Source organism: Chitinophaga dinghuensis (genome assembly GCF_003259435.1).
Classification (GTDB): Bacteria; Bacteroidota; Bacteroidia; order Chitinophagales; family Chitinophagaceae; genus Chitinophaga; species Chitinophaga dinghuensis.
In genome coordinates this window covers 115,344-173,014 of the sequence record NZ_QLMA01000008.1, presented here as the reverse complement: position 1 = coordinate 173,014, position 57,671 = coordinate 115,344, and the positions used below count along the sequence as shown (strand labels likewise).

General features: G+C 44.9%; 32 protein-coding genes (2 of these 32 cut by a window edge). 9 read left to right on the top strand and 23 right to left on the bottom strand.

What is annotated here, in order from left to right:
• Window positions 1–15,401, top strand: the 3' portion of a protein-coding gene (locus CLV59_RS22475) for a non-ribosomal peptide synthase/polyketide synthase (protein WP_111594333.1). 3,064 nt of this gene lie to the left of the window's left edge; 15,401 of the gene's 18,465 nt are visible here — the last part of the coding sequence; its start codon lies beyond the left edge, outside the window; it ends in the stop codon at window positions 15,399–15,401.
• 142 nt (window positions 15,402–15,543) lie between these two features.
• Here the strand turns inward: CLV59_RS22475 and CLV59_RS22470 are convergent, their stop codons facing one another.
• From CLV59_RS22470 to CLV59_RS22430, 9 genes are all read right to left on the bottom strand, one after another.
• Window positions 15,544–17,259 carry a biosynthetic peptidoglycan transglycosylase gene (locus CLV59_RS22470; protein ID WP_111594332.1) on the bottom strand — a complete coding sequence of 572 codons (1,716 nt, stop codon included), beginning with the start codon at window positions 17,257–17,259 and terminating at the stop codon, window positions 15,544–15,546.
• Complete coding sequence (locus CLV59_RS22465; RefSeq protein WP_111594331.1) at window positions 17,256–18,503, bottom strand: glycosyltransferase family 25 protein; 1,248 nt, start codon at window positions 18,501–18,503, stop codon at window positions 17,256–17,258. The genes CLV59_RS22470 and CLV59_RS22465 overlap by 4 nt, the downstream gene beginning before the upstream one ends.
• Window positions 18,504–18,521: 18 nt before the next feature.
• Window positions 18,522–19,055, bottom strand: coding sequence for a M15 family metallopeptidase (locus CLV59_RS22460; RefSeq protein ID WP_111594330.1), 534 nt, complete (start codon window positions 19,053–19,055; stop codon window positions 18,522–18,524).
• 17 nt (window positions 19,056–19,072) lie between these two features.
• On the bottom strand, window positions 19,073–19,984 hold the full coding sequence (locus CLV59_RS22455) for an HlyD family efflux transporter periplasmic adaptor subunit (RefSeq protein ID WP_111594329.1): 912 nt from the start codon (window positions 19,982–19,984) through the stop codon (window positions 19,073–19,075).
• 1 nt (window position 19,985) lies between these two features.
• Entirely contained in the window at window positions 19,986–22,190 is a 2,205-nt protein-coding gene (locus CLV59_RS22450; RefSeq protein WP_211324021.1) for a peptidase domain-containing ABC transporter, read from the bottom strand.
• An 8-nt stretch (window positions 22,191–22,198) separates the two neighbouring features.
• Window positions 22,199–25,339, bottom strand: a complete 3,141-nt coding sequence (locus tag CLV59_RS22445) for a lantibiotic dehydratase (RefSeq protein ID WP_111594327.1) — start codon at window positions 25,337–25,339, stop codon at window positions 22,199–22,201.
• A 7-nt stretch (window positions 25,340–25,346) separates the two neighbouring features.
• Window positions 25,347–26,534 carry a lanthionine synthetase LanC family protein gene (locus CLV59_RS22440; RefSeq protein WP_111594326.1) on the bottom strand — a complete coding sequence of 396 codons (1,188 nt, stop codon included), beginning with the start codon at window positions 26,532–26,534 and terminating at the stop codon, window positions 25,347–25,349.
• Window positions 26,535–26,587: 53 nt separating this feature from the next.
• Window positions 26,588–27,751 carry a lanthionine synthetase LanC family protein gene (locus CLV59_RS22435; protein ID WP_111594325.1) on the bottom strand — a complete coding sequence of 388 codons (1,164 nt, stop codon included), beginning with the start codon at window positions 27,749–27,751 and terminating at the stop codon, window positions 26,588–26,590.
• Window positions 27,752–27,823: 72 nt separating this feature from the next.
• Complete coding sequence (locus tag CLV59_RS22430) at window positions 27,824–28,018, bottom strand: class I lanthipeptide (protein WP_111594324.1); 195 nt, start codon at window positions 28,016–28,018, stop codon at window positions 27,824–27,826.
• Window positions 28,019–28,267: 249 nt separating this feature from the next.
• Between CLV59_RS22430 and CLV59_RS22425 the strand changes: the two genes are divergently transcribed.
• The 4 genes from CLV59_RS22425 (at window position 28,268) to CLV59_RS22410 (ending at window position 34,341) form a co-directional block, all read left to right on the top strand.
• Window positions 28,268–30,670, top strand: coding sequence for an outer membrane beta-barrel family protein (locus CLV59_RS22425; RefSeq protein ID WP_111594323.1), 2,403 nt, complete (start codon window positions 28,268–28,270; stop codon window positions 30,668–30,670).
• Window positions 30,671–30,707: 37 nt separating this feature from the next.
• Window positions 30,708–31,259 (top strand): hypothetical protein, encoded by a 552-nt coding sequence (locus tag CLV59_RS22420; RefSeq protein WP_111594322.1) that lies wholly within the window; start codon window positions 30,708–30,710, stop codon window positions 31,257–31,259.
• 124 nt (window positions 31,260–31,383) lie between these two features.
• The gene (locus CLV59_RS22415; protein ID WP_111594321.1) at window positions 31,384–33,261 is read left to right on the top strand and encodes a glycoside hydrolase family 97 protein; all 1,878 of its coding nucleotides are present in this window, start codon (window positions 31,384–31,386) and stop codon (window positions 33,259–33,261) included.
• A 69-nt stretch (window positions 33,262–33,330) separates the two neighbouring features.
• Window positions 33,331–34,341, top strand: a complete 1,011-nt coding sequence (locus CLV59_RS22410; RefSeq protein WP_111594320.1) for an alpha/beta hydrolase family protein — start codon at window positions 33,331–33,333, stop codon at window positions 34,339–34,341.
• Between the two features lie 8 nt (window positions 34,342–34,349).
• On the opposite strand, the gene CLV59_RS22405 is transcribed toward CLV59_RS22410, so the two are convergent.
• From CLV59_RS22405 to CLV59_RS22370, 7 genes are all read right to left on the bottom strand, one after another.
• On the bottom strand, window positions 34,350–35,678 hold the full coding sequence (locus CLV59_RS22405) for a S41 family peptidase (RefSeq protein WP_170137876.1): 1,329 nt from the start codon (window positions 35,676–35,678) through the stop codon (window positions 34,350–34,352).
• Window positions 35,679–35,881: 203 nt separating this feature from the next.
• On the bottom strand, window positions 35,882–36,415 hold the full coding sequence (locus tag CLV59_RS22400) for a carboxymuconolactone decarboxylase family protein (protein WP_111594318.1): 534 nt from the start codon (window positions 36,413–36,415) through the stop codon (window positions 35,882–35,884).
• Window positions 36,416–36,478: 63 nt separating this feature from the next.
• On the bottom strand, window positions 36,479–37,042 hold the full coding sequence (locus CLV59_RS22395; protein ID WP_111594317.1) for a Crp/Fnr family transcriptional regulator: 564 nt from the start codon (window positions 37,040–37,042) through the stop codon (window positions 36,479–36,481).
• Between the two features lie 75 nt (window positions 37,043–37,117).
• The gene (locus CLV59_RS22390; RefSeq protein ID WP_111594316.1) at window positions 37,118–38,602 is read right to left on the bottom strand and encodes an FAD-dependent oxidoreductase; all 1,485 of its coding nucleotides are present in this window, start codon (window positions 38,600–38,602) and stop codon (window positions 37,118–37,120) included.
• Between the two features lie 124 nt (window positions 38,603–38,726).
• Window positions 38,727–40,055, bottom strand: a complete 1,329-nt coding sequence (locus CLV59_RS22385; RefSeq protein ID WP_111594315.1) for a hypothetical protein — start codon at window positions 40,053–40,055, stop codon at window positions 38,727–38,729.
• 727 nt (window positions 40,056–40,782) lie between these two features.
• Window positions 40,783–43,062: a catalase/peroxidase HPI gene (gene katG / locus CLV59_RS22375; RefSeq protein WP_111594313.1), complete on the bottom strand. Its 2,280-nt coding sequence runs from the start codon at window positions 43,060–43,062 to the stop codon at window positions 40,783–40,785.
• 343 nt (window positions 43,063–43,405) lie between these two features.
• The gene (locus tag CLV59_RS22370; RefSeq protein WP_111594533.1) at window positions 43,406–43,852 is read right to left on the bottom strand and encodes a DinB family protein; all 447 of its coding nucleotides are present in this window, start codon (window positions 43,850–43,852) and stop codon (window positions 43,406–43,408) included.
• 225 nt (window positions 43,853–44,077) lie between these two features.
• On the opposite strand from CLV59_RS22370, the gene CLV59_RS22365 reads away from it, so the two are divergent.
• Window positions 44,078–44,632 (top strand): SMI1/KNR4 family protein, encoded by a 555-nt coding sequence (locus CLV59_RS22365; protein WP_111594312.1) that lies wholly within the window; start codon window positions 44,078–44,080, stop codon window positions 44,630–44,632.
• A gap of 66 nt (window positions 44,633–44,698) precedes the next feature.
• On the opposite strand, the gene CLV59_RS22360 is transcribed toward CLV59_RS22365, so the two are convergent.
• From CLV59_RS22360 to CLV59_RS22345, 4 genes are all read right to left on the bottom strand, one after another.
• Window positions 44,699–45,154 carry a GNAT family N-acetyltransferase gene (locus tag CLV59_RS22360; RefSeq protein WP_111594311.1) on the bottom strand — a complete coding sequence of 152 codons (456 nt, stop codon included), beginning with the start codon at window positions 45,152–45,154 and terminating at the stop codon, window positions 44,699–44,701.
• Between the two features lie 95 nt (window positions 45,155–45,249).
• Window positions 45,250–51,207 (bottom strand): Ig-like domain-containing protein, encoded by a 5,958-nt coding sequence (locus CLV59_RS22355; RefSeq protein ID WP_111594310.1) that lies wholly within the window; start codon window positions 51,205–51,207, stop codon window positions 45,250–45,252.
• 331 nt (window positions 51,208–51,538) lie between these two features.
• A complete protein-coding gene (locus tag CLV59_RS22350) occupies window positions 51,539–52,267 on the bottom strand; it encodes a J domain-containing protein (protein ID WP_111594309.1) in 729 nt (242 codons plus the stop codon).
• Window positions 52,268–52,354: 87 nt separating this feature from the next.
• Window positions 52,355–53,485, bottom strand: a complete 1,131-nt coding sequence (locus tag CLV59_RS22345; RefSeq protein ID WP_111594308.1) for an RtcB family protein — start codon at window positions 53,483–53,485, stop codon at window positions 52,355–52,357.
• Between the two features lie 263 nt (window positions 53,486–53,748).
• On the opposite strand from CLV59_RS22345, the gene CLV59_RS22340 reads away from it, so the two are divergent.
• The gene (locus CLV59_RS22340) at window positions 53,749–54,369 is read left to right on the top strand and encodes a dihydrofolate reductase family protein (protein ID WP_111594307.1); all 621 of its coding nucleotides are present in this window, start codon (window positions 53,749–53,751) and stop codon (window positions 54,367–54,369) included.
• 22 nt (window positions 54,370–54,391) lie between these two features.
• On the opposite strand, the gene CLV59_RS22335 is transcribed toward CLV59_RS22340, so the two are convergent.
• The 3 genes from CLV59_RS22335 to CLV59_RS22325 all read right to left on the bottom strand — a co-directional run bounded on the left by CLV59_RS22335 (window position 54,392) and on the right by CLV59_RS22325 (window position 56,665).
• A complete protein-coding gene (locus CLV59_RS22335) occupies window positions 54,392–55,018 on the bottom strand; it encodes a hypothetical protein (protein ID WP_111594306.1) in 627 nt (208 codons plus the stop codon).
• Window positions 55,019–55,133: 115 nt separating this feature from the next.
• Complete coding sequence (locus CLV59_RS22330; protein ID WP_111594305.1) at window positions 55,134–55,862, bottom strand: hypothetical protein; 729 nt, start codon at window positions 55,860–55,862, stop codon at window positions 55,134–55,136.
• Between the two features lie 62 nt (window positions 55,863–55,924).
• Complete coding sequence (locus CLV59_RS22325) at window positions 55,925–56,665, bottom strand: hypothetical protein (RefSeq protein ID WP_111594304.1); 741 nt, start codon at window positions 56,663–56,665, stop codon at window positions 55,925–55,927.
• Window positions 56,666–57,019: 354 nt separating this feature from the next.
• Between CLV59_RS22325 and CLV59_RS22315 the strand changes: the two genes are divergently transcribed.
• Together CLV59_RS22315 and CLV59_RS22310 are read left to right on the top strand one after the other, a co-directional pair.
• Entirely contained in the window at window positions 57,020–57,658 is a 639-nt protein-coding gene (locus CLV59_RS22315; RefSeq protein ID WP_111594302.1) for a PIG-L deacetylase family protein, read from the top strand.
• Window positions 57,655–57,671: the start of a glycosyltransferase family 4 protein gene (locus CLV59_RS22310; RefSeq protein WP_111594301.1), read on the top strand. It continues 1,126 nt past the right edge of the window; only the first 17 of its 1,143 coding nucleotides appear in the window; its start codon is at window positions 57,655–57,657; the stop codon falls past the right edge of the window. The genes CLV59_RS22315 and CLV59_RS22310 overlap by 4 nt, the downstream gene beginning before the upstream one ends.

Here is a 57,671-nt window from a genome sequence, read left to right as displayed (position 1 = left end):
CGGAACTGTTGTCTGTAAAACAAGTAGAAAGCGCCATCGGCGAACAAGGCCCACTGACAGGTAGTTGCGGTTTATTGCCTATTCAACACTGGTATTTCGAGGCAGCTGAAAATCAACAACCGGGATTGTTTACGCAGCAGCTACTCCTGGAAACAGATAAGCAGCTGACACCGGAAGCGCTGGAGTCGGCGCTCCGCAAACTGGTACAATACCATGATGCACTCCGTTTTTCCTATCAACAAAACGAAGAAGGATGGCTACAATCTTATGGTACTGCGGAAGCTACCTTGCATATCAAAGACCTGCGCAGGAAACAGAAAACCTGGCGGCAACATATTTCCACTTGTATAGAAGAAAGTCAGTTATGCCTGGATATCAGCAAAGGCATTATGTTCCAGGCTACCTTGATACAAACGCCTACCGCAACCGCCAACAACCGGCTGCTGCTTATAGCGCATCACCTCGTGACCGACGGCGTATCCTGGCGTATTTTGCTGGAAGATCTCCACAGCTTGCTGGAACAGCCTACCGCTACTCCAGAAGTCTTGCTGGGCGCTAAAGGTAGCTCTTACCGTCAATGGCATGAAGCCCTGATCGCTTATGCAAAAAATAACCATCAGCAACAACGTTATTGGGAAAATGTATTGACGAAACGTACGCTATTGCCTACGGATCTGTTTCATAATGGACATATAACTGTATCGGATATACGTACAAAAACCGTACGCCTCGATGCAACCGTTACCCGCCAGTTGTTACAGGAAGTGCCTGCTGCCTACAAAACAGAAATCAACGATATCCTGTTGTCCGCCCTCGCCATGACGCTAACTGCCTGGAATAAAGGGAACGGCGTTCTCGTGGGACTGGAAGGACACGGCAGAGAGGAAATCGCGCCTGGCATTGCGATTAACCGCACCATTGGCTGGTTCACCAGTCAATACCCGGTATGGCTGGAAGCATTTGAAGGTACTGCATTAGGCACTATAGTCAGGAATATTAAAGAACAATTACGCCAGGTACCAGATAAAGGTATCGGTTACGGCATCCATAAATATATCGGCCGCCACGAAAGCCTTCAAGGAGCAGCACCTTGGGAAATAGGCTTTAACTATCTCGGTCAGGGGGATAATATGCCAGCGAGACACGGCGCTGTTAAAACCTCTTTGTCTTCACTGGCAGCAGGAGGATCTCCGCAACGCATCGTCCCTGAAAAACTGTCGGTGAACAGTATGATCCACAACGGCGAGCTTGTAATAGAATGGAGCTACAGCCAGCTGCACTTCCACGAAGCCACCATAGCGGATATGGCGACAAACTATCTGCACCGCCTGGAAACAATTATTACACACTGTGCTGACCAAAGTCATCAAACATCGGTGACTTCGCCATCTGATTATGGATTGGGCGCTGTGATGACCAATGATGAACTGGACCTCTTCCTCGATGCCACAGTAGCAGGTAGCTCCAGAAGATCCCAGATTGCTGGCATATACCGGCTAACAGGTTTACAGGAAGGTATGCTGTTCCATGGACTGTATGAGGAGAATAGCGGCGCTTATGTTGAACAGTTTGGATGTAAACTTCCTCATCTTCATGTAACGGCTTTTCAGAAAAGCTGGGAACACCTGATTCAGCATCACACCATATTCCGCACTGCCTTCCATGCAAAGATGTGCAGTATTCCGGTGCAATGCGTATATCACAACGTCACCCTGCCATTTACAGTGCTGGACTATCGGCACATGTCAGCATCGGAACAGCAGGAAGCGCTAAATGCCTGGATGATAACAGACCGTCAGCAGGGACTGGACTTTGAAAGCGCCCCACTGATGCGTATTACTCTCTTCCGGTTGGAAGAGGATACCTACCGTATGCAATGGACTTATCACCACCTCTTGATGGATGGTTGGTCTTTGCCGGTATTGCTGGGCCAACTGGTGGAAACCTATGAGGCTATTCTCTCCAATCATTCCCTGCCAGCACTGAAAATGGATGAATTCGGAGATTACCTCCGTTTCCTGGCAGATAGAGATCTGATGGCGGAAGAGGCTTACTGGCGCAGTTATCTGAACGGCGTAACAGAAGGATGTTTATTACCATTTGTGACTGCTGCTACCTCCCGTACAAAAGGGGAAGGAAGCTTCCAGGCAAAAATACTGCACCTGGATACTGCTGCCCGTCAGCAATTAGAGCGATTTACACAGCAACAACGTATAACCCTCAATACCCTCGTACAAGGCGTGTGGGCGTACCTGTTATCCCGCTATACGGGAAAAGCTGCCGCCATTTTCGGTGTGACAGTTGCCGGCAGACCGGATGAATTGCCAGGTGTAGATGATAAAATTGGATTATATATCAATACCCTGCCACTGTATACCCCGGTCGCAAATGAACAACCATTAACGGCCTGGTTGCAGGATATTCAGGCAGCACAACTACAAAGTCGCGAACGACAATACGCTGCACTGAATGATATTCAACAGTGGACGGGTATCCGGGAAGAGCTGTTCGACAGTCTTCTTGTATTCGAAAACTACCCGGTCAATCCTGCTTTGCATTCGCCTGAATGGAAACTGCAACTGCGAAACTTCCAGGTACAGGAACAAGCGAACTATCCGCTCACGATACGCGTGATGATGAGTGCCGGTATTGAAATAGGTCTGATATATAATGCGACAATACTCGATGAGGCTTATGTCCAGATGATAACGGCCCATTTTGAGCAGGTGCTCATGCAAATAGCTACACAGCCCGTAAATACCATCGCAGATATTAGTTTGCTGACACCGGCTGAAAAAATACAGCTGTTAAATACATTCAATCAAACAGCAATGCCTTATCCTGCGGATAAGAGCATTCCTGCCCTTTTTGAAGCACAGGTGGCGCAAACGCCGAATGCTACGGCTGTGATATATGATACCACATCACTTACTTACAGCGCCCTGGACGAAGCGGCAAATCGTTTCGCACATCAGTTGCGCAGTAAGGGCGTAAGCGCCGGCGTATATGTGCCGGTATGTATGAAGCGCTCCGCTGGGCTGATGGTGGCCGTGCTGGGAATTCTGAAAGCAGGCGGCGCATATGTTCCGATAAATCCTGATTATCCTGCAGAAAGAATTTTACAAATGCTGGGCGACTGCGATTGTCCACTGGTGGTAACTGAGACCCTTTGGAAGGATACGCTGGAAAAGGTAGTTGATAAAGCATTATTGTATGTAGATGATAATCCCGACCTGCTGCAATATCCCATCTTCGCATTGGAAGAACAGCCTGCGGCGGCAACAATGGCATATGTGATGTATACCTCCGGTTCCACCGGTAAGCCTAAAGGCGTAGCAGTCACCCATAAAAATGTGGTCAGCCTGGTGAAGTCCCAGGAATATATGACGCTGACAAATGAAGATGTCATTCTTTCTGCCGGCTCTCTCTCCTTTGATGCGACCACATTTGAATATTGGGGCACACTGTTGAATGGTGGTTGCCTGGTGTTAAGCACCGAGAGTAGTCTGCTGGATATTGAACTACTGAAACAAACGCTTTATCAGCGCCATGTTACAAAAATGTTCTTTACTACCAGCTGGTTCAACCAGTTGATAGACATGGATATCACGGTATTTGCCCAATTACAGGGAGTACTGACAGGAGGAGAGAAAATGTCGGAAAAGCATGCGGATAAATTCAGACGCGCCTATCCACATATCGCCCTTACTAACATATACGGCCCTACGGAGAACACCACTTTCTCCCTGTATTACCACATCCAGGAAGCAACAGTGAGTGGTAACGTACCTATTGGCCGCCCATTAAAAAACAGAACTGCTTATATCCTGGATAGTGCCGGACATCCAGTGCCGGTGGGAGTTACAGGCGAATTGTATGTAGGAGGTGATGGCGTTGCAAAAGGATACCTGGATGCGGAACTGACTGCCGCCCGCTTTTTGCAGGACCCATTCTCCAATGACCCAACAGCCACTATTTACCGCACCGGAGATCTGGCCCGTTGGATGCCTGATGGCAACATCGTTTATATGGGCCGTATCGATGAACAGGTAAAAATCCGCGGATTCCGTATCGAGCCCGGTGAAACCGAACGAGTGCTGGAAACTTGTCCAGTTGTTAAACAAGCGGTAGTAACCGTTTGGACAGATCAACAGCAGAACCGCTACCTGACCGGCTATGTGGTATCAGAAAGTAGCTTTGATAAAGAGGAAATACTGGCATATCTGAAAGACAGATTGCCAGACTATATGATACCGTCATTCCTGATACCCATGGAATCGCTGCCACTTAACGCCAATGGAAAAGTGGATAAAAAGTCGTTGCCAGCGCCAGATAACACCGCCATCTCAGCAGCTGCGTATATAGCTCCCCGTAATGAACAGGAAAATGTACTGGCCACCATCTGGCAGCAGTTGCTGGGTAGGGAGCGTATAGGCATTCACGATCATTTCTTTGAATCAGGAGGACATTCTCTTTTGGCTATGCGGCTGCAATCTGCCATCAGAAAACAGCTACAGGCCGAAGTGCCCGTTAAGGCCATCTTCAATAACCCTACTATAGCCGGCCTGACCGCTTATATCCAACAACAGACACACGCTGTAGCATGTGGGATAACGGCAGAAATATCCACGACGCCGCAGCCATTATCCTTTGCCCAGGAGAGACTTTGGTTTATCGACCAACTGTCCGGTAGTATACAATATCATATACCGGTTGTTTTCCGGCTGAAAGGAAGTATTAACAAACAGGCACTGGAAACAGCCATCCGGGAAATGATCAATCGTCATGCGGTATTACGTACTATCATTACCGTTATTAACGAACAGCCACATCAGCAGGTAATGAATACAGATGGATGGCAACTGGAAATAATCGGCAGACCAGATCTCCTCAGAGATATTCCTGCATTGCATGCATATGTGAAAACCCTGATAGATGCACCATTCAATTTATCTGCCGACCACATGTTACGCGGACAATTAATTGAACTGGCTGAGCAGGAGTCCATACTTGCGCTCACCTTGCATCACATCGCCGGTGATGGCTGGTCTGTCAGTATCTTTATCAAAGAGTTGATGGAAATGTATGCTGCATTAGATCTACAACAATTGCCTGCTTTACTGCCATTGGAGATACAGTATACAGATTATTCCCGCTGGCAGCGTACTTATATGTCGGCAACAGTGCTGGAACAGCAGCAAGCCTATTGGACCCGCCAGTTGGCTGATGTTTCCACGTTACAGTTGCCACTCGATTACACGCGTCCTGCTATATTTTCCAATCAAGGCGCTATCATACCATTCCAAATCGATGAGGCCCTGCAACAACAGCTACAGGCGTTATCGCAGCAGGAGGGGACTACCTTATTCATGACTTTACTGGCAGCATTTAATGTGTTGTTATACCGTTACAGCGGCCAGGAAGATATCACCGTAGGCAGTCCTGTTTCTGGCCGTACCCGCCATGAAACAGAAAGTCTGATCGGATGTTTTGTAAATACCCTGGCATTACGTACACAATTACAAGACAACCCCACCTTCGCAGCCTTATTGCAACAGGTGAAAAGCGCTACCCTGGATGCTTATGAACACCAGGACATACCGTTTGAAAAAGTGGTGGAAGCTGTCGTGAAAGAACGTGATCTCAGCTATAGCCCATTGTTCCAGGTGATCTTCACTTTACAGAACATGCCAGTGGCCACTGAACTCACATTAGGGACTACACAATTTCACGCAGAGAAAATTGCTTATACCACTGCACAGGTAGATCTTAATTTCACTTTAGAGGAAACTGCTACAGGCATGGTGGGCAGTGTGGAATACTGTACAGATCTTTTCCGCGAAGAGACCATCCTGCGGATGATCACCCACTTTAAACAACTGTTGGCATCTATCGTTAACACCCCTTCCCTGGAAGTGGGCTACTTACCGATGCTACTGGCAGCGGAAGAAACGCAGTTGCTGAACGAGTTTAACCAAACAGAGAACGACTATCCGGCGGATCAAAGTATCACCGACCTCTTCGCATTACAGGTCATGCTGACGCCAGATGCAATTGCCCTGGTGTTTGCAGGTAAAGAAATTACCTACAGGGAGTTGGATACGGCATCTGCACAACTGGCGAAATATCTCGTATCAGCGGGAGTAACAACCGGCATGCGTGTACCGGTTTGTATGGAACGTTCGGATAAACTGATCATAGCCATCCTGGCGATATTGAAGGCAGGAGGTGCTTATGTACCGGTAGATGCGCATTATCCAACAGAACGAATCAGCTATATGCTGGCCGAAAGTAACAGCACACTGCTGCTCACTACCACTACACAATTGGCGGCGCTGGAACAGACAGGTACTTCCATGCAATTCATCTGCGTAGACCAGTTGGATGAAACCCTGATGGCAACAGCTACGTTGACACAATTACCAGTGGCCCTTCCGCAAGATCTGGCGTATGTAATCTATACCTCCGGTTCTACCGGCAGACCGAAAGGCGTAATGGTAAGCCATCAGAACGTAGTCAGCCTCGTGAAAGGAGTAGACTATGTCTCTTTTAAGGCGTCCGATCGCTTGTTATCTACCGGCGCACCATCTTTCGATGCTGCCACTTTTGAGTACTGGGGTATGTTGCTCAATGGAGGCCGACTCATTCTTTGCCCTGAACAACATCTGCTGGACAATGAAGTGTTGAAACAAGAAATCGCCAGCCATCAGGTGAATATGATGTGGTTTACCGCCAGTTGGTTCAATCAGTTGATCGATACAGACATCAGCATCTTTGAAACCTTATCGGTAGTCCTGGCAGGAGGAGAGAAATTATCAGAAGAACATATCAGTAAATTAAAACAGCAGTATCCTGCACTGACCGTTATTAACGGTTACGGCCCTACGGAGAATACTACTTTCTCCATTACCTATACAGTAGAACCAGGCGCAGTGAAAGTGCCTGTGCCTATAGGCCGCCCGTTGAGCAACCGGAAAGTATATATTTTGGATAGTCGCCGTCAGCTGGTACCAGTGGGCGTTACAGGAGAGATTTATGTAGGCGGCGCCGGTCTTTCCTTAGGTTATCTCCACTTACCGGAACTGACCGCAGAACGTTTCATCTCTCATCAATTTAGTCATAACAGAATTGAAAAACTGTATAAGACCGGAGATCTGGGCTGCTGGCAAGCCGATGGAAACGTGCTTTGCCTGGGTCGTACAGACGATCAGGTGAAGATCCGTGGTTATCGCATCGAACCTGGCGAAACAGAAAGGGTACTGCAACAATGCGAATGGGTGGAACAAGCAGTGGTGATGGCTCGTACAAATGAGCAAGGCAGTAAATACCTGGCTGGTTATATCGTACCGGCAGGAACCTTTGAAAAAGAAAAAATACAAGCCTACCTGAAACAGTTGCTGCCAGACTATATGTCGCCCGCCGTGCTGATACCATTGGAAAAATTACCGCTGACCAGCAATGGTAAAGTGAATAAACGTGCCTTACCGGCGCCGGATCAATCCCTGATGCCAGGAGCTGCGTATATGCCTCCGCGTAATGCTACAGAACTGGCGCTGACAGGCATCTGGCAACAATTACTGAAAGTATCACGGATAGGTATATACGATAACTTCTTTGAACTGGGCGGACATTCCCTCTTAGTAACCCGTGTAGTATCTGCCATTCGCCGTGAACTGGAAGTGGAAATCCCAATTCGGGACCTCTTCACTTACCCAGTGGTGGCCGACTTGGCAGATCATATCCGCCGTCTGCAACCAGGTACGGTGATGCCAGCTGTTACTGCATCTCCACGATTAGGCAAGCTGCCGCTTTCTTCTGCACAGGAAAGGCTATGGTTTATAGACCGCATGAAAGGCAGCGTGGCGTATCATATACCCATGGTCCTAAAACTGGATGGAGACCTGGACATCACCGCCCTGGAAAGTACCCTGAAAACAATTGTTGACAGACATGAGGCACTGCGTACCGTTTTCCTGGAGGAAGACGGAGAGGTAAGTCAGCATATCCTTCCCGCCAATGAATGGCAGCTCCAGGTAATCGATAAATCGATAGAGACCAACCGGGAGCAGATCATGGAAGAAATTACCGCCTATTATGATCAGCCATTTGACCTGACAAGCGATTGCATGTTGCGCGTTCAGTTAGTGAAGCTGTCTGCCAACGAGCATTACATGGTGATAGTGCTCCACCACATTGCGGCGGATGGATGGTCTGTTACAATATTACTCAAAGAATTAATGAGTTTATATGAAGCTGCACACCGCCATCAGCCTCACCAACTGGATCCATTACAGGTACAATATGCAGATTATGCATTATGGCATCGGCAGCACCTGCAAGGAGCTTTGCTGGATCAGCAATTATCTTACTGGAAAGAGAAACTGGATGATGTAGCCACATTGCAGTTGCCAACAGATTTCCCACGGCCTGCTTCACAAAGCACCCGCGGAAACACCTTGCATTACGAGGTCGATGGTACGTTGACTGCCGGATTAAATCAGCTGTCCAGACAACAGGGCGCTACCCTGTTTATGACGATGCTGGCTGCTTTCAAAGTGTTGTTGTACCGCTACAGCGGACAAGAAGATATCGTGGTGGGAAGTCCTATTGCCAATCGTACCCAGCAAACCATAGAACCGCTGATTGGTTTCTTTGTCAATACCATGGCCCTGCGTACTAACCTGGCAGGTAACCCGGATTTCCTCTCCCTGCTCAAACAAGTGAAGACTACCTTACTGGAGGCTTATCAATACCAGGACGCCCCATTTGAGAAAATAGTGGAAGCAGTGGTAAGCGATCGTGATATGAGTCGCACACCGCTGTTCCAGGTGATGTTTATCTTACAAAACCTGCCGGAAGTACCGGAACTGCGATTAGATGATGTACCAATTACCATACAGTCCATTCCTAATGCCACCGCCAAATTCGATCTGACAGTGGATGTTACAACTACCGATTCCGGCCTGCGTTTCCGGGTGGAATATTGCAGCGATCTGTATGAAGAGGCTACCATTGCAAGAATGATAGAACATTACCTTGTACTCCTGAAAGCGGTGGTGGAAGCGCCTGCCCGACAAATAGGCGAATTGCCAATGCTCACAGCGCAGGAGGAAAAACAATTGTTACATACCTTCAATGATACAGCAGCTTCTTATCCCAAAAATAAGGCAGTGATAGACCTGTTTGAAGAACAGGTACGCCAAACGCCGGATGCTATTGCTGTTGTTTTTGGAACAGAACAGTATACTTACCAGCAACTGAATGAAAGGGCTAATCAACTGTCTCATTATCTGCTGGAAAATGGAGTGGTGGAAAATTCACTGATTCCTGTTTGCATGTCGCGCTCCCTGGAAATGATTACCGCTATTGTGGGTATCCTGAAGGCCGGCGCTACCTACGTTCCGGTGGACCCTGCGTATCCGGAGGTGCGTATCCGTTATATTCTCTCTGATACGGAATTTACGCTGATGATTACAGATCCGCGCAGCCAGGGATTGCTGCCGGCAGATATTGCAGCAGAACGCATCCTGACGTTATCGGCGGATATATGGGAAGAGGTATTGTCTGTCAAACCAGCAACGAATCATAGCCGATACACTTCTCCAGATAAACTCACATACCTCATTTATACTTCCGGCTCTACCGGACAGCCGAAGGGGGTAGAAATGCCTGACAAGGCATTGTTTAACCTGCTTTGCTGGCAACAACAGGAAATAGATACCCGCACGCCTAAACGAATATTACAGTTTGCAAGTATCAATTTTGATGTAAGTTTCCAGGAGATATTCTTTACCCTCAGTTTTGGCGGTAGCCTTCACCTGGTAGATGAACAACGCCGGAAAGACATGGCTATCCTGATGGAACAGATCAATACCGAAAAAATTAATTGCCTGTTCCTCCCATATGTAGTATTGAAAAACCTGGTGGAATATGCACAGGAGAGCGGTATCTATCCGCAATATTTACAGGAGGTGATTACGGCCGGAGAACAACTTAAATTGAGTAATGATCTGCGGCTATTCCTGGAAAAAGGAAATACCCGTCTGTATAACCAGTACGGCCCTACGGAGGCGCATGTGGTGAGCGCATACACTATTCAGCCGGAAGATTATACTCAACGGGTATTACCGCCAATTGGTAAACCGATCGCCAACACCCGCCTGTACATTTTGGATAGTGCTGGAAATCCTTGCCCTGTTGGGGTGCCGGGAGAATTGTTTATCGGTGGCGTGCAAGTTGCCAAAGGTTACCTGCACTTGCCGGAACTAACAGCGGAGCGCTTTATGACAGATCCATTCGATGTAAGCGGCAAGGGGCGCTTATATAAAACCGGCGATGTATGCTGCTGGCTACCGGATGGAAATATCAATTACCTGGCGCGTAAAGACGACCAGGTGAAGATCCGTGGCAACCGCGTGGAAATAGGAGAGGTGGAAAGCGTACTGGGTCAATGTGAGCAAGTGGCGCAATGCGTGGTATTGGTAAAAAATGACCAATACGGTAATAAACGGTTGGTGGCCTATGTGGTGCCACAACAACGCATCGGAAAAGACGAACTGCGTACCTGGATGCAATCCAGACTACCAGACTATATGATCCCTTCTCTTTTCATCACCCTGTCAGAATTACCATTGACGAATAATGGTAAGATCAATAAACGCGCATTGCCTGAAGCGGATATGAGCGCCCTGGGAGGAACTGCTTATGTAGCCGCCCGCAACCTCACAGAACAGCAGCTGACGGATATCTGGCATGTTTTATTGCAGGTGGAAAAGATCGGTATACACGACAATTTCTTTGAGCTGGGAGGCCATTCATTGCTGGCCATGCGCTTGCAGTCGGCCCTCCGTAAACATATGGAAGTGGAAATCGCTGTGAAATCCATATTTGCGAATCCTACTATAGCGCGACTGGCAGCGTTCATCCGTCAGAACGGAAAAGGCTTGCTATTGCCAGCAGTAACCCCTCAGCAACGGCCGGAATTGATTCCGTTGTCGTATTGCCAGGAAAGGCTATGGTTTATTGATCAGATGGAAGGTAGCGTTCAATACCATATGCCATTAGTATTGCGTATGGAAGGAATGCTGGATAAGGATGCTTTGGCAAATGCATACCAGGACCTGGTAACCCGTCACGAAGTATTGAGAACAGTCATTGTGCAGATAGACGGACATTCCGGTCAACAAATACTGCCTGCAAAGCAATGGCAGCTGCAACAAATTGATCTGTGCGGCAACCAACCCGCAATAACAGATTATCGCAACCTGGTGCATTCGTTGATAAGAAAACCTTTTGATCTCACCCAAGACCATATGCTACGAGTGCACCTGATCGCACTGGATGCTACTACGCATATCCTGGTGATGAATATGCACCATATTGCCTCAGATGGTTGGTCTGTCAGTGTGCTGTTCAGAGAATTAATCATGCTTTACAACGGTTATACAACCGGGGAAAAGGTCAAATTGCCAGCACTCGAAATACAGTATGCAGACTATGCCATCTGGCAACGGAAGTATATGTCTGATGAAGTATTGGCTACACAGTTGTCCTACTGGAAGGAAAACCTGAAAGCGGTGCCTGCATTACAGTTGCCAACAGATAAAATCAGACCTGCAGTAAAAGGTAAAAATGGCGCAGTAGAATATCTGCAATTCGATCGGGAATTGACAGATCAGTTGCTGGCACTGTCGCAACAGGAAGGCGTAACGCTTTTCATGACATTGCTGGCAGCCCTCCAGGTGTTATTGTACCGTTACAGCGGACAGGAAGATATCTGCATCGGCAGCCCTATTTCCGGACGTACGCGTCAGGAGGTGGAGAGCCTTACCGGATTCTTTATTAATACATTGGCGCTGCGCAGTAATCTTGCCGGTAACCCCGCATTCCTTTCCTTGCTGCAACAGGTAAAACAAACTACGCTCAGCGCTTATGAATACCAGGAAGTGCCTTTCGAGAAGATCGTGGACGCTGTAGTGACGGAGCGTGATATGAGTCGCAGTCCCCTGTTCCAGGTGATGTTGGTATTACAGAATACCCCGGATGTTCCGGAACTGACCCTCGGAGAAGTACAGCTGTCAGAAGAACCACTGGACCATACTACTTCCGTATTTGATCTGAACTTCTGTCTGAAAGAGAATGAAGCAGGACTTTCCCTGATTCTTCAATACAGTACAGATCTGTTCTATAAGGACACGGTGCAGAGGATGGGAAAACATTTTGAACAGTTGCTCCGTTCCATTACCAGCGAGCCTGCCACACACATATGTGCGTTGCCGTTATTGGATGAAGCGGAAGAGCATCAGTTGCTGGAAGATTTCAACAGTAATTTATCTGAAACGCCGCAGCATACTTCATTACCGGCCTTATTCGCTGCCAGGGCAGCAGCTGCTCCTGATGCAGTGGCGCTGATGATAGACAATATCACATTAACCTACAAAGAGCTGGATGAACGCGCTAACCAGTTTGCGCACTATCTGCGTGATAAGGGTGTTGGCAGAGATACGCTGGTGCCTTTATGCATTGAACGCTCTGCGGAGATGATCATCGCCATATATGGTATCCTGAAGGCTGGTGGCGCTTATGTACCTATTGACATGGAGTATCCGGCAGAAAGAATAAAATATATCCTGGAGGATACCGCCGCGACCATCATGGTTAGCAGTCCTGCTGTAAGTGAAAGACTTGGCGCCGTTGCAACAGGCATAGAACTGGTAATGGTGACAAATGCAGATCTGTTCGCAGGTTACCCCGTAACAGCGTTGGCAGATAGTCCTACCGCCAATGATCTGGCCTACGTCATCTTTACTTCCGGTTCTACCGGCAAACCCAAAGGCGTATTGGTAGAGCATAGAGGGGTAGTAAACCTGGTGTACGATCTGCAACGACAATTGCAAATAGAAGCGGGAAGCCGTTTCTTGCAGTTTGCCTCTTTCGGCTTTGATGCTTCCTGTATTGAGATATTCACCTCTTTGTCACATGGCGCAGCATTGGTGCTGCCACGTAAGGAAGACCTGATGTCCTCTGCCGGATTTGCTACCCTGATCAGTAAACGGAAAGTGGATGTATTATTTTTACCGCCATCTTATCTGCACAGCATGAAAGAAATGCTGGACAGGGTGAAAACCATTGTATCCTGCGGAGAGCCGCTAAACAGGGAAGATGGAAGATATTTGCAGTCCAGAGGCGTGCAATTGATGAACGCTTACGGCCCTACGGAAAACAGTATCTGTACCACCTTATCCACTGACCCTATCCGGGAAGATGGGGTTGTAGTCATTGGTAAGCCGGTGGCTAATATACAGGTATATATCCAGGATGTCCATGGCGGATTATGTCCGATAGGTGTAGCGGGAGAGATTTGTGTAAGTGGTATCGGGGTGGCCCGTGGTTATCTCAATCGGCCGGAGCTTACGCAGGAAAAGTTTGTCATCAATCCATTTGCAGAAGACGGAGAAACCCGTATGTACCGTACCGGCGATCTGGGCCGCTGGTTGCCGGATGGAAGTATTGAGTACATGGGACGAATCGATGAACAGGTGAAAGTGCGCGGATACCGCATTGAATTGGGTGAAATAGAAAATGTGCTACAGGAATGTGACCATGTTAAACAAGCAGTGGTAGTAGTGAAAGGAGGAGAACATGATAATAAACTCCTCGTGGCTTACGTAATACCGCAGCAGGAGTTCAATAAAGAAGCCATCGTCGCTTATCTGAAAACCAAACTGCCCGATTTTATGGTGCCCCCGGTGATGATTCCGATGGAGTCCTTCCCGCTGACGCCTAATGGTAAGATAGACAGGAAAGGATTACCTTCCCCTGATTCCTTAATACTCGCCGATCAGCACCAGGATGCAGGCCCTGCAAATGAGATAGAAGAGCGCCTGCTGGAAATCTGGAAGGAGGTGCTGAACTTACCACAGTTAGGCATACACGATAATTTCTTCTCGGCAGGAGGGAACTCTATCACCGCCATCCGGTTGATTGCCAGGATGAAGGTGGATTTCCAGGTTTCTATCAATGACCTCTTTCAGCATCCTACCATTGCCGGTATCTCTAAATATGTGATTTATGAAAAGAATCACTTCAAAAATAAACTGGCGGAATTAATGTCCAGGTTTGATCCGGCACTGGTGGATCAGGAAGCGATGCAGGCGCAGGCTGTGCATATGCAGCAGCTGTTGGCAGAACAACAACGCCCATATCTGGAAGAAGTGAAAGCATGGCAACAGCTGGATGTCAACCGTACCACTACTTATCAGCAGATCCTGCTACTGGGAGCAACCGGTTATCTGGGTATTCACTTATTGTATGACCTGCTGCAGAGAAATGATACGCCAGTACATGTGTTGGTACGGGCAGAGAGCGATGAAGCGGCCTTTAACCGACTGTCGGAGAAGTATGCTTTTTACTTTGGTACGCCATTACCTAAAGACCATGCCATGCTGAGCGTATGGAAAGGAGATATCGCTTTACCACAGCTGGGAATGCATGCCGCCACGTTTGAAGCGCTGATGGCCGATACGGATTGTATCCTGAATACGGCCGCTAATGTAAAACACTATGGTAGCTATAGCGAGTTTGAAGCGGTAAACACCCTCTCCGTACAAACAATACTGGATTACTGCAAAACAGGAAGAAAAAAGGTGATCCATCACATCTCTACAACGAGTGTTGCAGGTATGGCAGAAAAAGATAACGCCGATTATCTGTATACAGAATCCGATTTATTCAAAGGCCAGGAAGTACCAAACTTCTATGCGAAGAGTAAACTGGAGGCAGAACGCTTGCTGGATGCTGCCAGGGCAGAAGGTATTGAGGTGAATATTTACCGCGTAGGCCACCTTTCATTCCATTCCGCCACCGGTAAGTTCCAGGAGAATATCGACAATAATGCTTTCTATAACCAGATCAAAGGGTTTATTTCCTTCCATGTAATGCCGGAGGAATTCAGTGAGTTGGAATTATCTAATATAGACGAGGTGTCTGCGGCCATACTCCAGATTTTTGACAAACCGGCATTACTGAACAGGAATTATCACATTCGTAATCCACACTTGCTCTCCGCCACTGAATTTGTGGCTTATCTGAACAGCTATGGATACGATATGGAACTTACAAATGTGTATACCTATCTGGAGAAAATGTTGCAATCCTACAGTACTAAGAAAGACCTGATAGACCGGCTGTTCCTGCAAGCAGACCTGTTTGGAGACGATAAACAGGACATAGGACATCCCTATCAGGTATGTTATGAGGCAACGAATGCTATCCTGAAAAAAATGAAGTTCAAATGGTCTTACATAGATGAGGAAAAAGTCCATCTGATGATTAACTATGCGGTGGAAGTAGGCTTCTTTGAACCTGTTCGTAAGAAGATGGCTGCGCTGAAACCTTACTGAGACCTTCTGTAAAGGACAGATGGGCTTAAATTTTACCAGGTATCGGGTGAGAGAGGAAACAACCTCTCACTCGATACCTGCATAAATCCTGGCTGTTTTAGCCAGGATTTTTATGTTTTAGCGCTTTTTATTTATCATTGCGCTACTTACCAAATGTGATGGTATAATTATCCCATCTCTTAGAAAATACCACCTCTCTCAACAAACTGTCATACGTCTCGTCCGTAAGAATGCCATACTCTTTCAAAAAAAGAGACACATTCCTGCAATAGGTCGATAAGTTCTTTTGTAACTGACTGGATCGGATCAACAACGCGTCATTAAAGAAAACCGGGCGGGGTAAAATATAAGTCAATACAACACAATCGACAAGATTTAGCTCATGCAACTGCTTCCCGAAATAATAATTCGCACCTTCTTTTACGCCATAAATATTAGGCCCCAACTCTACAATCTGTAGATAGATATCCAGTATACGAGATTTGGAAATACCCGCATGATTTTCCAATAGCAAGCTGAGTACAACCTCCTCCACTTTTCTTATCAAAGATTTATCCGCTGAAAGGAACAGGTTCCTGATCACTTGCATTGTAATCGTGCTGCCACCACGAGAGAATTTTTTCTCTTTTATATTAGTCACGATGGCCTTACCAATGAAATAAGGAGCTACCCCTTTATGCTGTAAGAATGCCCGATCCTCGCAGAATACAATAATCCTTCTTAACAGTTGGTACCCGTCTGTATTTTCATATTTATCAAAGTATCCATTTTTTACACGCAGCTTTCTGACAGCCAGTCCATCTTTATAAGCCATCTGCGTGAAAGGATAGTTTAACTGGTCCAATTTTAAAACCGTCAGATCGCTTGCCATGAAGTCATAGTCCTGCACAAACACATCAAATTTATGCCCGAATACATTGTCTAAATTCAGACCCAGATTAGTAATGATGGTGATCCCGCCCTCACTCTGTATACTTTTAATATCGGTGACCAGATAAGGGAAGAGCCAGGCCATCGTATGTTTGTCCAGCCGGGTAGCAACAACGATATTTAACACTTTGGACAGGTCATAGGTCAGCGTATTAGCTATTTTGAAAGGCATATCGCCAATCGCTATATCCATATCATTCTCTACAGTAGTCTGATTGATTTTTATTTGATCCGTCACTTGAAAACCTGCAACAGATACTGGGATTGGTGAGATCTTACGGGTATTGCATAAGAAGGACTTTCCATCCAGCGAATAATGTATTAACAGCTCCTCATTACTATGAGTTACGCGGCCCGTAATATCTATACTTTCCACATTCAGCCTGCTGCCTTGAATCGCTGCATGTCCTTTTATACTGATCTCATTATCCGATGGAGTCAGCTCACCCCGAAACTGCATCTTTTCACTCCTAAACTGAAAGTTAAACTGTACCTGCTGCGCACTAAATACCACATCCTGCAACACAAAATGTTTCCAGGTGATACGCTGAAATGCAATAACTGTAGATTGCTGAAAAAATCGATTTAAATAGATATGAATGAATCTAATATAATTTTTTTTCGGGAGATGCGCAGGCTGCGGATCTGCAGCTGTCGCTTGTTGAGACGGTTGCTGTAATACATCCGCTATCCCGCATTTTACACTTACAATGAGGAACCGCTTCCTCGCCAGCAGTAATAATAGCGGATTATTGACGGTTATCTCCACTTGGTCCATATTCACATGTTTCCCACCAAAAGAAAAACTGATTCCCCGCATTGTTACCTTTCGGGGAAAACGAAAACTGATCTCCTGGTAGTTGAATTGCAGTCGGGAAGGAATCCGTTGATGAATAATCTTTCGAAACAGAGATGCCAGTACTTTCATCGGTGGGATATTTTTTCTTTAAAAACAACTAGTTGATCATAGGCTCGTTGTATGACCTGTATCCTGGCGGCTCCTTTTCTGTCCTCTTTTCCGGGAGACATAGGCGCCAACAGCATTTTATAGATCGTCTGTTTGGACAAAAGATAATCCAGGTTTTCCGGCGTAATATTTTCTGCGATTTGCAGCATAGTCGGATAGAAGGAAGGGAATATCACCAATAGGGAAGACCGTGAGAATGAACTTACCCAAAAACGATGGCTGGTAATAGGGAACGATTGGCCAAAGTCGTCACATCCAATACACAAACAATCCGCTCCATCCTCCATCGCCCCTCTGATATTCGTCATTAAATACGCTAATTCAGATGTGGTCAGTAAACTAAATCTTTCTCTTGCAATGATAAAAAAATCCAGTTCCAGCTGAACGGCCTGCTGTATATACTGATGCAATGCAGACAATGGCGCCGCCGCGCCAATAGTATTCAGATTCCTGATATATGCAGGATATTCTTCCATAGCGGCAGTTGCTGAAAGCGCGGCTATGGTGAGCACGGGCAATTCGAAAGAGGGTTGTCTCCCCGACGGCTGCGTTTTTACTATATCTTGATAGTAGGCACTTATGGAAGCAATACTGGCAATCTCCGCAGAAATCCGGTCAAAATGCCGTGTCACAACGCCCGCTTCATTATTTCTTTCCGTAGTATCTGAATAGCCAAACTCCTTTTGTTTGGAAATAAAAGGATGCAAAAGGAATATTTTTTCGGATAGCTCCCAAAACTTTAAATCAGCGGCATCTCGTTCTGAAAAAACGGCGTCCAAAATTTGATCAAAGAATTTATGGAATACCACACAAAATTGTAATCCGGTAAACCGCTCTGTCCAACATAGATTTTCTGTTACAGGAACGAAGCCTTGAAACCAGCTAACCCCACCCAGAAGGGCATCGGCTTGTAGTAGCTGGCATTGCTGAATGGTATCCAACAATAACGCAGTGGAGTAATCGTCTGTAAAGTAATGGTCGTCTTCACAAATAATTCCATACGCCATATCCATGGCTTTCATATGACTTACCACCTGTCGTATGGTCTTCCATAATCCCATTCTGCCATTCGTTTCTTCAATGGCTTCTACTACCTGCAGTTGAAACTCATCTCTGCCGGTAAATTCAGCAATGGTATGTGCTTTACGCTCTGGCCTTTTCTTCAGGTTAATAGCAAATACCGGGATAGGATGCATAGGCGCCATGATACATTAGTTTGTAGATTAGGAGAAATATTCTTCCATTACGTCATTGATCATTTTCAGGGAATAGCAGACCAGCGGAGAGGCCTCTTTCCTTAACTGAACATGTACACCATCCTGAATACTGTCCCAGAAATAGCCCGCTTCCAATCCCAGCTTTCGTGCTTCCGTTGCATATACTTTGTAACCATTCCTGTTATCCGCATCCAGATAGGCAATATCCCATATGTCACGGCCATTAAGCGACCAATAGCAATCCATCGCTTCTCCCCATTGATGCCAGGAACATCCAGGCAAAGCATTCGTCAGTGACTGATGGCGTTGCTGCGGCGTGGCCTTATCAATGCATTCCAGCAGAAATTGACAATCCTGCTGTAGTAAACGCTTCCGGGTATCATGGATATCGGCCGCGCTCCGTCCGGCTTTCCAGTGATTGGCCTGCACTGCAGGCGTGCGCAGCTTTTCATAAGGCACCATGATGATACCTTGCTGCCGGCAGTTTTCCAGCAATTCTTCGGCTAGCGCCCCAAATTCATCTGTAAGCAGGTCGAGCATTTTATGCAGGATGAAAATTAAAAAATCCGGTTTTTTCCTATGAACGTATTGAGCAAGCTTTTCTCATACACAATGATCTCTCCATGCCCTTGTAATTGATAGGTGGTGTCAATTTTTAGCCCTTTATCTGTCACTAAACCATTCAGCAAGGAAATACGGATCAAATATAAATTGTCTTTCTTCCCATTTAACTTCGCCTCCACACTGCCCAGTATATATCCATATTCTTCCACAGGAAATTGATCCAGCTTTATTTGTACTTTCTGTCCCACTTTGATTTTCGTTAAATCATGCTGCGTAATCCAGGAATATGCAGTAAAAGTGCCATTTTCAGGCAAAATCCTTCCTAAATGACCAGAATTGGATGATGGATTATCATAGACCGTATTAAAGGCAATTCTGCCAGCAACAGGACTGCATATCAGGTAATGCTTTTCCCAAGCGGATATACTGGCAAGGAGACTGTCTTTCTCCGCAGCCTGCAAATGGGCAGGATGCATGGAGCGAAGGCGTGTATAGGCAGTACCGAATTTACCCAGACTATCAGGAATCACTTGTGAAAAGTCGCCAGACATCAAGCTGGATTTCAACTGTAGTAGGCTAGTATAACTGATGTCCCTGTCTAAGTTAGCTATTGGCATCCCTTTACGAATGGTGGCATTATCTTTCACTAATAAAGAAATATCGCTGCTACTGGAAGCGCCATCAATATTCACCGGTTGTTTGGAATAGAAGATATCCACCGGACTATTAATTTTATAAGGCGATTTGATGAAAATACTGGCAACAAAGAAGCAAAGGAATATTGCGCCAATAATGAGATTGGCCCATAACAGGATTTTCCGGGGTGGTCTGCCAATGATATCTTCGTTTACATCATCGTAATAATCCGGCTGTTGAGAAGCGATATGTTCAAAGTTGTTTTGCATATTATTGACCAAGTTCCAGTTGATTCTTTACCAGTTCATAATATTTTCCCTTCCTCGCTGATAACGCATCATGATTGCCCACCTCCGCAATTTTTCCATCTTCCAGTACAATGATCTGATCTGCATGCTTTACGGTACTGAGTCGGTGCGCTATAATGACCACCGTCTTGTTTTGAAAGAATTGGTGGAGGTTTTTCATAATTGTTTTTTCGTTATTGGCGTCCAGTGTGTTGGTGGCTTCATCCAGGAAAATAAACTTTGGATTTTTGTAGATCGCTCTGGCAATGAGTATGCGTTGCCTTTGCCCTGAGCTGATACCATTGCCGGCGGCCCCTAGTTTGGTATGTACGCCCAGGGGAAGATTATCCACGAAAGTCCTGATATTCGCTATTTCAATAGAACGATGCAGTCGCTCCTGGTTCACATCTCCCTCTACTGCAATATTTCGCTCTACGGTATTGGAGAAAATAAATCCGTCTGTGAGTACCACACCGCATTTATTACGCCACCATTTGGTAGATATTTTTGCCGCATCAATACCATCTATATGAATTTCACCAGCAGTAGGCTCATAGAACTTCAGCAGTAATTTCATCAACGTAGTTTTTCCACTACCGCTGGAGCCTACAATGGCGGTAACTTTCCCATATGGAATGGTGAGCGAGAGGTCCTTGATCACCCACGGTGAAGACGGCCCGGAATACCGGAAGCTCACATTTTTTATTTCAATAGCGGGAGAGAGGGCATTATCCTGGTCTACTTCAGGGAATAACGTCTCCTGCTGCAGCTGCTCTTCATTGGGAATAGTATGTATTTCACTGAGTCGCTCCAGGCTTATTTTGGCGTCCTGGTAGTTTTTCAGGAACTGAAATAACTGATTGATAGGACCGTTCATCTGTCCGATCACAAAAGTGATACTGAGCATCATACCGAGGGAAATCTTGCCATCAATCACTTCTTTGGCGGCCAGAAACGAAATGAAAATACTTTTCAGCTGCACAAAGAAATAAGACCCTACATTTTGAACCTGGCTGAGACTCAAACTTTTAACGCTCACCTTGAATAGCTGCGCCTGAATACGTTCCCATTCCCAGCGATTACTGGATTCGCCATTATTCAGCTTAATATCGCGCATGCCCGTTATGATCTCTATCAGCTTACTTTGATTATTCGCCAGGTGCTTAAATCGTTCATAGTCCAGCGCCTTGTTTTTCTTCATGAAAACAAGTATCCAGATGACCGACAAAGCAGTGGCAAAAAGAAAAACCAGGAGAATAGGAATGCTGTATATCCCCAACACGACCGCGAATACCACGAAGTTAATCATGGAAAACAGCGTGTTGAGAGAAGTACCGGTTAAGAATTGTTCTATTCTGGTGTGATCGTTGATGCGTTGGGAGATATCGCCAATCAACTTGGCATCGAAGAATTTAATGGGCAGCTTCATCAATTTAATGAGGAAGTCGGATATGATAGACACATTAATCCGTGCGCTCATATGCAACAGCAACCAGCTGCGGATAATCTCGATGGCAGTAGATCCCAGGAAAAGCGCCAGCTGACCAAACAGGATCAGGTATACGAAGTTTATATTCCTTCCGTTTACCCCCAGATCCACCAGGTTTTGCGTTAAAAATGGAAAAACCAGGGATAACATACTGCCTACCAGCATCCCCAGGAATATCTGTACCAGGTATCTTTTAAAAGGTTTGGTATAACTTAAAAGGAATTTTAAGCCTGGCTTTTGCTCCGTGTTTGCTTCCGCTTCAAATAAGTTATTGGTGGCTTCAAAAATTAAAGCGATGCCCATTTCCCGGCTGCCAATCCAGGATTTTTCAAACTGGTCCTGAGAGAGCTGTATCAGTCCACTTGCAGGATCGGCAATCAGGATCTTCTTCTTCCTGGAAACGCGTTTGGGTTGTGGTGGCAGCACCACAAAATGTTCCTGGTTCCAATGCAATATACAAGGAGGCTTGACCTCATTCATCAAGTGTTCGGTAGTTAATTTGGCGCCATAGGTTCTGAACCCTAACTTCTCTGCCCCCTCACTGATGCCCTTTAAATTAACGCCTTCTCTCGTTATAAAGCAATATTCTCTAATCTGCTGCAAAGAGTATTCCCTGCCATAATATTTGGCAATCATCTTCAAACAAGTTGGACCACAGTCCATCTTATCCAATTGCCGATATGTTTTGAACGCACCCATCATGAAATTCAGTTAGCGACATTTATAGCGTTGGTTTGCTGATTAGCTTTATACAAGCATTTTTTGTAATAATTGTAGAGCAGACTATACACCAGTAGTTCATTCTCTCTTGGCTTAAAGGGGAATAATCGGATGAAGTGCATATGAATCAGACTGCTCACGATGGTATGTAAATCCCCAGTGCTCCTGGTTTTTGCTTTGAATTTCTCGTGAAAACGCCGTACGGCCGACTTATACTCAGCAACCCTATTGTAATAACATTCTTCTTCTGATAAACTTTCAAAAAGTCCAGGTTGCTCCTGCATCAGGTTTTCTACCATCTGCCTGTTTTGCTGTTCAATGGCATCCAGCCCTTTTCTTAATCCTGCTACTTCCATCACCTTAAACTCTGCTTCATAAGCGCTACGTATTCGTTTCAGCAACTGAAACTTTTCCTCCAGGGAATAGGAGAGCCCTTCCAACATCGCGTCGATATTCTTTAAAGCGATAAATGGAAGTTCTACCCGATTATTGGTTTTCAATAACCGGAACAGATGCAGTAAATACATGCTGTCGATCTCAAAGAATATTTCCGCATCCCGTATCATGACCGGGCCATATCTCAGGCTTTCCCTGGTATAAGTGTCCAGCTCAATTCTCCATAAAGAATCGTTTTCTTCCAGATGGGGAAAGAGCTCTCTAATCCGATGGAGAATCGCCATTTTATCAGCATTACGGCGACATTTAAGCCTTAATCTTAAATGAGGCTCCGGATCTTTATACCATAAGAAGAAAAAGCGTACGATCTTCTTTTCCAGCTGTAGGTGATGAATACAGTGCGGTAGTTGTCTTTTTAATAATTTCTCATTAACAGGCAGGTTGTAATATAATTTTATATATAACCAGTCATCTCCCGGTTTGAATTTGGTCCTGATAGTGGGATGGACAGTGGTCGCCGCCAACAGGGGCGCTACATCAACAGTAGTTTCCTGCCTGCCGGTATTTTTATACATCGCAATGCATTCCGCATTAAAGGCGTTCCCGTCTTTATCCGTGATCCATCCGGCTTCCGGATTAAAAACCATTTCTGTAAGATGAACCGGCACGTTGGGATGTTGCTGAACTATTTGTAGAAAATCAGCTACAGACACCGGATCTGTCCAATGAAGCAACCCTTTCTCCTGATCAATGCTGTATTCCACCCTTTCAGGAAATTGCCATTGGCGTCTGAAGGAGGAAATAATTTCTGTAGAGAGACACGTGTCTCCCAATACAATAAAATCACTGGAAGCCATGTTCCAACTGGCTTTTTGCAGGATTACCTGTCCTAGCTGTATCCTCGGAATAAAGCTGGCATATGGAAAATCCAGATGTAATTCCTGCCGGGGCGTTATGTGTTGAAATTGCAGATCCCCCAGGAATTGAAAAAGTGCGATAGTATTTTTATTGTAATTGAGTGCGTTGGTGATGTACGGAATAACCCGCTTTTTATGCTTTTTAGAGAACAGGATAAATTGATCGTTCACCATCGTTACCCAGAGATCCTGTAACCTGATCACCTGATCGGGGTCAGCTCCTGCCTGTGTGTAAACGGGAATCTCATTTTGGCGAAATACTGGCCGGAAGGAGATATTGGCCATTCTTGTGTCAGGAAGATGAATCACCTCCGCCACAATGCAGTCCTTATAAACAGAGGATTCATAGTCATCTATTGTTTTCAAAGCCTCCGTAACGGCATCGCAGCCCTGATAAAACCTGGAAATGAGGTTCCCGCCAGAACTGTTTCCCACTGTATATAAAGAAATAAGTCCCTCCCGGAAATCTTCAATGGTAAAAATGATTTGCCCGGTAACCGATAAGCGGTGTACATGTTTTTTGAATCCGGCAAAATCGCTCATCGCCAAATTCACCGTATACTTTTGTGTTGCCCAGGCCTGCCAGACTTTCTTTCTAATCAAATCCTTGGCTTCATCTACAGTGCTATTACTGCCGCTATTTTTTTTATGCAGCATCACTAGTATATCCTTAGACAGCAAAGCGTTTTCAATCTGTGCCGCCGTCTCATCAGGCTGTATACCACATTCCGGGTCAAACATCGTTAGCAAAGGAATCGCCTGGCTCTCGAATTTTTCCAGAAATTTCCGCTTCGACTCCGCCAGGGAAGGAATGTAGAAATTCGGATTCAGCATGCCCAACAGATCAACTGCAGCTAATAACGAAGCGCCTATAGCGGAGGGTAACTCAAACTGTTCATTTGCAAATGCCTCTGCCTGCAGAAACACCTTCCTGACGGGAATCTCCTGTTGCTGCAGTAATTCTTTTATGTTGGAATAACAGGTGTTAAAGTCTGCCGGTGCAGCATTTTCCAAATGTGCCAGTGCTGCTTTCATTTGGTGCAACCAATCCACCATTGCCGTTATAAGATGATCCGCAACAGGAATAGCAGTGAGAATGGCAATAATCCTGTCCAGATTAGGCGTCCCAGACAATGTCAGATTGAGCTCCGATACCAGTAACTGTTCCTGGATCAGGCTTTCTATAAATTCAACGGCATCAGTAAGCGGGTATTGATGCAGGATGGTATCTTGGATAATAGTTGTGATGGTCGCGCCATTTGCTGCTACCAGGAGTATATCCGTCAGTATCTCGGAATCATCTACGGACGACAACTTATATATGCTCTGACCGCCCTGCTGGGAGCGTTCGTAGTATCTGTATTTTCCGTTGTTTTGATACAATGTATTATTCGAAAAATAGCGTAGCTGTCTGCTGATATTTTGGTGCTGCAATAATTTGTTTACAATGGCCTGTATCACTTCCGCATCCAGATTGGCAATAATATTCTTTTGAGCAGGAGTGTAATAAGTATTAGTGGTTTCTTCCTGCCAGCTGCCATGAGCGATGGTGGTGAAAAGTCCGTATGGGGTCGACTTTGTAGCCGTTCTCAGCATATAATTGTGTAACGACTTTTTAAGCTTCTGCACTTTCCTGGCATCCTTTAAATTCCCTTTTTTATAGGCTGCCATCATTTCATACAGAGCAGGGTTGGCTACTTGTAAACTGTTAATGAAATCATGCTGATGGATGAAATCATCTACGTTTACAGCATCCGCTGTAGTAGGGAATTTGTTTTGAGGAATTCGTATAAAAAAGCGGTCTAATAGTTCCATAATAATGCTAGTTCAACAATATCAATTCACTCCAGTTATTGGCCTTTGGGTTATATGCGGTTAATAAGGAAAGAATAATGCCTGGGATACCGGATAGCAACGAGTGCGCATGGTGCTTTAATTCGTATGCATGACTTGTCCAGTAATCGTCCGGAATATTTTCCAGTTGCTGTAAGGTGTGTTGTGTCCACTGTTGATGAGCATCCAGGAAGGCGGCATGCCCGGTTAACTGGTGGAGGTATGCATAATATTGGCTGATGCCGCAAGCGCCGTGACACAGAAAAGGTTCATCTGCACGAGTAGCGGCAATAGTATTCTTGCCTACAATATTTTCGAGTTTCTCATAAGCGAAATTTTGGTAGGCAGGCGCCTGAAGGATATGTCCTGCTTTTAACAAAACATGCAAGGTGTTTAATTCACTAAAGCACCAGCCCACTCTGCCCTGATAAAGGATTTCATCCTTGTGGTGATTGAAAGATCCTAAGAAGGCATGGTGTTCAGACCGACAATATTGCCGGTTGAGAGAAATGATCTCATTGATGGTGGAGTGCAGCGGTATGATATATCCCATTTTCACCAGGTCGAGGAATACCAGCAGCATGGAAGAAACGCCATGTGCAATTCCAAAGTGTACCTGTCCTTCATCTTGCTCTGCTCTTTTGTTGTAAAATTTATTTATCAGGAGATAACTGTCATTATTGGCAGCACTTTTTTCTTGCAGCTTGCGCAGTAGCGTTTCCAGGAAAGGTTGAATCGCCGGATCTGGAAGTCGCTGACTAAAATAGGCGATTGCGCCCATCGGACCGTAAAAGAAATCAAGATTGTCGCTGTCAAGCTGTAGTTCAGCCCATTGAAATATAGTGGCGTCAATATCGGCCAGGCTGCTCAGATCAAATTCAACGAAACCGTGTTTGGTAAGGTGATTGACAACGGAAGTTAATCCGGTCATCCCAGTGAGGAACGATTGTGTTGTGAAATCATTTTGTGTACCTGTTTGAATATTGGTGAAGATTTCTTCCAGTAGTTGATGGCCGGCAGCGCTCCATGTTTCATCCTGTAGATATCTGCCGCAATAGAAGGAACTCAGGGCCAGACATAGCCGGCCTTGAGAAAGCGCATCATGGGTCACAGGTACCTGATTGGCAATATGTTGGAGATGATATATTTTCTGCCTGATTATTTCTCGGGTGTCCATTGATTCCTGATTTATGAAGGAGCTGCTGTGGAACGATGATGTTCTGTTATTGGCTATAGTTGAAAATAATTCTCGGAATGAGGAGCATAGGCACTGTCAGATACAGACATCAGGAACAGTGAAATTCCTATCAGCCCTTCTGTATAACTAATGTTTGTTTCTTTTTTTTGCTGGTTCCATACGCCAGGATAACCAAAGTAGGGTTGCTGTGCATCGAATCGATCGATGATATGTGTTACCAGTCGCTGGTAGGTCTGCATACATTTTTCATCCTGTAACAGCTGTCCTGTTTTTCTATATAACATCGCTAACCCACTCCATCCGTATAGCAGGCTGAAACCTTCTGTGAACAGACTGTCATCGAAGATGCGGTCGCATAAGGCATGCAATATTTTTAGCAGATGTGCGGAGTCTTGTTCCGTTTTAAGAAGACTGTACAGCGTTCCCAGATCGCCGTAACAATAGTAGTTAGGAAACCTGGTTCTGGGGGTGGTTTCTTCCATCATAATAGGGAAGAAGAGCGGAGCATTTGACTGCTCATTTACCAGGATGAAATGCCGGGCAGCAGCTATTAATTCATTACAACGATCCACCGCCATTCCAGCTTCGCGGACCTGTTGCAAAAATAGTATCACGGAAGCATTGCCATGGGAAATGCCCAAGTACACAGCGGGCACTTGTTTCAATTGGGATATCCAGTAAATGCCGCCATCAGGGCCTGCCTGACTGCTGGTGTATATGATGTCTACAATCTGATTAATCAGGGAATCCGCCTGAGTACAGGCTTCCCGACGAAGCAAATAATAGTAGCCATATTTTATAGCGCCATTCGCAGGATCAATATTGTTGTTTTGAAGTGCTTCCGATAGTGGCTTCTCTAATACCGCATCAATATCTTCCAATGTGGAGGTAAGGTCGGCATCTATCCATTCATAGGTAGTACACATGGACAGAAAGGAGCCAAATTCAGCCAGTTCTTCAAAGAGAGTAGGGCCGGTATATCCAGTATTCATCTTCTCGAATATCTGTTCTATGGCTGAAACAGCGCGGGTAGTGTGTGCTGAAGAGTCCAGGTAACGGGCGGCAGCAAAGTTATATAAGGATAATCCGGATAAACCTGTCTTAATACCAATATCATTAAAACTTCCTGCTTCCTCTTGCAACACAGCATCCATCGCGTGAATAATAGGTGGAATTTTGGAGTGCTCGATCTTCATAGGCGCCAAATAATCTGATAAAGAAAAGCTGTTTAAGAATACTCTTAAACAGCCTTCCCAAGATTTACAATCTTAGCAATTGCAAGAATTTTTGTCGCAAGAAGAAGCGCCTTGCTGAGATTGGCAAGAACCTTCTCCGCATGAAGTGTCCGCATCAACTAAACCGCCGATTACGTTCTTCATTTGCTCGTCGTTTAATCTTGAAATTGTTTCTTTGTTCAGGGATAATTTAGGTAAGCCTTTACCTTGGTTGTTTTGAGATTCCATAACTGAGGGTTTACAAGAAAAATAAATAATAAGTATCCTTAACAATATACAAAATAATTATATAAATTGTACTGAATAGATCTTTTTTTGTAGCGCAATTTTATTGCTAGACAACTTGAAGATTTAGCGCATATTATATATAGGAAACTCAAAATAATTAGTAATTTTCTACCTACCGGTACTATATTTTTGTGAATCTAGTGCTGAATTAAAATATGGATCATCATCCATAACCCTTAGTCTACGTTTATGAAATCCTTATTCCCGATTTTGTGTATACTTTTTTGCACGCATTATACATTAGCCCAGGAAACGCCACTGCCAATGAAAATGGTGGTTATCAGCCCTGATAGTGCAGGTATTGAAGGTGTAACAGTGAAAGTCAATCAGAAAGGCAAAGAACTAGTGTCTCTTACTAACAGTAAAGGAGAAACGAATATGATGCTGCAACAAAACGCTGCATTCACCATCACCTTGTCTCATATCGGATTTAATTCCCTCGTCGCAAAGAATGAAGGCAGTAATCATGAGTTACTGTTGAAATTCATGCTTACTCCTAAAAACAAAGAGCTGAAGGAAGTCAACGTGGTGGCAGAGAAGCCAATGATCACCATGGATATGAATAAGATCATTCTCTCTGTTGACAAGAATAAAGTAGCCGGACAATCAGTCGTTGATATGTTAAAGAAAGCCCCGGGTATCACCATTCAGAATAACATTATCTTATTCGAAGGAAAGCCTATTACTGCACAAATGAAAGGAAGAACCATTCATTTGTCGGCTTCCATACTGACGGACTTCCTCGGCGCTACCGCTGCTGCAGGCATCAACGAAATAGAAATCATCACCGTTCCGCTAGCCAATACAGACGCTTCTTTCACAAGCGCCATTGTAAACCTGAAACCGGCACAACTGCCAGGCAATGGCTATAACACAAATGTGAGCCTGAAAATAGGAGCCAGAGAAGAATTCGGTAATGGCGGTATTGGAACATCCGTGAATTTTAAACATAATAAGTTATCAGGACTCGTAAGTCTCAACTACGCCAGAGATCCTCAGCTCAGTAAGGGGGATGTAACCCGCCACCTGATACCTACGGTCAATAGTAAAACTACCCTCATCCAGGAAAATAACAACAGTAAAAGCACCCCGGAAAATATGCCATTATCACTTAGCCTGGAGTACGCGCTGAGTCGTAAAAGCCAGATAGGCACTGTTATTAATGGAATGCTTTCCCGTACGCCTACTGACCGTTTCAGCGCCTCGTATACCTTCACCCATAATCAACCTCCCATGCCGGCGGATTCACTCGTTAGTATGGATGCCAGACAACTAAAGAAAAACCAGTATGGGGCCATCGACCTCTATTATAAAGTGAAACTGGATTCCCTGGGGCAGGAGCTAAGCATGAATGTCGCCTATTCTAAAGTACACGGCACTTCCGGCAATCAACAACAATATGACTATTTCCTCCAGGATGGCAGTATCTACCAGGACCCGTCTTTCCTCCTCCAGGATGCAGTATTGGACCTGAGCACAAAAAGTATACAGGCAGACTATACCAAACCTTTCGGAAAAGTGAAATTTGAATCCGGTCTGAAATATGGATGGACAAACGTTGACCAGGATCTTAATCAAACAATCATTAATAAAAATGGAACCTCAAATCTGATAGATGCACCCGTTTATCAGGAAAATATCTTCGCCGGTTATGCCAGTATCTCCGGTGCATGGTCTGGTATTTCTTATGCACTAGGTATACGTGGAGAAAATACCGCCATTAAAAGTTTTCCCCTGGAAATTTACGGCGGTAACAACACCAGCTACTTTAGATTATTTCCCACCTTACTGTTGTCGAAACGGAAAGGAAAACATAACCTGGTATTGACGTATAAGAAAAGTATAGAGAGACCAAAATTCTACCGACTGACCAATTTCAAAAATTATACGAGCCCTTTCTATTACTATACTGGTAATCCGGCCCTGCAGCCTTATTTCCAAAATGCTACCCGCTTATCCTGGACGATTGCCAATAAATACCAGATAGTAGCCAGTTACACCTGGTACAAGAATAACATGCTGGAATATGAAGAACTAGATACCATCAATAACATTACTAAAGGACTAATCGCCAATAACGGCACCTTCAAGAATATCAGTGTGAGCCCAGGCTATTTTGGAAATATTACTCGCTGGTGGTATACGAATTCTGGCTTCAGAATTACCCAGAAATATATCAGATTCGTCACCGATGGTGAAACAGTAAGCATCGATAATACCAGCTATGGAATTAATGTCTCCAATACTTTTACGATTTCTAAAAGTATAAAACTGGAGATGTATGCCTATTACAGCTCGCCTACTTATTTCAGTGCGTCCAGAACGGAACCATTTTACTTCCTGGATCTAAGCGTGTATAAAAATATACTAAAAGGAGCAGGACAAATATCCCTGTCTGTGAGTGATGTTTTTTATACGAATATCAACAAAATGCATGCGCAGTATGCGCTCGTAAGTTTTGATTCCCAAAACCGCTGGGATAGCAGAAATGTTGTGGCCGGATTTAATTACCGATTCGGTAGTAAAAACTATAAAAATAACCAGTTGAAGAAAGGCTCTGCCGCTGATGATATTAAGAGCAGATCCTACTAATAACCTCTATTAATCATTCATAAAATTTCGACCTTGTATGGAAACATTAGCGCAACTCACCTCTGCCTATCTGCAAAACTTCGATGAGCCGCAAAAAGCGATGGCTTCCAGTCCAATTTCCCTGGAGTATTGCGTAGGATTGCTGGAGAAATTCAGACCCACTACCGTATTGGATGCTGGCAGCGGCCTTAGTTCCCTGGTATTTCACGCCACCCATGAAAATGTAACTACGGTAGATGATAACAAGCACTGGTCCGAAAAAACCGAAGGAATCATACAGTCTCAACTGAATAAAACAATCGCGATCACTCCCCTCAATGATGATATCTTTACCCAAAGATTCGATTTTACCTTCTATGATTACGGTGATATTGAAACCCGCATTTATTGCTTTAAAACGATCCTGGTATTAACGAACGATCTAATTTACCTGGATGATTTTCACATTGGATTTTACAGAGACTACATTTATTCCAGAGCGAAAAAGTTCACCATCATTGATCTGGAGCAGGAAACAAAAGATGAATTTGGACGTTTCGGCGCCTTACTGATCAAAAACCCGAACCTGAAGCCTGCATTCGGCTTGTAAACACTCCTGATGTCAAAATAACGGTGATAATTGTCAACCTGCTGGAAGTATATACTGTCATTTACCAATACCTTTATCGCTGGATCAATCACCCTTTACGATTTAGCGTTAATACAAGGATAAAATGTACAGACTGTTTCTTTTGCTGGCGTCATTATTTACCTCTATCGAAACCATCGGACAAAGCGCCGCCTCCTTATCATCCCCAGATGGTAAAGTGATTTTTCGTTTGGCCGTTACAGATAGTGTCATTCATTACGATGTGGCATATCAGCAACAACCAACTATCACAACATCTGTTCTCGGCGTGGAAGGCTGGCAGCGTGGCCTGAAACTCCAATCTGTGAGAAAAGTCGCCAAGGATGAATGGTGGAAGCCCGTCTACGGAGAACGAAACCGTATACGCGACCACTACCAGGCATTGATCTTCACTTTCATCAAAGGCGGCGCTCCCCATGCCACCATGCAAATAGAAGCACGAGCCTATAATGAAGGCATCGCAATCCGTTATACATTTCCAACATCTTCCTCGAACAAAACGATGGCTGTTAGCCAGGACCTCACGGAGTTCTCCCTCCCGGCAGGTACAAAAGCCTGGTTTACCGGTAGAGCCCAAGGTGCTTACCAACTCCTGCCGATGGACAAATGGCCCGGAGAAGCAGAGCGTCCCCTCACGCTGCAATTGCCTAATGGTATCTACGCTGCACTGGCTGAAGCTGCGGTAGTGGATTACTGTAGAACAAAATTTATTTTACATCCCACCAAGCCCAATACGATTGCCTGTTCCATGTATGATAAAGTGCAGCTGCCGGTACCCTTCGCCACGCCATGGAGAGTAATCATGCTGGCTGCTAAAGCAACGGATCTGTTACAAAATGATGACCTGTTGCTGAATTTGAATGCACCCTGCGCTATCCCACAAACCGCATGGATTAAGCCCGGGAAGGTAATGAGGGAAATGTCGCTGTCTACAGCCGGAGCAAAGCAGCTGGTCGACTTCGCGGTGAAACGCCATCTACAATACATACATTTTGATGCCGGCTGGTACGGCCCGGAAGAAGATACCGCCTCCGATGCCACCCACGTAAATGTGGACCCCGCACGTAATCCTGTAAATGACCTGAACATGCAGGAAGTAGTGCAGTATGCTAAACAAAAACGTATAGGCGTTTGGGTATACGTGAATAAAAAGGCATTGGGAAAACAACTGGACAGCATCCTGCCTCTATATGAAAAATGGGGCATCGCCGGTGTCAAATTTGGCTTTGTAAACGTAGGCTCCTTCGAATGGACCAAATGGCTCCACGATGCCGTGAAAAAATGCGCAAAGTACCATCTGATGGTGGATATCCACGATGAATACAGGCCCACCGGTTTCAGCAGAACATATCCCAACCTGCTCACCCAGGAAGGAATCAGGGGAAATGAAGAAATGCCGGACGCTACACACAATACCGTACTGCCTTTCACCCGCTTTTTATGCGGAGCGGCAGACTATACCATCTGTTATTATCACCGCCCGGAACTGAAAAAACGCCTGGCAGCAACTCAGAATAAAAATATCCTGAAAACCACTTCCGTACACCAAATGGCCTTATCTGTGGTATACTATAGCCCATTACAATTTATGTACTGGTACGACAAGCCGGAAGATTCCCAGGATGAACCAGAACTGGATTTCTTTGACCGCGTACCCACTGTCTGGGAGGATACGAAGGTTTTAGCGGGAGAAATCGGACAATATGTGACCATTGCCCGCAGAAATAATAACAACTGGTTTGTAGGAAGCATTACCAATAATGATGGGAGAGACACGCATATTCCCTGTTCATTCCTTACTCCGGGCAAAAAGTATCGAGCCACCATCTACTACGATGACCCATCTTCCCCGGTACGTACAAAAGTATCAGTAAGACAAGTCACCGTAGATGCCAACTCCGTGCTGGATGCCCACTTACTCCCATCCGGAGGGCAGGCTGTCTTCCTCACACCCATAAATTAAGCAGTATACTACCGAAAGGGGATATCAAGTACCGGTAAAAAGACCTAATTTTTGGCAAATTATCTAGCATTGAAAAAATTCGTCAAATTACTCCTGGCCTTATTCTTACTGATAGCATTGGTATCTCTGTACGCCAACATGCTGCATCCACGGCTCTTCTTCGGGAAGAAAGCGCTGTCTTCTCCCGATACTACCGCCATGAATAAAGGAAGAGATATTACCTTCAATAGCGGTGGCGCAGCATTAAAAGGTAAAATCTTTACCACTGCTCCCAGTGAGCGGAAAGTACCGCTGATCGTTTTCTGCGTGGGCTCCGGAGATGGGTCTACCATGCGGAATTACGCCAAGATGATAGATACGCTACTCTTGCAAAATCTGCCAATGGACAGCATCGCTGTGCTATGCTTCGAAAAGCGCGGCCTCGGCGCCTCAGAAGGAGACTGGTATTCGGCTGATTTTGAACAAAGAGCCGCTGATGCCAAAGCGGCGGCAGACTATGCCGCAACCTTACCCTACATTGATGGGCATCGCATGGCCATCGCCGGACATAGCCAGGGTGGCTGGATTACACAAGTAGGACTGGCGCAATACCCCGAAACATTTGTTGCGGGCATCTCCATGGCGGGCCCCGCATTCCCTGTACGCGAACAGCTGGTCAACGATTATGTGAATCAATATCGCTGCGCAGGAGCCAACGAAGCAGATGCTATGAAAAAGGCAGAGAGACAGGTAAGCATGGATCTGTTCGTAACCCGCTTCTTCCCCTTTCAGCCAAACTGGGCACAATTACAAGTCATAAAAGACTTCGATCCTGGTATATACCTCAAAAAGATAAATGCGCCCATTCTGTTCCTATGGGGTTCCCACGATGCATTGGTAAGCCCTGAATGGTGCAAGGCATCCCTGAAGAAATATTTTCCCGGTAATATCCCGGCCAACTTCGATACCCTCACTATTACAGGCGCTACACATAGCTTTAAACTGGCAGATATATGCTACCATGGCCCTTCTTCTCAAGTGCCCTATGCACCTGAATGCAAAGAAGCGTTATTGAGCTGGGTACGTAAGAAATTGCTGTAGGCCCGACTTTAGAATTGGCATTTTTCTAATGCCAATTCTAAAGCCATATCTCTATGACTAATCAATTGCCCTATGGTGGGTGTTACCTCGTAATCCGGTATGATGCCTCTTTTCATTTTTCCATTATCTTGTACAGCCATAGTATACCGCACTGTTGGGAAAGCTACACTGATATGAGAATAGGGGAGCAGCACCTCCTTGAAACTGCCGGAGGTATTGCCACAATAACCACCCCCGGTTTCTGTTCCTATAAACAATGCACGCCGATGACTACGTACAACGGCACAAAACTCACTTGTCACAGAGAAGCTCAGACCATCTGTCAGTAAGAATACCTTCCCTTTAAAATTCGCTGCCTGTGGCTGTTGCATGGCCAGATTAGGATGATCTGCTGCCGTTAATAGCCTACTGGTGGTGGATAATTGCGCGTAATACCGAAAAGGCCGATCTGTCAGGTAAGCATATAGCAACGCGCCATATACATCCCGGCCGCCACCATTTCCTCTTACATCTATTATCAACGCCTTGATATCCTGCTGTTGCAGCTGATGAAATGCACTATCCAGGAAATGCGCAAAATCCAGTCCGGCAGCCTCCAGATCATCCTGCGCAAAAGTCCGGATAGTCAGCAATGCAGTATGTGGCTGCGGGTAACTAAATACCAAAAGAGGTGTATCTGCTGGCTGTAAATGATTGGTGCAGGATAGATGACTACGTGTCTCCCCGTAAATATCCACCATAGCCACCGCTCCACGTATATCCCTGTACGTTATATGGTACCCTGCATGAGGACCGTAAACAAGCTGATAATAAAAGGAGAAGTTCCGATCCAGAATACGATACTTCTTACTATTGATCTCCCCGTCTGAAACAATATATTGAAACAGCTTTTCCACAATTCCAGCAACCGGCTTCTCATTAATCGAAAGTATTTCAGTTCCCACCGGCAACTTCCCCGATGGATCACAGTCTACATAAGCCTTCCCTGCCAGGAATACCATGGCCACTGGAAAGATTTTTTCTTCTTCATCAAATAGCTTTTTTAATGTATCGGGTGGCGTACAGCCTAAATGCCCATCCTGTAAACTGCTGAGAAAATACTTGGTGAGTTTATAACAGTCACGCCTACTCGTGGTAGCATTTATTTGTTGCGCATATGTATGGTACATGCGCTTTATCTCCGCAGGGGTATGAAACCGGTATAAAGATGGGTAATTATCTTGTAATGCATGTAACAGCGTATCCAGGTCCTGTTTGTATGGCAAGCCCTGTCCTACAGCATGTATACTGCAACACAATAAAGTCCCGATGGTGAAAAGGATCACTTTCCTGTACATAAGTAGAAATGTATATGCCATTAAACGATTAATATAATAAATAATTGGGGGAGACAAACAGCATATCCTGCTTCCGATATCTCACTTATAATTGTGTATATGACAAATAATAATGCCGACAATTTTCAATTAAAACGGCAAAACCTGCGTTTAACGCAGGTTTTGCACTGAATATAGCAATTGTCAGACTGCATTTTATTATATTAAACATACGCCTTTAGCTCATCGGAGGGAATCCCCAAAGGTTTTGCCTGCATATTGAAGTAATTTTCCACGGCACAAAGCCAGGTGATTTCTACTATTTCCCGCTCGTTAAAATATAATTTCAATCGCTGGAAACAGTCGTCAGAAGCATTTTTGGTATAGGTAACAGATTCCAGGTATTCCATCAATGCCTTCTCTTTTAAGGAGAAAGTGGCACTGTCGCTGTAGTTCAGCAAATCCTGCATTTTCTGTCTGTCGAACTGACTTTTGCTGGCCATATAGGCACTGGTATTGGAACAGAAAGGACAATCATTCAGATGCGATACAAAGTTGTGAATGAGTATTTTGGTATTTTCATCCAGACTAAGTCGTTTTTCTGTTTTCAGTATCCTCAACATTACACGGAAAATAGGCGTATGGCGGGCATAGATGATCTGTAACGCGCCCAATACCTTACCGAAGGTTCTTTTAGACGCAAAATAGGCGGCTTTCAATAGCCAGGAATGTGGAGTAGTAATAGGAGCCAGTCGCATAAAATTTATCTTTTACGCAAAGTTCAGGCAACGCTCCTGGATGTCCTTTGACATTTATCAAAATCAGCCTGGCCGCCTCATTCTGCTCAAGGTTTCCTGTGTAATTCCCAGATAAGAGGCAATCATACCTAATGGCACCCGATTCAGCAAACCAGGATAGGTGTCCAGCAATTGCTGGTATCTTTCGCGGGCAGTAACAAAGTGAAGCTCATCAAATCGCTGCTGCATGAGAATTAAGCCATTACTAACGAGGAGCCGGCCCAACCGCTCGATCTCATGAAACTGGCGATACAATCTTTCCAGGTCTTCATAATACAGACTGCATACCACAGAATGCTCCAACAGCTCTATAGACCTGATATCCGGCCGCTGCGTCAGAAAGCTGACGAGAGAACAGGAAATACTGTTTTCCGGACTAATCCAATCTGTAATATCCTTCCCATCCTTCAGATAGAAAGTACGTGCCAATCCCTGTTCAATAAACCAGATATACCTGCAGGTAGTTCCCGCTGTAGTGAGCTGGTGTCCTTTAGGGTACTCTTGCCGATGGATAATACCAGATAGTGCCGCTTCCGCAGCAGGTGTGAGTGGAATATACTGATGAACAAAAGATAAAAATGAATGCATAGGTCTGGCCAATTATTTACGGGAGATGAATACTGCACTGCCCGAACAGCTCCACTGCAACTTACTCCGGATTTTCTAATCTCCCGCCTCTATGGACATAGCATGATGAAAAAAATTCAGTGGATCATATGCCTTTTTCACTTTTTGCAGTCGCGGATAATGCTCCTTATAGTACAGCAGCGGCCATGCTATGCCGGATTGATTCCACTTCGCCTGTGTCATATCGGTATCCGGATGATTGATCATACAACCATCTGTTTGTTCATTCGGAACAGGTACGCCACCACTCTCCGGAAAAAGGTCCCTGTAAAAATTACGTATCCATTCCAGGCTGGCAGCCTCGCGGGAAGGATCTATCCAGCCGGTGTTACAAGCCACATCCATGATACTATCCCGCTGTGCGGTAGCAGTGGCTTCTGCGGGAACGGCATTTACTTTTCCGCCATAAGTGGCCATACCCAGCAGACCGCCAATAGGCAGGTTGGCCGTGAGATATTGGTATGCGGTATGGATCTGATCCGCAGTCAATGGCTTTCGGAAGTAAGCATCTTTTATCTTCGCCTGTACCTGATCGAAGCCGGGTTGAAATAACTCCGGAAAAGGATTCAGCGCAAATTGTAACCACGACGATTCTTCCGTTTGTACGATGCCTGCTGTAGACAGCCCTTCCTGGATGGCAGCCAGATGGTCTGCTATCAGTTGCGCTGCATGGTTGCCTGTACATACTCCCTTGATTTCCACTTTGCCCATATTCCGGTGATTCATGAAAAGTATACTGAAGAGGGGAGTATAGTCAGTATCAGGCGCGCTATGTTGCGCACACCAGTTCCCAAAATTTTGTATCAACCTGGAAAAGGTAGTTTGATCTATATCTTTCCAATCCCAGCCTACCCGAAACGTAGTAATATAAACTGGCGCCTGGGGCAATGCCAGATGTGGATCTTTACCACTCGCTCCCGGAGAGCGCAGCCAGTAACGGGTAACAATCCCGAAGTTACCACCGCCAGCTCCTGTATGGGCCCACCATAACTCCCGGTTGGGGTCAGTCTCTTCCCGCGTTGCGATCACACTAACGGCTGTTCCGCCAGCATCTACTGTCACCACTTCTACTGCGTAAAGGTAATCCGCTGCCAGCCCATATTCCCGGCAAATGAAACCAAAAGCGCCCCCCAATATATGCCCACCCACACCAATGCCCGGATGCTCGCCCGCGGGCAATACCAATCCCCATTCCAGGAATAACCTGCGATACATTTCCCCCACAGTCACACCCGCTTCTACCACAATGGCAAATCGCTCCTGATCGAAATATACATTCGTCATCAACGACATATCCACCAGCACCTGCACCGCGGGATCAGCTACAAACCCCTCCAGGCAATGCCCTCCACTACGTACCACCAGCCGTTTTTTGTTGAATACAGCTTCCTGTACCGCCGCGAGGACTTCATCAACAGACCTCGGCAAACAAATATATTCCGGCTGCCCCATGTAACGCTTGTTAAAGCGTTTGGCAGCCAGATCTGCATATCGTATATCCTTTGGCGTGACCTTATTCATGTAATAAATTTAAAAATTTTTCCAGAATAATGATAAGGATAATTAGTAAGGATGGCTGATCTGATTAATATGAATGTTTGAATTTGTGCTGTGGCGATATTCGTAGGATGGCTTGGTATAAGTATTAGAGTAATTTTTGAATCAATGATTCTCTGGTTTCATTGTTTAGTTTTTTATCAAAGGCTTCTTCAAGGGCCGAAATAAAGTGAGCAGCTTTTTGTTTGCGCATACTGTGTGTTGCCTTTATTTCAGCTTCTAATTTTTGAGCTTGTTGAATATCCATTTCATTTGGACTAACAGATGTTGGCCCCCCGCTTCCTAACCCCATCCAATAAACGGTTGTAGATACACCTACACTGTCGGCTTCCGATGATGAGGAGAAAGAAAAGACATCTCCATTTCGCACAGGGATCGTCATAGAGTTATATGTTTGTCCTAAACTGTCTGACCTTCCCGAGATAACGAAAGTGCTTCCCCCCACTGCTAATCCTGCTATTGTTATCATGTCATAAAGTTGTTTGTCGGATTCATATATTGGATAAATACGTACAATAACAAACCCATCTGAATTCGCTTTGTAGTACTGCGTCTGAAGCATTTGACTTTGTGCCAGTACATACATGCGATTTAAAATGGTCGTATGTCCATTTGATAGACCTGTAGAGTTAGTAGCAACTAAATTGGTAAAAGTTTCATCTGGAGAATTTATAGTTGCAACATACTCCAGATATAGGTATTCAGTGCCCTTTTGAGCTTCAATGATATAAGTCTTGTCGGAAGTCAAACCGCTGGTTTCCTCATAAAAAGTTTGGGTACCCAGGTCTTTGTATTGCGTACCACCTACGCCAGGATATATTTTGAAATCTTCACCATTACTTTGCCATTGTAACTGAAAACCTCTGTTTCTGTCTAATAATGGAACCGGCACACCTGGAGTATCAAGGTAGGTGATAACTGCCGCATTCAGATAAAAAGCTTCTTCTCCCATTTTTGTAATGTTTTGTGTCATTGATCTTGTTGCATAAGTACCATCATCAACACTGGTGGAACGTTCACTGATGGTGATCGGAACTGTGCCACTCTGTTTGTTAACGGTACCTGAAGTTGTAAAAGTCACTGCATTATCTACAGTTACATCACCTATATTCTTAAAAAGAAAGTTCTTGGTATTTTCTCCATCGTCATTAGACATACCAGGAACATTATCTGTACTAATTACCCAGTCACTATTATCAGAAGAAGCTGTAGGGACTGGACTGGCAGCATACAGGTCTGTAGGATCATCCCCCATTGGTATCCCCACTAATATATATTTACACATGACATCTGAATTCGCAGCTACCTGTATTTTGATATCAGCAGTGACAGATCCGTTGTCACTGCTGATATTTACAGGGCTTGGATCTGTAACTACTGTGTACTTCAGTAACATGTCTGATTGATCTCGTTTCATGGCTATTTATTTTTAGTAAGTATTTCAGCAGGTTGGGAATTCTTGTTAGATCCTATTCTGCTCAATAATGCTCCAACAGTGAAAGTCACCTCCATAAAGGACGGCGCAGTATCTACAAATTGGGTAGGTAATGTTATTTCTATTACTGGTAGTATACCGATAAATGCGTGTATACTTGCACGTGGATATAGCATCAATGAAAGCCTGAAAGGCATCTCCTGTTTTAGAGGTAATAGCTGTAATGAAATCACCTAAATGGAGAAGATCCAGTAAAAAGAAAAGTGCTTGCAGTACGTTTTACTAGGAAATGGTTTTTGTGGTTTAGGAGATTGTTAATGCATATATTGATAGTTATGTATGCATATACTGTATGAAAAAATATCAAGTTCGTAAGAGAACAATGTTTTTTTGAAATGGTTCAGTTGGGGTTTAAAAGAAACGATATTTTTTTAGACTGGAATGATATGGATGGAGTCTTATAATATAAGACTGTATTTTAATTGGGGGTTGTTATTAAGGTATGCGGAAGTGTAGGAGAGGAATAATTCGCATTTATTTTGATAAATAAAATTGCGATTAGATATATAAAGAAAGAGACTGCATCAAAAGTAATATTTATCCGATTATTTTGGGATTCCTGATGGTGAGAATTTTCGTCTACGAAATTCTCAGTGCCTTCAGATTACTTTTGATGCAGCCTCTTATATTATTGGAAATTTGATATCAATCAGGCCAGCTCAAATCTGTCCAGGTTCATCACTTTTGTCCAGACGGTTATGAAGTCCTGTATGAATTTACTGTTTGCATCTGTACTGCCATATACTTCTGCTACTGCTCTTAATTCTGCATGAGAGCCGAATACAAGATCAGCGCGGGTAGCAGTCCACTTAGCTTTGCCGGTTCCACGATCTGAACCAACATACAGCTCTTTGTCTTCCGACATCGCCTTCCAGGCGGTATTCATATCCAGCAGATTCACAAAGAAATCGTTGGTCAGCTGACCAGGGCGATTCGTAAATACGCCATGTGTGGAACCATCATAGTTGGTATTCAGCACACGCAGGCCGCCGATTAATACCGTCAACTCAGGAGCGGTGAGCGTCAGCAAATTAGCTTTGTCTATCAGCAGCGCTTCTGTGGAGGCAGGGAAATTCGCTCTGCGATAGTTACGGAAACCATCTCCCAGCGGTTCCAGGAAGCCCACAGATTCAACATCAGTGCTCTCCTGAGAGGCATCCATTCTACCAGCAGTAAACGGAACGCTGATCGTATGACCTGCGTCTTTGGCGGCTTTCTCCACACCGGCCACACCCGCTAATACAATCAGATCGGCAAGAGAAATCTGCTTACCATCGGTAGCGCTGTCGTTGAATTCTTTTTGGATACCTTCCAGTTTGTCCAGCACTTTATGTAATTGTACCGGATTATTTACCTGCCAGTCTTTCTGCGGTGCGAGGCGGATACGTGCGCCATTAGCGCCTCCCCGCTTGTCGGTACCACGGAAAGTAGAAGCGGAAGCCCAGGCAGTGGTTACCAGTTCTGAAATACTCAGCCCTGATTTCAAGATCTTAGCTTTCAACGCTTCGATATCGCTATCACCTACCAGTTTATGATTCACAGCAGGAATAGGATCTTGCCAGATCAACTCTTCTTTAGGAACATCTGTGCCCAGATAACGGGAGCGAGGACCCATATCACGATGGGTTAATTTAAACCACGCTCTTGCAAATGCATCTGCAAATTCTTCCGGATGCTCCAGGAATCTTCTGGAGATTTTCTCATATGCCGGGTCCATTCTTAACGACAGATCCGTTGTCAGCATAGAAGGTAAATGTTTTTTATTACCATCATATGCATCCGGAATAATAGCGTCTGTTGTCTTAGCTACCCATTGATGAGCGCCAGCAGGACTCTTAGTCAGTTCCCATTCATATTTGAAGAGATTCTCGAAGAAGTTATTACTCCATTGCGTAGGCGTTTTAGTCCAGATCACTTCCAGTCCGCTGGTAATAGTATCAGCGCCTTTACCGGAACCATAGCTATTCTTCCATCCCAGTCCCTGCAGTTCAAGATCTGCGGCTTCCGGCTCTTTACCAACGTGCGAAGCAGGAGCTGCTCCATGCGTTTTACCAAAGCTGTGTCCACCTGCAATCAGTGCCACCGTTTCCTCATCATTCATCGCCATACGTCCAAAGGTATCACGGATATCTTTGGCGGCAGCTATCGGATCAGGATTGCCATCCGGACCTTCCGGATTCACATAGATCAATCCCATCTGTACCGCTGCGAGCGGGTTCTCCAGGTTGCGGGAATGTATCGGTATATTATTTTTTTCATCTGCTATTACCACGCCATGTTTTTGATCCGTTACTCCGGGATCTCCATGCGCATAACGGATGTCGCCACCCAGCCAGGTTGTTTCAGAACCCCAGTATACGGATTCATCTGCTTCCCAAGCATCTTCGCGTCCACCGGCAAATCCGAAGGTCTTAAAGCCCATGGATTCCAATGCTATGTTACCTGTCAGAATCAACAGATCCGCCCAGGAAATTTTACGACCATATTTCTGTTTGATAGGCCAGAGTAGTCTGCGTGCTTTATCCAGACTCACATTATCCGGCCAGCTGTTCAGCGGCGCAAAACGTTGCTGTCCCTGACCTGCGCCACCACGGCCGTCTCCCACGCGATATGTACCTGCGCTATGCCAGGCCATACGAATAAACAAAGGACCATAATGACCAAAATCTGCCGGCCACCATTCCTGAGAATCCGTCATCAATGCATGCAGATCTTTTTTCACCGCTTCCAGGTCTAGGCTTTTAAACGCTTCGGCATAATTAAAATCTTCACCCATAGGGTTGGATAAAGGCGAATGCTGACGAAGGATACTAACTTTTAACTGGTTAGGCCACCAGTCACGATTCCTGGTGCCACCACCGCCAACGTTTTGCTTCATACTGCCATTATGAAAAGGGCATTTACTGATGTCTTTCAATTCATTTTCCATTAGTTATCAATTTTGGGTATGGAAGGAATATTTATGCTTGCACCTGGTTACTGTGCACGTCAAAATTAAGCTTTGATAGATATAATCATAATCAATTGATTTTATGATTGAATAGTTAAAACCTATTTCTACAACATCCGCTCGGGTTAATCATCTATGACCTCCCCTTTAGAAAAAAGATATATACTGTCGGAAAATGGGGGAGATTATTGCTCATCAGGTGCGGTATATCCGCGGATACCGAATATACTAAATTACTCGCAATACGAACAGAAGGGGACTGTTAAATATAGGTGGCTGGTAAACCTGCATAAAAAAAGGGGCCTAAGCCCCTCCGCTATTATTAGACATTGAACTGTCGTAAATGATGATCGGTATGTTTGTATAGCAACAATCCTACCTCCGCTGCAGTCATCTTTCCAAAAATAGGATGAACAATATCCGGCATACCTGGCCGATGTTCTTCCAGCAGCGCTATCCATTTCTTTTTTTGTGAGGCTACATCATCGCCAACACTGGTATTGATCTTCATTGGCGCAATAGTAGGAGAGTTGCGCCGCATAGGCGCGTCATCTTTTAATACCGCCTTTAATATAAACCGGCCCAATATACGCCCAAGGAATACCCTTGGATATTTTTTCTGACCTAACGCCATCTCTTCCCAAAGAATACAATGACGCATCATCTGACGCACATTCATCTGTCCCCACTTCGCTGTACTGTTCTCCTGTAGCTGGTTAATGCGAGAAACCAGTTCGTCCCTGGTCGGTTGCTCAAGAATTGTTTTCATCATGAATGAATTAAATGAATGGGAGTTTTATACAAATTTAAATACCCAATTCCACCAAGAGCGGGTGTAAATCCGACTATTCAAGGGGCAATTACGACGCAAGCGCCCAATGCAACAATATTATTCCTCAGTCTGGTAACAACCACCTATCCATTTGGCTACCTGAGCCCTTAATAATCAACAGATTTTTTTACTTTTGAATATAACCAATCTTAACCCGAAACCATGACAAACACCATTCTGGAACTGGATCGCCATATATCCAGCCTACGGCCCGAGTACTACCCGGATCTCAACAGAGCCTTAACTGATGAGGAAATAGCCAGCCTGGAATTCAAGTACAGCATTACGCTGCCAGCAGATCTGAAACAACTGTATAAATGGAAAAACGGACAGAAAGAACTTTCCTTCGATTCTTTCGTGAACAATTCCAAGTTTATTCCCCTGGAACAAGCCCTGGATACCGCCCGGAATAATACCGGTATGATAGGGAGCGACTTCGACATCAAAAACTGGTGGAATGAACAATGGATTCCCATTTTTCACAATGGCGGTGGCGATTACATCTGCTATGATACCGGCGGCGTATTTACCGGCGAAAAAGGCCAGCTGATTGAGTTCTGGCATGCAGATAATGATAGAAATGTCATCGCGCCCAACTTACAGCAGTTCCTCTCCGGCCTCAATGATTACTACACGGCCACTCCGGAAGATGCCTTCGATGAATACTTTGCAGTAACTGCCAGCCACGGTTATCCCAAGAAATTTAAAGTAAAGTAAAAAGTTATTACAGGGAGACGAATGCTAAATACATCTCCCCATGAAAACTAAATGCCGGTATAGAACCTACTGGTGTTTAGTTTTCTTCATATGCTGCCATTCTGCAAAGGTCATTTCAAATTTGATCTCCCCTTTGCCATGCATACCTGTTTCCTTCCAACCCGACTTCCGGTAGAATGTAGCAGCCCGCGTATTCGGCGAAGTTCCTAACCACACCGGATCTTGTGTCTGCATAAAATACCAGTCGAGCATCACATCATGCAATCTTCTGCCTATTCCCTGCTTGTCAAAATCCGGATGCACAAACAACGCCCAGATATTATTGTCTTGCAAGTCCACAATAGAAAATCCTATAATCTGATCGCCGATTTCACATATCCAACCTTTCCCTCTCTGCGTAATAAACGCCTCACAATCTTTGTCTGTCACCAATGAAGGATCAGACAGGGTATTTTCCTTCACTGCATTTCGTACAAATTGAATTTGCGGGATATCCGCAGGTACAGCGGCTCTGATAATCATGTAGTATGCATTTATGGGGTGTAATCATAAAGATAAGGAAATAAAAAATCCCGGTGAATGCTCACCGGGATTTCAGTTGTTGTCTGTTCGACTTATTAATTCCTTAGTATAGTTATAAAGCCTTTGGCTACTTTATCTGTACCACTTATTTTCAGAATGTAATAGTAAGTACCCTCGCTGAGCGGTTGTCCATTCAGCTTTCCATCCCATTGGTTGCTGTAGTTTTGCTGATGATATACCATGCGTCCACTACGGTCAAAAATGGTCAGATCATTCTGTGGATAGCTATCCAGGTTACGAATCACCCATTTATCATTGATGCCGTCTCCATTTGGCGTGAGCAGGTTCGTGGCTTCCACTTTGAAGTCCGTCACCACTGTAATGTTGATCTGTTGAACGCTGCTGCAACCTTCTGCATTGCTCGCCGTTACCTGATAGGTGGCGCTCTGTGCTGGCCTTACCTGTAAAGTAGCGGATTGCTGACCGCTTAAAATACCGTCTGCATTGCTCCATACATAGTTCGTGCCGCCGGTCGCTGTCAAAATTACAATATCACCTTTTGAAATAGCGCCGGTTTTATCAGCAGTAATGCTGACCTGTGGTAACGAGTGTACGGTCAGGGTAAAGCTGCGTATCAGCGTATCTACCCCTTGATTGGCAGTACCGCCATTATCTTTCAGCACAACAGTTACCTGCACAGTACCTGCTACATTCGGTTTCAGCGAATAACTTATCAAACCGCTATTATCAACTGTCAATGTATTGAAGAATGCCTGATCTACTCTTACAGCATAACTCAGTGTTTGATCAGCTTCGACCGCAGAACCGCCAGTCAATTGTACTTTTTGCTTGTCAGTAGTAGAACAGATAACCTGATTTTGTATAGGGTCCAGCACAGGAGCCTGATTTACCTGCAATACCTGAATGGTAAATATTTTTTCAAAGTATAGCCCATTCGACTGAGTAGTACGTATCCGCACACTATACGTTTTTTGTGCGGCATATTTGAATACCTGACTGTTCTGTAACTGATTGCCGGCAAGGTTGAAGCTACTGTTATCCGTAGCGCCTGCACCTGCCACCAGCGTATAGGTGAAGGTAGCTCCTGGTTCGGAGGTAATGGTCGACAGTTGTCCGATTACTGTTCCCACCGCCGTGTTCTCACTGATGTTGGTATTGCTGATGCTCATATCAGTAGGCGCCAACGGAACATATACTACCGTAATATTTACAGTAGCGGGCACACTGGTATTTAATCCATCAGTTACCGTCACGGTCACCGGAACAGTGGTATTGATTTTTGTATTCAACTTGGTGGCATCTTTCACGGTAATAATACCGGTGGCAGCATCTATGCTGAATATTCCCGAAGGATCTGTCAGACTCCAGTTTTGTAAAATGTAAGAAGCATCCGTGGCAATGACCTGACCAACAACTGTTCCAACTGCACTGTATTCATCAACGCTGAACTGTTGTCCTGCATTGATAATAGGCGCTGTCATGTCGGCTGTTACCTGTACGGTATTAGATACTTTATTACCATTACTGCCTATGTTTTGGGCTGCATTGGCCGGTATGGTTACGGTCACTGTGCCATCTGCCGCGGGCGTTAGCGTAAAGGTAAAGTGAATATTATCGGTTGTTTGTAACCCGCTGATCGTGCCGTTATTCACAATAATATTGGCGATAGTCAGACCCGTTACTGCTTCACTGAATGTGGCATTCACCGTAAATGCGGTATTAGTGCGGGCAGGAATATTGCCAGACAAGATGACGGTTGGATACGTAGTGTTCACCAATATACCAGCGGTGCTTGAAATATTATGTAAGGTAAGATCGGCATTGACAGGTCCTCCACAAGTGATAGTACCGCCGTTGAGTAAAATAGCATTACCCAGTTCTATACCATCCATATCATTATCTCCATCTACAATGGTGTAAACGAAAATCAAAGCATTCGCTCCATTCTTGCCGGTATACTTAGCATACACCGTACTACGACCAATGGTAACAGGCAGTAGTGGCGTGCCGGTAACAGTGAGTCCTCCAGTCCAGGCGATAGTGAACGTGAGCTTTTTGCCGGTATTATAAATGCCATCTACAGGTACTCTTCCTGTGGTAATGGTGGCCACAATTGTATTAACCTGCACATTGCTGGTAGCAATAACAGGAATATTCTTTGGCGCAGCATTGCCGGCTATATCCGAGTAATTATCTGTGCCGGTTTGTAAGGTGGGCGTATAGGCGATACCGTTGAGTGCCTGATCTCCTGCTTGTACTGTATAACGGAAGGTAAGCTGATTCGTACCCGATCCGCTGACATAAGTCGCTTTCGCTACATCGGCGCCTATTTGCAACGGTATATAAGTATTGCCGCCAGTCAGTACTACCGGCTCATCGTAAGTCAAAATAAAGTCCAATTGATCACCTATATTATACCAGCCCGCAGCAGGTACAGTAAGTCCGGTGATGGTAGGCGCTGTAAGATCGGCCACTACTGATACAGTATTGGATGCCTGATTGCCATTATTGGCCACATTCATGGCAACATTAGCCGGAACAGCTACTGTTACAGTACCATCGACTGTAGGTCTTATGGCGGCATAATAGTGAATGTTATCACTGGTGGCCACAGAAGCAACAGACCCTCCTGTTACTTGTATATCAGCAGGAATAAAGCCGGAAACAGCCTCACTGAAAGTGATGTTTACCAGAAATACGCCGTTGACTGGAGATACCGCAGCTGTATTGAGGAAAACGGCCGCATGAGCAGTATGAACTTTGACACCACTGAAATCAGGCAGATTCAGGATATACAATCTGGCGTCATTGCCAGCCAGATCTTTAATGCTGCCGTCCGTTCCACCCAAAGAGATACCTGCGCCAATGCTAATGCCACTTATTGATTCGTCTCCAGGCTGCACGGTATAGGCAAAGTATGCGGTATTGCCGGAATAACTGGTAAGGTAAGCCGGAACAACGCCACTTTGCATATTCACGGCCATATAAGGATTGCCACTACCCCGGTTAATTACAATAGGTTCAGAAAAGTCCACTTTGAAAGTAAGTACATCTCCTTCTTTATAATATTTATTCGCTGGTCCAACCACACTGAGGATGGACGGAGGCGTCATATCCGCTGTGAAGGATAATGTATTGGATGCCCGATTCCCTGTATTGGATATACTCACGACTTTATTGGCAGGAAGCGACAGGCTAACCGGCCCATCCACGGAAGGCGTAATAGTGGCGGTATAGCTAATATTATCTGTGTTATGCAGGTTGTCGAGCGTGCTATTTTGAACCTGGAAATCTGTGAGCGTAAGACCCGTTACTGCTTCACTGAAGGTGATAGCCACGGAAACCGGCCCGTTGATCATCGCAGATGAAGTAGTGCTAATGATAACAGTAGGATATGCCGTATGAACTTTTACATTGCTGAAATCAGGTATGCCATTCAGGGTGAGTATGGCATTGTTGCCAGCAACATCCTGAATGCGTGCGGCTCCTCCGGGATTGATACTACCCGTCAGGCCAATACCGCTCATGGCTTCGTCTCCATCCTGTATGGTATAGCTGAAAGTCATAGAGGAGTTATCACTGCTTTCATATACCGCCTGCACCTGTTTGGAACCGAGGGTGACGGTGACAAATGGGGTGGCTGTTCCTGGATCAATGTTCATCGCTTCACTGAAGCCCACTACAAAACGAAGCTTGTCGCCAGTAATATAATATCCGTCGGCAGGGCCGGTGATGGTAGTTATTGTCGGAGGGGTGATGTCTGCCACCAGATTCACTGTCTGCACCGCATTACCATTACCTCCAATATTCACTACTTTATTGGCAGGCAGGGTAATACCCATAGGACCATCGGCAATAGGTGTCACCGTTGCAGTGAAATGCTGATTGTCTGCGGAAACAAGATTTTGCAGGCGGGCATTGCTGAGCAGGAAAGATCCAGGATTCAATCCCTGCACAGGTTCACTGAAATCAATTGATAAGGTAAAATCACCTGTCTTCACCACAGGCCCACTGGCATTGAAGGTGAGCGTAGGTGTGGTAGTATTCACTTTTACGCCAGTAGGACCAGGGACTGGAATAAGTCCCAGCAACTGGCTATAATAATCATCTGTGATCCGGTAGTTAGGATCAAAGAGTTGATTAGTCATACCGATTCCTGTGTTATCATTATCCCCTAGCTGTACGGTATAGCTGAAAAGCAGGGCATTAGAACCTGTACCACTTACATAGTTTGCACGTACAGTCGCAGTACCAATTTTCAACTCCAGGTAAAGCGGGTTTGCATTGGAAGCAACATTCACCGATTTGTTCAGGTAAACGACGTAGTTCAATACCTGCCCCGCTTTGTAATAGCCCGGTAATGGTCCGGAAACATTAACGACCATAGGCGGTATATTGTTGATCTGAACACTGGAGGTTACTACCTGGTTAAATCCGCCACTGCTCACAGCTGTTACACTCTTAAATGGTATGGTCACATTCAGGGTGGTATTTATTGATCCCGGGAGAATTACATCAAATGTATAAGTAGTAGTAGGAGTGATAGGACTCGGAATTGTTTGCAGTACATAGGCCCCAGGAACTCCCTGTAACTGAATCTTGGAAAGGTCCAGACCTGTAACTGCTTCTTCAAAAGTGACCATCATACGGATAGTGGTAGCACTCAGATTAACAGGTGGCTGGATACTGCCTGTTATTGGCTTATTGCCCACCAGCACCATGTTGGTAGATATATTATTCAGGGCAGGAGGAAGTGGATTGTTGGCCAGATCAGTAAGCACGTTGCCATTCATCGTGATGGTATTGGCCAGTTGAATACCCACCGGCTCATAATCATCATCCTGCACTACATAGGCGAAAGTCCAGGTATCGGTATTTGCGCCGGAAACATAGTTGGCCCTTCTTGTATTACCGCCAATCGTTACATCAATGTAAGGGATATTACCATTGGCAAATTTTACCGGTTCCGACATTTTTACATCAAAGATTAACGGCTGCCCCGGCAAGTATTTCGCAGGAGCAGGAAATCCGACAGATAACACAGTAGGAGGAGTGAGGTCCGTTACCCACGATGTTGAAATCTGCCCAGATACATTCCCTGCCAGATCTTCGGCATATAGAGTGAAAGTATGTGGCCCTTCCGGCAGACTAAGAATAGTCATTTCGCCGGTTGGTTCGTCAAAAGTAGAACCATCAAAATTAATATGATAAGTGTTGATAATAGGTTTATTAGCACTATACCGCAGAGTTACACTGGATTGATTACTTATAAGGGGAGGTGTACTTGTAAACCGGACAGTCACCGGAGTGGCATCGACTGTTACAGTATAAGTAGCACTCGTAGTATTCCCTGCCCGGTCCTGCGCTGTTACATAAATCTTTTTAAGTCCATTCCCTGGCGTTAATGCATAGAGAGGGTGTGTGGGCGATACGGCGGAACTGGTCAACCAGGTGATACTATCATTGGAACAACTGACCTTTAAATCCCATGGCTGATCTATGTTATCGGTAACGTTAGTAATAAGCGTTACCATATTCATGGGGGGATTGATATAAGGCGTACCGGGAATCATACCCACAGATAACGTTGGAGCTGTTTTGTCTATGATGTAGGTGAAGTCCGAGCTTACTGTATATGGTACATTGGTCACTGCCGGGCGAATGCCGTTCCCGTTTACTGTCAGTGCAAGGGTGCCACTGCCTGTTCCCGTCCATACAGTGACGGTAAACCTGTTACCAAACCCTGAAACGCTGGATACAGCGGCGCCCTGAATATCCCCGGTAGTCACTACTCCAAATGCACTGGTAGTTACGCTTACCACGTTGGAACTGAACGTCACAACATAGGTAACCGAACTGGCATTACTGGGATTCGGGGAAGTGCTTATGGCTCCAACTACAAAAGGGTCTGTAGGGATTTGAAATGCGCTAGCAACGTTAGTGGCTATACGATTATTAGCTGCAACTGCACTATGCCAGTTGCCAAGACACATTACAATGGTTGACAGTAATATGCTGAATATGTATTTCATAGCGGTATATTAGGGACGGAGGAGACGTGTCTCCCCGATAAATATTTAAATACTTTGAACGGTGCAGAAAATTTGAACAATAACCATGAGACTACTACTCCCGGAATTCTTCCGTTGAATAATTACAGCGTTGATACTGGCGTTGTTTGGCTAATTGAAAGGTAGCATTACCCGAAAAACGGTTTTCTTTTGGTCGCATTGCGGCAGGTGTAGGGACGTTATTGATAAGTGTTGCAGGCTTTTCGTTTGATCAGGGTTAAAATCGGTATTTGAATATTATGCAAATATATAATAATATTTTATCGACACCAGAAAATTATCAAGTGGATGGCTACTTTTTGGGCAAATCTGCTGTACGCACACACCAAATCACCTTATGATCCTTCAGCATAATCAGCTTGTCATCATATGCCCATACCTCTATACCACCGCTCTCATACTGCACCCGCTCCGGTTTCCCATATATCCATATTACCTGTGAGGCCGGATCACCAGGCGTCACTATCAATGCCGTATCCGTTGAATTGAAGTAGAATCTTTCGTTGTCATGGATCTTCTCCCTCGCTACGCGGTTGCTCTTTTCCTCCTTGCCAAAGATGGCCCCCAATGCAATAATTAAAGCAAAAAGGCCACAAATAGCCAGTTTTAACAGTAATTCCCGCTTTCTCTCCTCCGGTGTCATAGGTACCGTATCCTCTTCATATTGCCCTTCCTGCTGGTAATAATTCGTGGTATAGGAGGGTGGAGGTTGATGGTAACTTTGCCTGGATTGCGTACGGTAATAACTGCTATTCGTGTTGGTTTGCGTATGATTGGATTGCGATTGTCCGCTGGGAGGACTATATAAATTCATCCGCAGAATATCGTCGTAATAAGATTTTTTATACCCATTGTTCAACTGCTCATAGGCATGTTGTATCAGCTTGAACTTCTCTTCTGCTACGGGATTACCGGGATTTAAATCAGGGTGATATCTTTTGGAGAGCAAACGATGGGCTTTTTTGACGTCCTCGCCGGATGCAAAATTAGAAAGCTCCAGGATGCTATAATAGTTAATCATTCAGTAGGCTTACATATCCAATTCAAGGTAACAAATATTTCCTATATGTGATGAAAAGGGCTGCGTATTAGACGCAGCCCTCCACATTTAAATTTCAGAATATTTGATAGTCACAATCGGCCTGGTTGCCGTTACCTTTCTCAAATACGGCTGATAACGCAGCGTGTCTTCACTGCTTTTATAAGCGAAGTCCATCTCCTGGATATATCCTTGCGGAAATTCTCCTGACCGGTTCAATAACTCACTGAACCGCTCTTTATAAGCCTGTCGCTCTTTAGCCTTCAGCACCGTTTTCCAATGCTTCATAGCATCGAAGCGAGACAATTGCCTGCCCGCGCCATGCGCACAAGAATGGAGGGCTTCCGCCGCCTTGGCTTTATCCGCCACTGTCACCAGCAAACTTCCTCTGGACATGGAAAGTGGAATCACCACCGTCTTACCATACATCAATTCCGTACTGCCTTTCCGATGTACGGTTGTCTGCCCGTCAAATACCAAATGATTATGAACGGCATCCTCCAGCTGATAAGGCGTACCATGTAAGACGCCCGTTGCTGCATAACCGGAAAACTGCTGCCGCAGATAATTCCTGTCGATGGCCGATTTCTCACAGCGGATATAATTGGCCTGCTGTAAAAAACTCAGCGTTTTCAGACAGAAATTCTTCCTGCGCTGATAACCATAGGCAATCGTTTCCGCATAATACCTGTAAAATCCGGCATCCACAAAATCACGGTGCACATAGTTAACAGCAGCGCCATGTTCCCTGGAATAATCCCGCGTTAACTGCAAACATTCCTGGTATAAAGCAATGCCTCTGTCCCGCGTTCCGGTATGACAGATAATATATACGGCTGTATCATCTTCTTCGAGCGATAAAAAATGATTCCCGCCACCTAAGCCATCATCCGTCATCTGGGAATGTGCCAGGTATAAAGCCCGGTAATGGGCCTCCTTGTCAAATGCCTTCAGCCAGTATTCCTTGCTGATTTTCAGATACATGACGCCACATCCTATATCCTTGCCCGTTATTAATGGGTAGAAGTAGTCGGCTGCTGTAAAAGCGGTGCCCACCGGCAACCCTTTCTCTGAACAATAATGAATATCAGTAAATGCACAAATCTGCTGTACAAACGGCAGCTGCGCATACTGATCCAGTTGCTCCAACGCATTTTTTTCAATGCTGGAAGCATCACAGTAATATGCAATAGTTTGCATGATCCTTAATTATAGTAAATAAGCGATTAATTTTGGGGCTTTGGAAAGATCATCCGCCCCTTCAGAGATGCAGCAGCCGATATTATCGGAAGTGCAAAATTAGTATCTTTTTTGAATATTTAAAATTTTACTATCAATCTATACATCTACCATAGTCATCCATAGAAATTCATCTGGATGTCGTAATTTGGTTTGCATTGTTATACGCCTATTTACTCCACTTTTAATCACCAGGCTACATCAGCTCAACACATTTAAACGATATGAGTAAAATTATCTTTGACAGCGGTATCTCCCTGGATGGCTACTTCGCCGGAGATCATAGAAGTACCGCCAATCCTATGGGCGACAACGGTCCTACCATTCATAACTGGATGTTCAAACAAAAAGCATTTTGGAAAAATGTCAACCGGGAAGGCGGAGAGGAGTATGGAAACGACAGCCTGTTGATCGATAATGTATTTGCCAGAACAGGCGCTTACATCATGGGGAAACGTATGTTTGAAGAAGGAGAAGTGCACTGGAAAGAAGATCTGTACAAAACAGATGTCTTTGTGCTGACTCATGAAAAAAGAGAACCCTGGGTACAGAAAGGCACCACCACTTTTTACTTCATCAACGACGGCATTGAGAGCGCACTGGAAAAAGCAAGAAAGTCCGCCAATGGAAAGGATATCAGAATACAAGGCGGCGCAAATACCATCCAGCAATACCTGAATGCCGGATTAATAGACGAATTTTTCATTCACATCGCCCCACTTTTCTTAGGAGGAGGTATACGGTTGTTTGATGGTATTGACAAAAACAAGTACAATCTTGAAATTGCCGAAGTAATACCATCAAACCTAACAACGCATATACGATATAAATTGACGAAAAAATAGTGTCGGGGAGACGGCCGTTTTTCTATTCTGAAAGCGTAATCGCTGGCAATGGATAAGCGGCCAAAGCATTCCGAGATTCATCACCGCTTGCTTTCATCTTCTTCAAGAAGGCAGCAATATTGTTGTTATACGCTCTTTCATTCAAAAGAATGAGCACCATTGCCGATTTGCCATTCTTGTCGGTAATGGGTACATAGCGCTGGATATTTCTCTCTACAACATATACCTGTTTGCCATCAGGACTATTCTGCGAAACAAGAAAATCCAGCAATACTTCGCCGTCTTTTTCAAATACCTGGTAGTTGACCATAGGATTGCTGGCTTTGGCCTTGTTGAGCTCCGCTATTTTAGCGCCAACAACATCCTTTACATTGAATTTTCCGGAGAGTGCCTCCAGCGAAAAAAGATGTTCAAAATGCTGCAGATCCTCTCCCTGCGGAAGATATTCCTGTTTGTAATAGTTCCCCGATGGATGCGACGTCCACGCCAACTGATAACTCCGGTTCCCTATCTTCACAGGTCCCGATACGCCAAGTCGCTCTTTCGGAGCAGTAGGCGTTTGTCGCGCGCCTTGCGCCAGTTGTGCAGATACATGACCGGTTAACAATAATAAGATCAGGGCTGCGGCAATAGAAAGGTTAAACTTCATTTTTCAATAAATCTACTTGATTAACAATGGTTTCAGACTGCAAAATAGGGTATTTTCATAAAAAAAGGTGATGAGATTCCTCTCATCACCTCCGTAATATAGCGCAGTAAATATTTTATTTTGCCGCCGGAACGCTCTGCTCTACCTGTCCTTTTTCATCCAGGGTTACAATTCTCGCCTTGTTGTTCTTGTCTATGTAAATTTTAATGCGAGGTTTACCATCATTATCTCTGATAAATAAACCTACTTCATCTTTAGTATTTTTACCTACAAACAATCTTTCAACCCCAAAAGTACCATCCTGATTCAGGGTTTCGTAACCTTTGTTGATGGCTTCTTTATCCTTCAGTTTATTGAGGGAGTCTACCAGGTTGGATACACGGGTAACAGTAATATCATCCCTGCGATCCCACATTTTCAAACCATAGGAGCGGTATTTAGGACCACCGTCAATTTCCTGGCTATACTGCAGTTGCATAATCTGATCATTACGGTATTGGTCCACAGAGAATACCATTCCGGCGCCGCCTTCTTTGGTTGCATCATACACCAAACCGCCACATTCGTCTCCTGCACTGTTAAAGAAGATCATACCCGGCTCTCTTTTGCGGGGAGAAAGTTGCTTGCCCTCCGCTAATCCAGGATGCTGACGCGCCCCATTGGAGATCACCAATTTCAGGGTACCATCCTTCTCCACTACATTGATTCTTTCTACATCTATTTCTTCAAAACGCTGCTTGCCAAAGTCGGTCCGAAAGGCCATGAAAAGAAATCCAATCAATACCGTTGTAAGAGCCAGCGCATATATTTTGAGAAAACGCACTTCCCGTTGTAACTTTTCCATAGTGTTTATTATTAAGAATGATAAAAATATAAAATAAATCCATTTTCATATATCCGTCCCTGTTATCTCGCAGGAAAGGCCTGTTTGGTCAGATCCTGTTGTATCTGGCCCTGCTCATCCAAAGTGATAATATGGGGGCGGTTCTCTTTATCCAGGTAAATCTTAATCCTGGGCTTTCCTTTCTCATCCCGGATAAACAATCCTACTTCCGACTGTTGCGTTTTCCCAACAAACATCCGTTCTGCTCCCCATTTATTCGAATTCCGGAGATGATTGAACGCTTTTAACTGCTCGTCTGCATCCGCTATTTTCTGAATAGAATCTACCAGCGCCATCGTTCTGCTCAAAGGAAATGCATCATTTCTATCCCACAACTTAAGACCATAACTACGCGCCCTTGGATTAGCATTCGCTGTTTCCTGGTATTGCAGTTGCATAATCTGGTCATTTCTAAACTGATCAAAGGATAAGGCCATGTCTGCGCCACCGTCTTTTGAGGCATCGCCGCCAAGTCCGCCGCATTCTTCTCCGGCACTGTTGAAGAATAATATACCCGGATTCCGCTTACGGGTAGGCAACATTTTTCCCTCCACTAATCCCGGATGCTGACGTTCTCCGTTGGATATCACCATTTTCAACGTACCATCCTTTTCAATAATATTGATTCTTTCTACATCTATTTCTGTAAAACGTTGGTTACCAAAATCAGTACGAAATGCCATAAACAGAAATCCAGTTAGCAGGGCTGTAAGTAGCAGGGCATACATTTTCAGGAAGCGAAACTCCCGCATTATTTTTTCCATAAAGCGTCTTTTAAAGGGTCCTAAATCAAATATGTATCAATTATATATAGCTGTATAAGCGTTAGCCGCATGTCCATTCAATTCCTTGCAGTCAGGGCATAGATTTCCTGCAAAGTGGACTGGGCCTGTTCCTCCATAAGCTTAGACGTTGATTGCGATGCAAAATTAGGAAGGATATTTTTTTTCATATAGTCTTCACCGTTATTTTCGCCGAAATTTCGCCGAAATTTCACCGATGTTTCTGAAGGGAGGACAGACACCCGTCCGGAAAACTGCGCGTCTCCACACAACAATATTTTTATAAACAATTTACAACGGGCATCTGTAGTTAATGCGGAAATAAATTAATCTAGCATGCTGCCATCAGAAGGCTCTGCCGTAGTGATTGTAGCCCATCCGGATGATGAAACGTTATGGGCCGGAGGGATCATCCTCGCCAATCCACAACTGGAATGGTATATCGTTTCCCTCTGCAGAAAAGAAGATCCGGACAGAGCCCCCAAATTCTATAAAGTACTCCAGGAACTGGATGCAACGGGCGCCATGGCCAATCTGGACGATGGCCCCGAACAATTTCCCCTGCCCATCAAAGAGGTGAGAGATACCATTCAGAACCTCCTCCCCGAAGAACATTTCGATCTCATCCTTACCCACCATCCAAAAGGAGAATACACCCGCCACCGCCGCCATGAAGAAACAGCGCAGGCTGTTATCAACTGCTGGTGCCACGGCAGCATCCAAGCCACCAATCTATGGACTTTCGCCTACGAAGACGGTCATAAAAAATACTACCCGCAAGCCATGGAAAACGCAGATATCCTTTTCGCATTGCCGGAAAAAATCCGGGAAAAGAAATATCAGCTGATAACAGACATCTATGGCTTTGATAAAAATAGCTGGGAAGCAAAGGTAACTCCGCCTGTAGAGGCTTTCTGCACCTTCACGGATAAAGGGAAAGCGCTCGACTGGCTACAAAAAAACAGTATCATATGAAGGTATTGCTTAT

Coding starts and splice junctions, on each gene's coding strand:
- CLV59_RS22470 (WP_111594332.1), bottom strand. CDS start 17,259: ATGAAAGTACTGGCATCTCTGTTTCGAAAGATTATTCATCAACGGATT.
- CLV59_RS22465 (WP_111594331.1), bottom strand. CDS start 18,503: ATGGCGCCTATGCATCCTATCCCGGTATTTGCTATTAACCTGAAGAAA.
- CLV59_RS22460 (WP_111594330.1), bottom strand. CDS start 19,055: ATGCTCGACCTGCTTACAGATGAATTTGGGGCGCTAGCCGAAGAATTG.
- CLV59_RS22455 (WP_111594329.1), bottom strand. CDS start 19,984: ATGCAAAACAACTTTGAACATATCGCTTCTCAACAGCCGGATTATTAC.
- CLV59_RS22450 (WP_211324021.1), bottom strand. CDS start 22,190: ATGGGTGCGTTCAAAACATATCGGCAATTGGATAAGATGGACTGTGGT.
- CLV59_RS22445 (WP_111594327.1), bottom strand. CDS start 25,339: ATGGAACTATTAGACCGCTTTTTTATACGAATTCCTCAAAACAAATTC.
- CLV59_RS22440 (WP_111594326.1), bottom strand. CDS start 26,534: ATGGACACCCGAGAAATAATCAGGCAGAAAATATATCATCTCCAACAT.
- CLV59_RS22435 (WP_111594325.1), bottom strand. CDS start 27,751: ATGAAGATCGAGCACTCCAAAATTCCACCTATTATTCACGCGATGGAT.
- CLV59_RS22430 (WP_111594324.1), bottom strand. CDS start 28,018: ATGGAATCTCAAAACAACCAAGGTAAAGGCTTACCTAAATTATCCCTG.
- CLV59_RS22425 (WP_111594323.1), top strand. CDS start 28,268: ATGAAATCCTTATTCCCGATTTTGTGTATACTTTTTTGCACGCATTAT.
- CLV59_RS22420 (WP_111594322.1), top strand. CDS start 30,708: ATGGAAACATTAGCGCAACTCACCTCTGCCTATCTGCAAAACTTCGAT.
- CLV59_RS22415 (WP_111594321.1), top strand. CDS start 31,384: ATGTACAGACTGTTTCTTTTGCTGGCGTCATTATTTACCTCTATCGAA.
- CLV59_RS22405 (WP_170137876.1), bottom strand. CDS start 35,678: ATGTACAGGAAAGTGATCCTTTTCACCATCGGGACTTTATTGTGTTGC.
- CLV59_RS22400 (WP_111594318.1), bottom strand. CDS start 36,415: ATGCGACTGGCTCCTATTACTACTCCACATTCCTGGCTATTGAAAGCC.
- CLV59_RS22395 (WP_111594317.1), bottom strand. CDS start 37,042: ATGCATTCATTTTTATCTTTTGTTCATCAGTATATTCCACTCACACCT.
- CLV59_RS22390 (WP_111594316.1), bottom strand. CDS start 38,602: ATGAATAAGGTCACGCCAAAGGATATACGATATGCAGATCTGGCTGCC.
- CLV59_RS22385 (WP_111594315.1), bottom strand. CDS start 40,055: ATGAAACGAGATCAATCAGACATGTTACTGAAGTACACAGTAGTTACA.
- katG (WP_111594313.1), bottom strand. CDS start 43,062: ATGGAAAATGAATTGAAAGACATCAGTAAATGCCCTTTTCATAATGGC.
- CLV59_RS22370 (WP_111594533.1), bottom strand. CDS start 43,852: ATGAAAACAATTCTTGAGCAACCGACCAGGGACGAACTGGTTTCTCGC.
- CLV59_RS22365 (WP_111594312.1), top strand. CDS start 44,078: ATGACAAACACCATTCTGGAACTGGATCGCCATATATCCAGCCTACGG.
- CLV59_RS22360 (WP_111594311.1), bottom strand. CDS start 45,154: ATGATTATCAGAGCCGCTGTACCTGCGGATATCCCGCAAATTCAATTT.
- CLV59_RS22355 (WP_111594310.1), bottom strand. CDS start 51,207: ATGAAATACATATTCAGCATATTACTGTCAACCATTGTAATGTGTCTT.
- CLV59_RS22350 (WP_111594309.1), bottom strand. CDS start 52,267: ATGATTAACTATTATAGCATCCTGGAGCTTTCTAATTTTGCATCCGGC.
- CLV59_RS22345 (WP_111594308.1), bottom strand. CDS start 53,485: ATGCAAACTATTGCATATTACTGTGATGCTTCCAGCATTGAAAAAAAT.
- CLV59_RS22340 (WP_111594307.1), top strand. CDS start 53,749: ATGAGTAAAATTATCTTTGACAGCGGTATCTCCCTGGATGGCTACTTC.
- CLV59_RS22335 (WP_111594306.1), bottom strand. CDS start 55,018: ATGAAGTTTAACCTTTCTATTGCCGCAGCCCTGATCTTATTATTGTTA.
- CLV59_RS22330 (WP_111594305.1), bottom strand. CDS start 55,862: ATGGAAAAGTTACAACGGGAAGTGCGTTTTCTCAAAATATATGCGCTG.
- CLV59_RS22325 (WP_111594304.1), bottom strand. CDS start 56,665: ATGGAAAAAATAATGCGGGAGTTTCGCTTCCTGAAAATGTATGCCCTG.
- CLV59_RS22315 (WP_111594302.1), top strand. CDS start 57,020: ATGCTGCCATCAGAAGGCTCTGCCGTAGTGATTGTAGCCCATCCGGAT.